The organism is Bradyrhizobium sp. 21 (genome assembly GCF_023073335.1).
Classification (GTDB): domain Bacteria; phylum Pseudomonadota; class Alphaproteobacteria; order Rhizobiales; family Xanthobacteraceae; genus Bradyrhizobium.
In genome coordinates, this window is sequence record NZ_JADPJG010000032.1 from 115,344 (window position 1) to 173,014 (window position 57,671).

General features: G+C 61.1%; 49 protein-coding genes, 1 tRNA gene and 2 pseudogenes (1 of these 52 only partly in view). 17 read left to right on the plus strand and 35 right to left on the minus strand.

Features of this window, described 5'->3' with window-relative positions; genetic code table 11:
• The first annotated feature begins 226 nt into the window (after positions 1-226).
• From IVB31_RS25825 to IVB31_RS25845, 5 genes are all read left to right on the plus strand, one after another.
• Positions 227-634, plus strand: coding sequence for a hypothetical protein (locus IVB31_RS25825; protein WP_247329457.1), 408 nt, complete (start codon positions 227-229; stop codon positions 632-634).
• A gap of 398 nt (positions 635-1,032) precedes the next feature.
• Positions 1,033-1,932, plus strand: a complete 900-nt coding sequence (locus IVB31_RS25830; protein ID WP_247329459.1) for an ROK family protein — start codon at positions 1,033-1,035, stop codon at positions 1,930-1,932.
• Positions 1,933-2,079: 147 nt separating this feature from the next.
• Entirely contained in the window at positions 2,080-2,496 is a 417-nt protein-coding gene (locus IVB31_RS25835; RefSeq protein WP_247329461.1) for a hypothetical protein, read from the plus strand.
• A gap of 78 nt (positions 2,497-2,574) precedes the next feature.
• The gene (locus IVB31_RS25840) at positions 2,575-3,921 is read left to right on the plus strand and encodes a hypothetical protein (protein ID WP_247329463.1); all 1,347 of its coding nucleotides are present in this window, start codon (positions 2,575-2,577) and stop codon (positions 3,919-3,921) included.
• Between the two features lie 20 nt (positions 3,922-3,941).
• A complete protein-coding gene (locus tag IVB31_RS25845; RefSeq protein WP_247330558.1) occupies positions 3,942-4,481 on the plus strand; it encodes a histidine phosphatase family protein in 540 nt (179 codons plus the stop codon).
• A gap of 582 nt (positions 4,482-5,063) precedes the next feature.
• Here the strand turns inward: IVB31_RS25845 and IVB31_RS25850 are convergent.
• The 7 genes from IVB31_RS25850 to IVB31_RS25880 all read right to left on the minus strand — a co-directional run bounded on the left by IVB31_RS25850 (position 5,064) and on the right by IVB31_RS25880 (position 11,005).
• Positions 5,064-5,459 carry a helix-turn-helix transcriptional regulator gene (locus IVB31_RS25850; RefSeq protein ID WP_247329465.1) on the minus strand — a complete coding sequence of 132 codons (396 nt, stop codon included), beginning with the start codon at positions 5,457-5,459 and terminating at the stop codon, positions 5,064-5,066.
• Positions 5,460-5,609: 150 nt separating this feature from the next.
• The gene (locus IVB31_RS25855) at positions 5,610-6,356 is read right to left on the minus strand and encodes an SDR family oxidoreductase (RefSeq protein ID WP_247329467.1); all 747 of its coding nucleotides are present in this window, start codon (positions 6,354-6,356) and stop codon (positions 5,610-5,612) included.
• Complete coding sequence (locus tag IVB31_RS25860; RefSeq protein WP_247329469.1) at positions 6,357-7,670, minus strand: class I adenylate-forming enzyme family protein; 1,314 nt, start codon at positions 7,668-7,670, stop codon at positions 6,357-6,359.
• Positions 7,657-7,905 carry an acyl carrier protein gene (locus IVB31_RS25865; protein ID WP_247329473.1) on the minus strand — a complete coding sequence of 83 codons (249 nt, stop codon included), beginning with the start codon at positions 7,903-7,905 and terminating at the stop codon, positions 7,657-7,659. The genes IVB31_RS25860 and IVB31_RS25865 overlap by 14 nt, the downstream gene beginning before the upstream one ends.
• Entirely contained in the window at positions 7,902-8,843 is a 942-nt protein-coding gene (locus tag IVB31_RS25870) for an alpha/beta hydrolase (RefSeq protein WP_247329476.1), read from the minus strand. The genes IVB31_RS25865 and IVB31_RS25870 overlap by 4 nt, the downstream gene beginning before the upstream one ends.
• An 18-nt stretch (positions 8,844-8,861) precedes the next feature.
• The gene (locus IVB31_RS25875) at positions 8,862-9,785 is read right to left on the minus strand and encodes a 3-oxoacyl-[acyl-carrier-protein] synthase III C-terminal domain-containing protein (RefSeq protein ID WP_247329480.1); all 924 of its coding nucleotides are present in this window, start codon (positions 9,783-9,785) and stop codon (positions 8,862-8,864) included.
• Positions 9,782-11,005 carry an acyl-CoA dehydrogenase family protein gene (locus IVB31_RS25880; protein WP_247329483.1) on the minus strand — a complete coding sequence of 408 codons (1,224 nt, stop codon included), beginning with the start codon at positions 11,003-11,005 and terminating at the stop codon, positions 9,782-9,784. The genes IVB31_RS25875 and IVB31_RS25880 overlap by 4 nt, the downstream gene beginning before the upstream one ends.
• Positions 11,006-11,094: 89 nt before the next feature.
• Here IVB31_RS25880 and IVB31_RS25885 point away from each other — a divergent pair, with 89 nt between their 5' ends.
• A complete protein-coding gene (locus tag IVB31_RS25885; protein ID WP_247329485.1) occupies positions 11,095-11,364 on the plus strand; it encodes a phosphopantetheine-binding protein in 270 nt (89 codons plus the stop codon).
• Between the two features lie 23 nt (positions 11,365-11,387).
• Here the strand turns inward: IVB31_RS25885 and glmS are convergent, their stop codons facing one another.
• The 10 genes from glmS to IVB31_RS25935 all read right to left on the minus strand — a co-directional run bounded on the left by glmS (position 11,388) and on the right by IVB31_RS25935 (position 27,567).
• Positions 11,388-13,211, minus strand: a complete 1,824-nt coding sequence (glmS, locus tag IVB31_RS25890; protein ID WP_247329487.1) for a glutamine--fructose-6-phosphate transaminase (isomerizing) — start codon at positions 13,209-13,211, stop codon at positions 11,388-11,390.
• A 274-nt stretch (positions 13,212-13,485) separates the two neighbouring features.
• Complete coding sequence (locus tag IVB31_RS25895) at positions 13,486-15,558, minus strand: amino acid adenylation domain-containing protein (protein ID WP_247329489.1); 2,073 nt, start codon at positions 15,556-15,558, stop codon at positions 13,486-13,488.
• Between the two features lie 10 nt (positions 15,559-15,568).
• Positions 15,569-15,787 carry an MbtH family NRPS accessory protein gene (locus IVB31_RS25900; RefSeq protein WP_247329491.1) on the minus strand — a complete coding sequence of 73 codons (219 nt, stop codon included), beginning with the start codon at positions 15,785-15,787 and terminating at the stop codon, positions 15,569-15,571.
• A gap of 28 nt (positions 15,788-15,815) precedes the next feature.
• Entirely contained in the window at positions 15,816-17,036 is a 1,221-nt protein-coding gene (locus IVB31_RS25905) for an MFS transporter (RefSeq protein WP_247329493.1), read from the minus strand.
• A 15-nt stretch (positions 17,037-17,051) separates the two neighbouring features.
• Positions 17,052-18,155 (minus strand): zinc-binding dehydrogenase, encoded by a 1,104-nt coding sequence (locus tag IVB31_RS25910; protein WP_247329495.1) that lies wholly within the window; start codon positions 18,153-18,155, stop codon positions 17,052-17,054.
• Entirely contained in the window at positions 18,152-19,987 is a 1,836-nt protein-coding gene (locus IVB31_RS25915; protein WP_247329497.1) for a non-ribosomal peptide synthetase, read from the minus strand. Before IVB31_RS25915 ends, IVB31_RS25910 begins: the two co-directional genes overlap by 4 nt.
• Entirely contained in the window at positions 19,984-21,066 is a 1,083-nt protein-coding gene (locus IVB31_RS25920; protein ID WP_247329499.1) for an acyl-CoA dehydrogenase family protein, read from the minus strand. Before IVB31_RS25920 ends, IVB31_RS25915 begins: the two co-directional genes overlap by 4 nt.
• Positions 21,063-22,190 (minus strand): acyl-CoA dehydrogenase family protein, encoded by a 1,128-nt coding sequence (locus tag IVB31_RS25925; protein WP_247329502.1) that lies wholly within the window; start codon positions 22,188-22,190, stop codon positions 21,063-21,065. The genes IVB31_RS25920 and IVB31_RS25925 overlap by 4 nt, the downstream gene beginning before the upstream one ends.
• 9 nt (positions 22,191-22,199) lie before the next feature.
• The gene (locus IVB31_RS25930) at positions 22,200-26,741 is read right to left on the minus strand and encodes a non-ribosomal peptide synthetase (RefSeq protein ID WP_247329505.1); all 4,542 of its coding nucleotides are present in this window, start codon (positions 26,739-26,741) and stop codon (positions 22,200-22,202) included.
• Between the two features lie 25 nt (positions 26,742-26,766).
• Entirely contained in the window at positions 26,767-27,567 is an 801-nt protein-coding gene (locus IVB31_RS25935; protein WP_247329508.1) for a hypothetical protein, read from the minus strand.
• A 128-nt stretch (positions 27,568-27,695) separates the two neighbouring features.
• On the opposite strand from IVB31_RS25935, the gene IVB31_RS25940 reads away from it, so the two are divergent.
• Entirely contained in the window at positions 27,696-28,715 is a 1,020-nt protein-coding gene (locus IVB31_RS25940; protein WP_247329510.1) for a hypothetical protein, read from the plus strand.
• Between the two features lie 211 nt (positions 28,716-28,926).
• The gene (locus tag IVB31_RS25945) at positions 28,927-29,382 is read left to right on the plus strand and encodes an IS5 family transposase (protein WP_346730898.1); all 456 of its coding nucleotides are present in this window, start codon (positions 28,927-28,929) and stop codon (positions 29,380-29,382) included.
• Between the two features lie 88 nt (positions 29,383-29,470).
• On the opposite strand, the gene IVB31_RS25950 is transcribed toward IVB31_RS25945, so the two are convergent.
• The 5 genes from IVB31_RS25950 to IVB31_RS25970 all read right to left on the minus strand — a co-directional run bounded on the left by IVB31_RS25950 (position 29,471) and on the right by IVB31_RS25970 (position 32,713).
• A complete protein-coding gene (locus tag IVB31_RS25950) occupies positions 29,471-30,628 on the minus strand; it encodes an LPD7 domain-containing protein (protein ID WP_247329512.1) in 1,158 nt (385 codons plus the stop codon).
• Complete coding sequence (locus IVB31_RS25955; protein WP_247329515.1) at positions 30,625-31,476, minus strand: type IV secretory system conjugative DNA transfer family protein; 852 nt, start codon at positions 31,474-31,476, stop codon at positions 30,625-30,627. Before IVB31_RS25955 ends, IVB31_RS25950 begins: the two co-directional genes overlap by 4 nt.
• Positions 31,461-31,976, minus strand: coding sequence for a type IV secretory system conjugative DNA transfer family protein (locus tag IVB31_RS33685; protein WP_346730899.1), 516 nt, complete (start codon positions 31,974-31,976; stop codon positions 31,461-31,463). Before IVB31_RS33685 ends, IVB31_RS25955 begins: the two co-directional genes overlap by 16 nt.
• Positions 31,913-32,317 (minus strand): type IV secretory system conjugative DNA transfer family protein, encoded by a 405-nt coding sequence (locus IVB31_RS33690; protein ID WP_346730900.1) that lies wholly within the window; start codon positions 32,315-32,317, stop codon positions 31,913-31,915. Before IVB31_RS33690 ends, IVB31_RS33685 begins: the two co-directional genes overlap by 64 nt.
• 216 nt (positions 32,318-32,533) lie before the next feature.
• A complete protein-coding gene (locus IVB31_RS25970) occupies positions 32,534-32,713 on the minus strand; it encodes a helix-turn-helix transcriptional regulator (RefSeq protein ID WP_247329517.1) in 180 nt (59 codons plus the stop codon).
• A gap of 318 nt (positions 32,714-33,031) precedes the next feature.
• On the opposite strand from IVB31_RS25970, the pseudogene istA reads away from it, so the two are divergent.
• From istA to IVB31_RS25985, 3 genes and pseudogenes are all read left to right on the plus strand, one after another.
• Positions 33,032-34,521 (plus strand): annotated as a pseudogene (gene istA, locus IVB31_RS25975) (IS21 family transposase); the annotation flags it as partial.
• Between the two features lie 8 nt (positions 34,522-34,529).
• A pseudogene (istB, locus tag IVB31_RS25980) lies at positions 34,530-35,251 on the plus strand (IS21-like element helper ATPase IstB); the annotation flags it as partial.
• 450 nt (positions 35,252-35,701) lie between these two features.
• Positions 35,702-36,634, plus strand: coding sequence for a hypothetical protein (locus tag IVB31_RS25985; RefSeq protein WP_247329519.1), 933 nt, complete (start codon positions 35,702-35,704; stop codon positions 36,632-36,634).
• 57 nt (positions 36,635-36,691) lie between these two features.
• On the opposite strand, the gene IVB31_RS25990 is transcribed toward IVB31_RS25985, so the two are convergent.
• The 4 genes from IVB31_RS25990 to IVB31_RS26005 all read right to left on the minus strand — a co-directional run bounded on the left by IVB31_RS25990 (position 36,692) and on the right by IVB31_RS26005 (position 40,616).
• Positions 36,692-36,767, minus strand: a tRNA-Lys gene (locus IVB31_RS25990).
• 190 nt (positions 36,768-36,957) lie between these two features.
• Complete coding sequence (locus IVB31_RS25995; protein ID WP_247329521.1) at positions 36,958-37,566, minus strand: Spy/CpxP family protein refolding chaperone; 609 nt, start codon at positions 37,564-37,566, stop codon at positions 36,958-36,960.
• Between the two features lie 199 nt (positions 37,567-37,765).
• The gene (locus tag IVB31_RS26000) at positions 37,766-38,770 is read right to left on the minus strand and encodes a TRAP transporter substrate-binding protein (RefSeq protein ID WP_247329523.1); all 1,005 of its coding nucleotides are present in this window, start codon (positions 38,768-38,770) and stop codon (positions 37,766-37,768) included.
• Positions 38,771-39,053: 283 nt separating this feature from the next.
• Positions 39,054-40,616 carry a 2-isopropylmalate synthase gene (locus IVB31_RS26005; RefSeq protein ID WP_247329525.1) on the minus strand — a complete coding sequence of 521 codons (1,563 nt, stop codon included), beginning with the start codon at positions 40,614-40,616 and terminating at the stop codon, positions 39,054-39,056.
• A 491-nt stretch (positions 40,617-41,107) separates the two neighbouring features.
• Here IVB31_RS26005 and IVB31_RS26010 point away from each other — a divergent pair, with 491 nt between their 5' ends.
• Both IVB31_RS26010 and IVB31_RS26015 read left to right on the plus strand, forming a co-directional pair.
• On the plus strand, positions 41,108-41,488 hold the full coding sequence (locus tag IVB31_RS26010) for a hypothetical protein (protein ID WP_247329527.1): 381 nt from the start codon (positions 41,108-41,110) through the stop codon (positions 41,486-41,488).
• A gap of 858 nt (positions 41,489-42,346) precedes the next feature.
• Complete coding sequence (locus IVB31_RS26015; protein ID WP_247329529.1) at positions 42,347-42,973, plus strand: hypothetical protein; 627 nt, start codon at positions 42,347-42,349, stop codon at positions 42,971-42,973.
• A gap of 192 nt (positions 42,974-43,165) precedes the next feature.
• On the opposite strand, the gene IVB31_RS26020 is transcribed toward IVB31_RS26015, so the two are convergent.
• Positions 43,166-43,456 (minus strand): hypothetical protein, encoded by a 291-nt coding sequence (locus IVB31_RS26020; RefSeq protein WP_247330564.1) that lies wholly within the window; start codon positions 43,454-43,456, stop codon positions 43,166-43,168.
• Between the two features lie 238 nt (positions 43,457-43,694).
• Between IVB31_RS26020 and IVB31_RS26025 the strand changes: the two genes are divergently transcribed.
• The gene (locus IVB31_RS26025) at positions 43,695-44,933 is read left to right on the plus strand and encodes an SMP-30/gluconolactonase/LRE family protein (RefSeq protein ID WP_247329532.1); all 1,239 of its coding nucleotides are present in this window, start codon (positions 43,695-43,697) and stop codon (positions 44,931-44,933) included.
• Positions 44,934-45,038: 105 nt separating this feature from the next.
• Here the strand turns inward: IVB31_RS26025 and IVB31_RS26030 are convergent, their stop codons facing one another.
• Positions 45,039-46,109 carry a hypothetical protein gene (locus IVB31_RS26030; RefSeq protein WP_247330566.1) on the minus strand — a complete coding sequence of 357 codons (1,071 nt, stop codon included), beginning with the start codon at positions 46,107-46,109 and terminating at the stop codon, positions 45,039-45,041.
• Positions 46,110-46,854: 745 nt separating this feature from the next.
• Here IVB31_RS26030 and uvrA point away from each other — a divergent pair.
• From uvrA to IVB31_RS26045, 3 genes are all read left to right on the plus strand, one after another.
• Positions 46,855-49,362: an excinuclease ABC subunit UvrA gene (gene uvrA / locus IVB31_RS26035; RefSeq protein ID WP_247329535.1), complete on the plus strand. Its 2,508-nt coding sequence runs from the start codon at positions 46,855-46,857 to the stop codon at positions 49,360-49,362.
• Between the two features lie 154 nt (positions 49,363-49,516).
• The gene (locus IVB31_RS26040; protein ID WP_247329538.1) at positions 49,517-50,827 is read left to right on the plus strand and encodes an ABC transporter substrate-binding protein; all 1,311 of its coding nucleotides are present in this window, start codon (positions 49,517-49,519) and stop codon (positions 50,825-50,827) included.
• 278 nt (positions 50,828-51,105) lie between these two features.
• Positions 51,106-51,285, plus strand: coding sequence for a hypothetical protein (locus IVB31_RS26045; RefSeq protein WP_247329540.1), 180 nt, complete (start codon positions 51,106-51,108; stop codon positions 51,283-51,285).
• A 26-nt stretch (positions 51,286-51,311) separates the two neighbouring features.
• On the opposite strand, the gene IVB31_RS26050 is transcribed toward IVB31_RS26045, so the two are convergent.
• From IVB31_RS26050 to IVB31_RS26080, 7 genes are all read right to left on the minus strand, one after another.
• Positions 51,312-52,481 carry a Gfo/Idh/MocA family oxidoreductase gene (locus IVB31_RS26050; protein WP_247329543.1) on the minus strand — a complete coding sequence of 390 codons (1,170 nt, stop codon included), beginning with the start codon at positions 52,479-52,481 and terminating at the stop codon, positions 51,312-51,314.
• Between the two features lie 43 nt (positions 52,482-52,524).
• Positions 52,525-52,836: a septal ring lytic transglycosylase RlpA family protein gene (locus IVB31_RS26055; RefSeq protein WP_247329546.1), complete on the minus strand. Its 312-nt coding sequence runs from the start codon at positions 52,834-52,836 to the stop codon at positions 52,525-52,527.
• Positions 52,837-52,939: 103 nt separating this feature from the next.
• Positions 52,940-53,785, minus strand: coding sequence for a CmcJ/NvfI family oxidoreductase (locus IVB31_RS26060; RefSeq protein ID WP_247329549.1), 846 nt, complete (start codon positions 53,783-53,785; stop codon positions 52,940-52,942).
• Between the two features lie 331 nt (positions 53,786-54,116).
• Positions 54,117-55,055: an ABC transporter substrate-binding protein gene (locus IVB31_RS26065; protein WP_247329552.1), complete on the minus strand. Its 939-nt coding sequence runs from the start codon at positions 55,053-55,055 to the stop codon at positions 54,117-54,119.
• Positions 55,052-56,146 carry an LLM class flavin-dependent oxidoreductase gene (locus tag IVB31_RS26070; RefSeq protein WP_247329555.1) on the minus strand — a complete coding sequence of 365 codons (1,095 nt, stop codon included), beginning with the start codon at positions 56,144-56,146 and terminating at the stop codon, positions 55,052-55,054. Before IVB31_RS26070 ends, IVB31_RS26065 begins: the two co-directional genes overlap by 4 nt.
• 29 nt (positions 56,147-56,175) lie before the next feature.
• Entirely contained in the window at positions 56,176-57,348 is a 1,173-nt protein-coding gene (locus IVB31_RS26075; protein WP_247329558.1) for an acyl-CoA dehydrogenase family protein, read from the minus strand.
• Positions 57,342-57,671 carry the final stretch of an ABC transporter ATP-binding protein gene (locus IVB31_RS26080; RefSeq protein WP_247329560.1) on the minus strand. The gene runs 471 nt beyond the window's last position, so the window shows 330 of its 801 coding nt (coding positions 472-801); its start codon lies off the right edge, out of view — the gene reads right to left on this strand; the stop codon is at positions 57,342-57,344. Before IVB31_RS26080 ends, IVB31_RS26075 begins: the two co-directional genes overlap by 7 nt.

Sequence of the window (57,671 nt, forward strand, 5' to 3'; positions counted from 1 at the left end):
TGATTTCTCTGTAAGATCAATGGCCATTCCGACAAACGCCTCGTTGAACGTGCATTGAACCCACAATTGGATTTCCATTTGTCGGAACGGCCCGGCAGCAAATGCGCGCACCTCGCGAGAGCCTAAAAGATGAGGCGTCGGGGGTTCGAGTCAGGAGACCGCTACGGCCTTAACCCCAGACAACATATCCCAGCATTTCCAATACGCTGTTAAGAAGGAGGCCATCTTGAGCGGCAAAGAGATCAATCGACATTTCATCCAGGGTCTGAGTTTCCATATCCCTCAGGGAGATCCGGGTTTCCCAGAGGAACCCTGCGTAGTGATTGCAGGTGTGACCGAGCATGTTTTCGTACCGGCCAGCCGGCTGCTGTGGTTCGACTGGGAAATTGTGCTTCTGCTGGATGCAGCTGTTCAGCAAGCTGGCATCAAGCTGGAACGCGCCAAACGGCTAGATGCGATAAGGCCACAAATCTTGACGGTGACTCGAACCAGCGACGGCAAGGTGGCTGTCTTGGCCGATCATGGCCTGCCATCTCAGGAAGCGATTGAGCTCGAACCCGATGCCGCGGCCCAACTGGGTTCCCGCCTGATAGCCGTAGCGACTGAGTCGGAAGCTTCTTCGGTCAAGCACTAAGGGACGCGGAGCCCGGCTAGTTCCGCCAGATGGCGGATTAAGCGGCTATGGCCGGCGTCTGGTGGCTTCTACGGACCGCCCGCACTGGCCTACCCACGGCGGCCGAGAGGCGTTCGAAAAGCAGGGTGCATATCGCCGCCCGGGGCGATCATTCTGTCGCATATCTATCTGGCGGAGGACCTGCTGCTCCTCGCGCTGAATGACGATCTTGACGATACGTCCAAAGAGATCCTGTTCGGGCGGGATACGCTTGCGCGCCTGTATCCGAAAAAATCCCCTGGGAACGACCTGCAAACCTAGTTCGGCCGGCCCGAGTGCGCGGCTTGAATTTATTGACTGACACAACTGTTGCCGCAATAGTTACCAACAGTTTCCGTGTGCAGAGCAGGGCTGGGCCAATGAGCGGACCGGTGATCGGCATCGACCTCGGCGGCAGCAAGCTACGAATATGCACCGTATCGCCGTCCGGCGACTTCTGCGTCAAGTTCAGCGGAGCAACCAATCTGGAAACGTCGGGCGAGGACCTCGCCCGAGTGATCAACGACGTCGTTGGTCAGCTGTCGCATCGGCCGGCTGCGATTGGCATCGCCGTGCCGGAACTTGTCGAAAACGGCAGGATCGTCGCCTCCGACGTCTTGCCAAAACTATCCGGATGGAGTCCCGCCGCATCGGTTGCCTCGAAATGCCCGATAGCCGTGCTGAACGACGCCGAAGCGGCACTAGTAGAAGTCGCGACCACTCTCCCACAAGGATCTACCGCGGCGATGGTGATGGTTGGCACCGGAATCGGCGTCGCTCTCCAGATCGAGGGACGTATTTATCGTGGAGCGCGAGGCTGGGCCGGCGAGCTCGGCAGCGTTCCGACGTCGCCAGAGGGACCGCTTGTCACGCTCGACAGCATCGCGGCCGGAGGGCCACTGCTTCGGGCACTCGGAATTGAAACCGTCAGCACTCCGTTCGGGCCCGATGTTGTTACCCAGTCCGACCGGATCAAGATCGAGCTCGCCGGTGGAGCACTCGGCTTCGGTCTGGCTGTGCTGATCAACGTGCTTAACCCGGACCGGATCATCCTGGGCGGGGGCACATTCCGCTTTCCAGGATACCTCGACGGCGCGCTCAAAGCCACGAAGAGTCGTACGCTCCCTCCGCTGTGGGACGCATGCGTTATTGAAATGGCGAACGAAAGTGAAGCACTCGTTGCGCGAGGGGCGGCCAGACAGGCATACAGCCTTCTTCGACGCGGCTGCCTGCGACCTACAGCGACGCCACGTTTCACAAAATCGCGTACGGCACGATGACCGCCGGGGACCTTTCGTCGAAACAGGCTGGGCCAGCTCGCACGCAACTTGACGCGGCCACCTGCCGGCAGTTTACAACCGGTCGCATATCTATTATACTACAACCTGTCGTTTCATCAAATCATTCGCTCTCAATGGAGGCGTTCGATGGCGAATAAGATCGGAATGAACGATTTGGCCGAACTCTACGCCAAGGCGGCCAAAGAGAGACACGAAAATCTCCAGATGCTCGTTATCGAATCCGCGCAGCAGCTTAGCGCCGCCGAAGGCGCGGAAGCTTTCGTAGCCGAGGCAAAAACTTTCATCGACGGCGAGGTTGCCGTCGGAGAGGCTGCTGCGGTCGAGGCCGGCGAAGCTGCCGCCGCCGAAGCGTTGGCCATCGAGGCCGGCGACTTGAAGGCCGCCGAAACAGCGGGCGCTGAGGCGAGTGAATTTTCGTTTGCCGAGTCGGTCGCCATTGAGGCCGCAGAAGCCGTTGGAGCCGAAGCTGCCATCGCGGAAGCGACTTTTGCGGAGGCTTCGGAAGCGACTGAAGCGATCAGCTCTTTCCTCAAGAAAATCTAGACTGCGCTGCATGATGGGTGGCCTCTCCCAGCCGAATTGCCGGAGCTGTGCCCGCCGGACTACTCTCACGGTGCTTGAGTGAGCGACGGTCAATGCTCTTCTATTTCGAACTTTCGTGACGCGCTTTTGCGCGACACGTTTCGATGGTGTGTTGAGCACTCCGCATTCTACCGCAGGAGATTCTCAGCCATTTCCCAATTCGGCGGCCTCTGCGATCTGCAGCGGCTGCCGATCTTGCGTCGGGACGAGATTGTCGCCGAGCACTCCGACTTCCTTTGCGATGCCGGCCCACCTGCCTATGTGCAGTATACGACAGGCACAACCGGTACGTTCCTTCCACTCTTTCGCAGCTACGCGGAAGCAGCATTTATCAGTGAGTTCTACAATGCGCGTGCCATGGAGAATCCGGCGCTTACGCGCTCCAAGCGCCCGCTTCACTTGACGTTGACCAGCGCCTATCATGGCGCAGGAACTCCGATTCCGGGCGTTGCGTATGTTCTTAGCGCAGGGGTGTATGATCGCACCCAGGCGGTTCAGGCAAGGAACCTGCTCGAGAGCACGTATCGGTTTCCTGGGGTTGAGGAACGTGTCTCCGCCATCGTCGGCGGCGATATTCTGATCCGCGCACTGACGGCCTTCCTGATGGACGAAGGCATCGATCCCTCGTGTTTCTCGGTCAAGACGCTGATATTGACGGGCGGATATACTTCGGCCCGCACTAAGTTGTTGCTCGGCGGCCTGTGGAACGCGACGGTGATTGATCGCTACAGCTTGCCGGAGATATTCGGAGGCGCAGTCCAGGCCTATCCCGGCGGTCCCTGGGTCTTCGACGTGGAGACCATACCGGAATTGATAAATCCGGAGACGCTCGAGCCGGTCGCTGCGGGAATTGGTGTACTGGTGCTCACGAGCCTGTTCCCGTTTTCACAGATGATGCCGATGGTCCGATACTACACGGGCGATCTCGCCGAGATCGTCGCGGGAACGAGCGCCAGCGACGATTTTGCGATGCGCCTGCTCGGCCGGGAGAGGCGGTCAGCAATCGAGACCAGGTGCGGCACCGTGAGTCCGCTGGTGCTCTCCGCAGATCTGCACGATGTCCTTGAATCCCTTCCCGACGTCGCTGCGACGCCACGCTTCGCAGGCCTTGCATCGGACGCGGCGATGGAGTTTGCAGGCAAGCTCCATTATAGTTTGGATGTTCATAAGGATGGCCACGGCCTCATCGACAAGATCCGCATCGATGTCGGCCTGCGATATGCGCCCTGGCTCCACAAGGAACGCGCGGATCTCATTGCGACCCAGATCAGGGATACGCTTTACGGCAAATCGCCCCGGTTGCGCGCGAGAGTCCTGACCGACGAGCTCGAATTCACCGTCAATCTCCTGCATGGCGATAGAGTCGCTCCTTTCTCAATGAAATAGGTCCACCCCTCATGCCGCGGATGCATCTCATTCGACACGCCGGGTATGAGGGCTATTGCCCAAATCCGGCCCGCTACATCGGACGAACGGACCCCCCGCTATCTGCAGAAGGCCGCATGCAAGCTGTGCAACTCGGACAATCCGTGCCTGAACTCCAGGACGTGCAGGTCTTCGCGAGTGCGGCACGGCGGGCCAGTGAGACCGCCGCGCTGGCGTTTCCCCGGGCCAACATCCGGATGACCAGCAATGCAATGGAAATCGACTACGGAAGGATCGAAGGCCTTAGCGTGCTAGAAGCCGCGCGTCTCTATCCGGAATTGTGCTCGCCCGCTCCGGGGCGCAACAGCGTGCTGGATTTCAGATCCGTCGGCGGCGAAGCGATCAGCGATCTGTTCGTCCGCGTCAGGCAAGTGGCCGCCGACGCGGAGCTATTCGACGAGGTGGTCCTTGTCAGCCACGCCATCTTTCTTTCAGCGATGCGCCACCATCTGCTCGGTGGCATGGCCACAGACATCGCGTTCGGCTTCTGCGCCCTGGTAACACTCGAACAGGGGGTGTGAATGACCTAGCGTACGCCAGCTGCGTCCATAATCGCCATAAAGTCGCTGTAGCCCAGGCTCATCCGGCGCAGTCTGCCAATTGCGATTACGCCCATCCCCATGCTGCCCGACCAATCCTCATGCCACCACGCTTCACGACAGAGGAGAGAGCGTGTGGTCCATTCCAGCCACGTTTCGTCGCAGGTTCCAGCCCCATTGAAGCAGCACATATGGTCCTGCGACATAATTTCGTCAGAGATTTGGACGACGATTTTAAGTAGTATAAGTATGACAGGTGTAGTTTAGATCGAAAAGAGGCGGTGCCGATGAGTAACCCTGACGCCGACGATGTGCAGCGAGTGGTTCAGGAACTTGACAGTCGCATCGACTGGGCACGAGGCCGATCCCTGGAGTTTGTCGCCGATCTTCTTGACATGGCGCGCTTGGAGCTCCTGTCCCACCAATACAGGATCGACGAGGACGAGCTTAGCAGCCTCTCATTCCTAATTGAGAGCCAGCAGATACAGCTAAACACCGAAATGAAAGGGAGACGGCGGAACGCAAGGGCTTCCATGAGGCGGCGAAGCAAGGCATCGCAGCCTTCTATCTATTCGCAAGCCGCTCGCAAAGATCGACAATGAGATTCTGATCCGACGCGTTCAACTTCGAGAACTGTTTGAGCAGTTTAATAGCCCGTGAACTCGTGATGAATTGCTGAACTCCCTGCGCATCGCCCGCGCGGCCGATTACAAAACTGTCAGGGCCATAGAGGCTCACCATGGGAATCCGAAGGGCCCCCGCAATATCCCGAAGCCTTCCGGCGCTCAGCCGGTTAGCGCCTTTCTCGTACTTCTGCAATTGTTGAAAGGTTATACCCAGCCGTCCCGCGAGTTCTTCCTGCGACAGTCCGCGAGAGAGCCGTTGCGCGCGAATCCGCTCCCCGATCTCGGCGTCGAACGGGGTACTCCGGCTTTTGGTAGGGCGAATAGCTGTCCGCATTGGCGCAATGACCCTGCCGGGCCTCTGAACGAATCATTTTGAGCAATAAACAATAATCATATTGTGGCTTTTGGCCAAAGCACTTGCACGTGTGTGCCGTACTCTGTTCACAAGGCGGGTCGCCTCAACCCCTGAATTCGGGCCAGCCGTTCAGCTGGTAATTCCGCCGTCGACGACAATCGTCTGTCCGGTAATGAATTGCGCGTTGTCGGACAATAAAAATCTCACGACCGGGGTGACGTCCTCGACCTTGCCAAGCCTTCCGAGAGGCGTGCGGCGTTCGATCTGAGTTCGCTGCGTAGGCGACAATGGCCGGGACATCTCGGTCGTAAGGTAGCCCGGAGCAATCGAATTGACGGTGATCAGTCTCCTTCCGACTTCGCGCGCCAGAGATCTGGTAGCGCCGTCCAGCCCAGCCTTCGTCGCAGAGTACGCGGCCAGTCCTGAATAGCCGCGAGAGCCAATGATGGAAGATATATTGATCAGCCTGCCTCCCGACCGCTCGCGCAGTAGCGTGCGTAGCATGAGCCGCGCGAGGCGCAGTGCACCAACCAGGTTGACGCCGACAACCCTCTCGATCTCGATTGCTGGAAACGTCGCGAGCACACCTTCAACGGCTATGCCGGCGTTATTGATCAACGCGTAAGGCCGCGCGTCGGTTGTCCAATTGGTGAACTGCGCCACGGTGGAGGCTTCGGACTCGGCGTCACCGATCTCGCATGCGAACCAGGCAAAACGTGCGGGAGTGAATCGCCGCTCCAGATCCTCCAACTCGCGCGAGCGTCGCCTGCTGCAAGTGCCAACGACATATCCGCACTCCAGTAGGTCCCGCACGATGCCTAATCCGAGACCGCGGCTCCCGCCGGTCACAAGGACCATCTTTCCGGATGTTTGCATTCAACGCCTCTCCAGCTTCCCCGCCTCGGTCCTGTGCAGCGACTCCACTATCCGAAAGCGCCTCGGAATCTTGTACCGGTCGAATCGCGCGCCAAGAGCCGAAAGCGCGTTAGTTTTAAACGAGGTGGGATCGGTGTTCCCGTCCAGAACGACATCGGCGGCCACCACGAAGCCAGTCACCGGATTTGGCAATCCGTAGACGATGACATCGACCACCCCGGGCATCGCCACTAAGCTGTGCTCAAGTTCTTCCGGACTGACCTTGGCTCCTCCCACGTTGATGATCGCGTCGGCGCGGCCCTCGAAGACGATCCTGTCGCCGTTCACCTTGACCTTGTCGCCGGTGGAGAAATATCCGTCTTGGTCGAACCGATCGCGATCGCCTCTTCCGTTGGCGTATCCTGTCATAAGGTGCTTGCTTCTGACACAGAGACACCCTTGTCGTATCGCAAGCTGGAATCCGAGGTCATCCCTGTGCAGCCACTCCGCCGGCAATCCGGCCAGGCCGTCCTCGACGTGAGCCAGCGGCCCAGTCTCGGTGCTCGCATACACGTGCTTCATCTTCGCGTGGGGAAACTTCTTCCTGAGCAGATCAAGTATGGCCTGATCAACGATCTCTCCTCCCAACGTGATATAGCGAATAGGCAAGGACGACGCTCTGTTGCCCATGGTCAGGAGAAAGTTCCGCCAAAAGCTCGGTGTTCCGCTGACCACGGTGGGCGGATATTCGAGAGCTAGCTTCGCCAGCCTCTCCATACCAGGAGACGCTAGGCCGCAAATCTCACCTCCGGCGGATGCAGCCGACAGCAAAACCTGAAGCCCGGCAAAGGACGCGCCATGAAAAGTCAGCAGAAACCGTTGTCCGACCAGCGAGGCCGTTCGTACCGCGGTCGATTCAATCATTGAGCTCAGTGCATGGCGCGCCCATTTCGGAGGCCCTGTGGTACCAGAGGTCGGGATCAGCATCGATGGTTCCCGCGAGCCCGTCGCCCGGTCAGTCTGCATAATCGATCCGTCGGGCGCTACGAAAGCCTCCACGGCGAGCTCGCGGAGAGTCAGGTCGGAGGCTCGCTCGTTTCGCAGCAGCACGACCTCGCATCCCGCTGACAAGGCCGCGCCCAGGGACGTGGTTACCGCGCTCAAGTTTCTTCCATCGAGTGCAATCCGCCCAATTCCAGCCTCGATCAGCCGAGCAGCCAGTACGTCGCTCCTCTCGATCAGCTCGAGCCTAGAATGCAGCGAACCGTCGACGTTCACCGCGAAGCCGCGCTGAAATAGCGCATGGCCTGTGTTCTGCTGATTAGGCTTCGACATAAAAGCCCGCCAGTTCGCCCAGGCTGCTGAACTCCCGGAAGCCGCTCTTGAAAGGATCGATGCCTGTTTCGGCTTCAATCGCGATAATGACAGTCGCAAGGTCGAGAGAATCCAGACCGAAATCACCAGCCATTAGATCCGTCGAGGCATCCAGTTCCGGCGGCCGAAGGCCCTTGGCGTGGACCACATCGATCACCGAGCGCTTGATGATGGTAACGACCGCATCAAACGTCATGCCATTCCTCCGACACCAAGTTGATCCTCTTCCCGAAGTTCTGCCCGCCCCCGCAGCCACGCGAGAATCGGAACGACATGCTCTTCGGATCTTAGATGCGGGAAGTGACCACAATCGGCCAAGGTGATGCTTGCGCACAGTGGATTCATGGCTCTCATCTCCGTGATAGTCTCCGCCCTCACGAACCGCGATCGCTCTCCCCGCACTATCAATGCAGGACATTGCACGCGCGCCCATACTGCCCAGAGCTCAAGGTCGCACACCTCTCGCCCAATATATTGTTGCGCAATCCCGGCATCGAACGCCAGCCGGTACCCCCCATCGGACCAGCCATCGAGACTGTCCAAGGTGAATTGCCGCCATTGTTCCGGCGAGAGGCGCCCGACCTCCCGAAAAGCGATCTTGAAGTAGGTCTCGGCGCGGCCGAGGTCGGTGAACTTGATCTCTGTGGCAAGCCTCTCGTTGAAGCCTACAAAGTTCTCTTTAGGAACGAACGCCCCAATATCGTTGAGAACGAGAGCCGCGATAGGGGATGGACTCTGTGCCGCTAGCGTCATGCCGACGATCCCTCCCAGCGAGGTGCCAAGAAAGGCGACTTTTTCGAGCCCAAGACGTGAAAGAAGGTTCACGATGCAGTTGATATGAAGGTCCAGACCGCCGGCCTGATACTGTGTCTTTGACGACAAACGATCGCTGGCCCCGACGCCGAGCAGGCTCACGCTCACTACTCGAAAGCTGTCCCTGGCCTTGAGAGCAAGATACCGGAAGTCACGATGATTTCGCGCCACGCCCGGGACGCAGATCAGAGTCGGCTTCCCGGCTGCCGGCTGCGGATCGGTATCCGTGTAGATGATCGTCCGCAGGCCGTCGGGCGTCCAGCAGCGCAGGGAATACTCTGTATCCGGTTCGACAGCGCTATTCGCGCCCTTCTTCAACACGTTCGGCCTCGTCACGCCTCACCTATCTGAAGTTCCTGCCGCGACCCAGCGAAGGACCGTTGCGCCGACGACATGCGACGACCATCCCACAAGGAGAAAACAATCACCTTCCTCCGCTTCGTTTGCGTCAACATAATCATGTAGCCCAATCAAACCGTCGCATGCGAACACATGGCCGAACCGCGGGAGCCCATCCCGATACACGACCGGCAAGGTCACTCCTGCAGCCTCGGCGATCAGTTGGAGTGAACCTTGGTTGGTATTACCTGCGAATACCTCGCGGATCTCTCCAGCCGAGACACCGCTGCGCTCAAGCACCGACTTGAGCGTACTGCAGACATTCCTGTAGCTCCGAGCGACTGAATTCGGATTGGCCGCCGATGCAGCCGCTAGCGCCACGTCGGTCGTCGTAGCGTTGACGACCACTTCGAAGGGGCCCCTATCTGAGGATACGACGCAAGCGACGGCTCCATCGCTGAACAGCGTCGCCTGGCCAAACCGTTCTCTGACGTCGTTCGCCTGGCCGAAGACAATCACCAGGACGTTCTTGATAGTCTCATCGGCCAGAAGGCACGACGCCAGCTGCAAGGCGCCGCTGGCCACGCTACAAGCCTGCATTCCAAGCCCAAATATCCTCGCGGGCCCAAATCCCAAGGAGGAGAGCCCAGCCACCAGATCGGTATCCTGGGCGAGCGTAGATGAGGCGCTCGAATTCGCCATGACGATTGCCCCGACTTGTGATGGCCGGATTGCACAACGCCGCAACGTCCCCTCTGCTGCACTCACGCAGATCTCGCGGAGCGACCGCGTATTGATGCAGATGGAACGGAAACCGCGCGCCTTCCAGGCAGACCTTTCCTGATCGGCCAAGTCGGGCAATTCGTCGAGCGACCTGATTTCGCCGACTTTGTAGGCGAGGCCGGTCAGGTAACTTGGGCTCATGTCGCTCCTGACTCGGACCAACTGGCCCACTCTCCGAAAAGATCGTCACCGATCGGGTGCATCAACAGCGCGCTCGCCGTGCTCAACAGAATCCGATCGTTATGGATCATCAGAGGAGCCGACAGAATATCGCGTAGGTGCCGGTTGATACTATAGACGCTGTCGTTCCGGTATCCTGCCAGCCCGCAGATCTCGAGCGCAGCACCGACGACCGAAGTCGCCGTTTGCGAAATGTTGACCTTCAAGCCATTCATGAGAATCGCGAAGCCACCTGAGGCGTGAGAGCCCCGCTCGCTCGCAAGTGCGTAGCGCTTAAGCGCCGTTTCGAGCTCAGAATTAATGAGCCCCAGGTCACCGATGGCTCTGGCCAGCAGCACTGCCCCTGGCGAGGTCTCGTTCGGCTTCTTCTTCGCCTCCGACTTCACAAATGATCTGGCTCGCTCTAGCGCGTCCGTTGCGATTCCGAACCAGACACTTCCCCACAATACGTGTGCCAGAGGCATCCCCGATTTCGCGAGCAACTCACCATAACGACCGGGAAGTATTTGTTCTTCCGCACCCGACGCGTGCAGTTGAAATCCGCGGCTACAGGTGCCTCTCATTCCCAGCGTGTCCCAATTGGACAGCGGCTCCAGCGAATAGCTATCTCGGGTCACAACGACGGCGACTTGGTCAGACGGCGCCGATGTCGAGGTGCGTCGAGCAGTAACCAGTATAGCGTCGGCGTATTCGCCGTATGATATGACCGGCGCATTCTTGGCCAAGATGAACCGGCCGTCCTGGTACTCAAGGCCGCAAATGCTTCTTCGAATATCACCCCCCACGCCGCCCTCCGTGGTCGCCGAAGCGAACAGCAACTGCTCTTCGGCCACGCGGCGCAGCAATGCCAGATGCCATTTCGATTGCGAGGCATGAGCCACGAGTGATGCCACCACGAGTTGATGCATCGCATACACCATGGCGGTTGATGCGCAGGTCCGCCCCAATATCCGACAAACTGTCGCGACCTCGGATATCGAAGCCTCGTAACCATCCAAACTCGCTGGAACAAGTACGCTGAGGAGGCGCTGCTGTTTCAGCACCTCCATGGCCTCAGAGGGGAAGCGTGCGTTTCGATCGACATCATCCGCGAACCTTGCAGCGACCTCCGCTGCGGCGAGCGCGCGCCGCCTGATTGCGTCGAGCCGAGGAGTGTCGGTCGCTGCATCAGCATCCATCATCGAAATCTCCGTTTGGTGATTGCACTCTAGGCGAATAGTTGATAAATTACAACCATAAAGTGGAGTCGGCAAAATACGGAATACCGCTCATGGACAAGCATCAGGTGTCGGCGATCGTCTGGTCGGAGATCAAGCGATGCGCGAACCCCGAACTCGCGCGGTCAGTGGTCGAAGCCGATGCGCAAATGCCGTTGGACCTGCTTGGCATCGACTCGACAGCTCTCATCCATCTCTTCCTCGCGTTGGAAGAGAAGCTGCATATCAACCTTGAGGATTTGGCGATAGGCCGGCCAGCAACGATCGGCGACGTCATCGAGATCGGCGAAGCAGCCGTTAGAAAGGCGTCTGGCCTGCGATAGAGTCCGGGAAGACTGCGAGATCGCTATTCTACAGTCAGGGACTTCGCCAAGTTTCTGGGCTTGTCGACATCTGTCTGACGCAAACAGGCGATGTGATACGCTAGCAGTTGGAGTGGGATCGTATGCAGGATCGCCGCCAGCGGACCGCGCTGGAGAGGAACCGGCAGGATGCGCAGGTCATCATCCGACTCCAGACTAAGATCGCTATCAACCAACAGATAGACGAAACCGCGCCGTGCCCGAACCTCCTGCAGATTTGAGTACAACTTCTCGAAAAGTTCATCATTCGGCGCCGTCGCTACGATCGGAACCTCTGGCGTCACGAGAGCGAGCGGTCCGTGCTTTAGCTCACCGGCCGGATATGCATCGGCGTGAATGTAGGAGACTTCCTTCATCTTGAGTGCTCCCTCCATCGCCACGGCATAGTGAATGCCGCGGCCCAGAAAGAGAACGTGCTCGCGACGCTGGAGAGCCTGTGCCCACGATATGATTGTCGGCTCCAAAGCCAATGCGGCGGATACCTTGTCGGGCAGCCCTTGCAACTGGGTGAGATGGTCTCGTTCCATCTCCTCGGAAAGTCTGCCTTGCGCACGGCCAATCGCCAGAGTCAACGCGAATAGAGCCGCAAGTTGGCAGGTGAAGGCCTTGGTCGAGGCAACACCGACTTCTAGGCCTGCCCGGGTTAACAGGTGTCGATCTGATTCCCTGACGAGGGCGCTCGTACCTACGTTGCAGATCGCGATTGACCGCGTCATTCCTAGTCGCTTGGCGTGCCGAAGAGCCGTGAGAGTGTCTATTGTTTCACCAGACTGCGAGACAGTTACGACGAGGCGGTTAGGGCCGGGTACGCTCACACGGTACTTGTACTCGCTTGCGATCTCGGCGTTCGCAACGATCCCGCAGTGTGTCTCGATCCACTGGGCAGCTATTTTTGCAGCATGGAAACTCGTCCCGCAGGCCAATAACAGGACGCTGTCGACGTCCCCAAAATCCCACTCGCCGCGTTGCGCGGTGACAAGATCGGCCTGTACTCCGTCGATCGTGTCAGCCAACGCGTTCGGTTGCTCAAATATCTCCTTCTGCATGAAGTGCTGGAACGGCCCGAGTTCCGGCGTCGACACGCTTGACGAAACTGCAAACCAGTGGCGCTCGACCGCTTTGCCTTCGGCGGAGAGGATAAAGACATCGTCACGCGAGAACGCAAATACATCTCCTTCCTCCAGATAAGCCGCCTCGCCCGCCACGCCTGCGAGCGCCAAGACGTCGGAGGCCACCAGATAACCGCTCTTACCTGCCGCGCGTCCAACCAGCAGGGGCGAGCCGGCACGCGCGCCTACGACCCGATCAGGATCACGCGAGGACATCACCGCGATCGCAAATGAGCCTCGCATCGAGGCGATCGCTTCGCGCACCGCACTCAGCAGATCGCCCCGGTAAAGATCGGCGACCAGATGAGCAATCACTTCGGTGTCCGTTTCCGAAGCAAATGAAACGCCCGACGCGATCAGGCGCGCACGCAACTCGATGTAGTTCTCGATGATTCCGTTGTGCACTACCGAGATAAGCGGTTCACCAGCGGTAGGCGAGAAATGCGGGTGCGCGTTCGCGATAGTCGGACGACCATGCGATGCCCACCGGACATGAGCAAGCCCGGATCGGCTCTTCAGATCGCGGGCATTCTCGGCGAGATCCTTAACGCGCGAGATACTTCGCAGGCGCCGCAGTCCGGATTCGCCGCTTATCGACAGACCGCAAGAGTCGTAGCCGCGATATTCAAGCCGGAGCAATCCCTGCAGCAGGGTCGGTACGATGTTGGAGTCAACTATGCCACCTACAATGCCACACATCTCAAGGCTCACTGGGCGGAGATTTGAAGGAGATGCTCCGCCATTAGTCGGGGAGTGCCATTTTCGTAGACTGCCATTGGAGAAATGCGATACCCAAAGTCTCCCTTGAGCCGCGCCACGACGCGCATAGCCCCGATCGATGTTCCGCCAAGTTCGAAGAAGTTGTGATCCAAGTGTACGGACCTAATCGGGAGTTCTTCCTCCCACAAGCGCACGAGCAGAGTTTGCAGGTCCAGGAGCGAATGTTGCATTCACAGGACTCTCGAAAGCGAGATCAATCAACGTACTCTAGCATCTTTAGAGCGTTTCGATCAAGCTTGCCACTGGCAGTTGTTGGAAGGCAGTTGACGGCGACGAAGCGGGACGGGATCATGTAGGGCGGCAGAAACTCGCGTGAAGCCTTTCGCAGGTCGTCGCTGGTGCGAGATCGTTCCCCCTCGATAACGGCATAGGCAATTAACCATTGCGCGCCTGCGGCGTCGCTCACCGCGACTACGGCGACCTGTCGAATCGTCTCCAGCCGCGCGAGGGCAGCCTCGACTTCAGCGATCTCGACACGATAGCCGCCAATCTTGACCTGCTGATCGGCACGGCCCGCAAAAGCCAGCGCGCCATCCGGCAACCAACGTCCCATGTCTCCGCTTCTGTAGAGCCGGTCGCCCTTCCCGAATGGATTGGGAACAAAGCGTGCGGCGGTCAGATCCCCCCGCCCAAGATAGCCTCGCGCGAGCCCGACTCCACCGATATAGATCTCGCCGATGACCCCAACTGGTACGGGCTCCATGTTCTCGTCGAGCACATACACCTGTAAATTCTGCATCGGCCTGCCGATTGTCACAGCGCCCGCCTGATATCGGTGATAGGCACACCCGGTGGTGACCTCGGTCGGACCATAGCCGTGATAGAACTCGCAGCGAGCCGCCCAGTACGAGGCCAAATCCTCGGCGCATGCTTCTGCACCGGTGGTCAGGATCCGCAGATCCGGCAGATCCACGCCATCAAGAAACTGCAGCGCCGAGGATGTCAGCGATGCCACGTTGATTCTCGAACGCGACATGAAAGCGGCAAGCTCGAACGCAGAGAAGTTGTCTTTCGTGACGTGGAGCGACGCCCCGAACGGAAGAGCCATGGCGATTTCCCAGACGGAAAAATCGAAACTCATGCTGTGATAGAGTAGGGCACGATCGCCTGCCCTGACATCGAAGCCCTTTTGGACAACCCCCACAAGGTTACTGAGCCCCCGGTGGCAGATCAAAACGCCCTTCGGCTTCCCTGTCGATCCGGACGTGTAGATGACATAGGCAAGATTATCAGAATCTAGCTCAACGTGCGGTGCGTCATTGGGCCTGCGCGAAAGCTGCTCCTGCTCCTCATCCAGGACAAGAAGAGGAACCGAGGCGTTCCGAAACAACGAAGCGTGCTCCACTTTCGTGACCACGATTTGGGGACGGGCGTCGCGAACGATGAAGCCGAGCCGGTCGCGCGGATAAGCCGGATCCAACGGCAAATAAGCACCACCTGCTTTCATGATGGCGAGCAGGACCACGAGAAGATCGACAGAGCGTTTCAAGCACATTCCCACGACGGCTTCGGGCCCGACGCCCAGCTCGATCAGTCGGTGAGACAATTGATTGCTGCGCGTTTCCAGCTCACTGTAGCTCAGCACCACGTGCTCGCAGACGACCGCCGGAAGATCAGGTGTGCGCCGAGCTTGTGCGGAGACGAGTCGATGAAACGGCTCTTTCGGGTACGGACACGCGGTATTGTTCCAGTCCGAGATCGCGCGCCGCCGCTCGGCCGCGTCGAGTAGCGGCAACGAACTTACGACTTGAGAAGGGTTTCGGGACCACGCGGAGGCAAGCGTTTCCAGATGATGCATCCAGCGTCCGACCGTTGCCATCGACAGCATATCCGGCCGAAACGCAAACTGGAGCATGATACGTTCTTCGACACACTCCATCCGCACGCCCAACGCAAAGTTGGCCTGGGTCATTCGAACGTCTAGACAGGTGTCGGCCGCAGAGCAGTAAAGGATGTCATTGTCGCTCGCTGGGCAAGGTGCCAGGTCCCCAGCCTCGATCTTCCGGGCCAAAGTCTGAACCGTGTCGCTTGCACCGATCCTGACCGCGCCAACCCGTCCATGTCCGAGTGCAATCGAGACGAACCTCTCACCGCTCAATCGGAACGCCAACACGACGAGCAATGCCGCAAACAGGGGCGCGAGATTCAAATCCAGCTCCGCCGCGCAGCTACGGATCTCTCGCCCCGCAGTTGCACCGAAAACCGCTTCCATCGTGTCAATCTGCGTGCTTCCGGTCATAGTCCGATCGAAGGGAAGAGCCACCATTGACGACCTCCTAGAACAAAACGTTCGAAGAACCGCAATCCATCTTCTTGGAAAGACACGCCGGCTTGAGATCGGTCCACCTCAAACGAACCTGCGCCAGGCACTCGTCCAGCGACGCGGCCTTGCTCGTCGGCTGCCATCCGTTTGGCAGCGCAAGCTCCTCCGGCCAGACTGAGTATTGTTCGGCCGAATTGCGAACGATCAGATAACCTCTTGGGATGTCTGGCATGATCCTGGACCTCGCGTGGCTTGTGGACTCAGTCGCCCGTGCCGCCGTCGTGCGACCGTTCCAATTTCGAAATTGGCGGTACCACTCCCATCATGATGCCGGCCACGAGCAGTCCTGGAATCGAGCAGAGAGCCCAGAGATAATTTGGACCGAGCGCGGAATAGATCGTGGTGCCGGCGGCGGGACCTACCGACCAAGCCAGCGCAGCCGAAGAATAGTAAGTCGTGAGATAAGTCCCTCGCCTCGCTTGGGGCGACGCCGCGACGGCAAGGGTCAGGGCAGCCGGGTGCACGACCATCTGGCCGGCTGACGAGACGATAACGACGACTGCTGACCAGACGACTCCGGAACCGAACATACTCAACGAGTAGGCCGAGCACATGAGGACGGCACCGAGTGCAACCAGAATGCGCTTGTCGAACCCCATCAATGACGTGGTCACCGGTAAAATGAAAATCGCGAGCGTAAGACAGCCAAGAGCGAGCACGAGGCCAAACTGCGCGGGAGAGATGCCGTAGATAGAAGTCGTGAAAAGGGGAAAGGTGGAGATCGACTGCGAGCGAACGATTTCTACGAGAAACAGCGCAAGACAGATCGCCAAGAATATTGGATTCCCCAACGGCGAGCTGCCGTGTGCCGACTTGGGGCCAGCTGGAGCGCCGTCCTTCAATCCCACCCGCGTTGCAAGCCCCGCGAAAATGCATAGTGCTGCAACATTCAGAATCGCGTCTGCCAGAAAAATATACTTGGACGCATTCGCGTAAACGACACCGCCAGCAAGCAAAGCCATTCCCGAGCTCAAATTCCACACCAAATTCCCTAGTGCATACGCCCTGGGGCGATCAGCAGGCTCGGTTGCCGAGGTAAGGCAGCCCTGAAAGGCGGGCCTGAAAACGGCTGTGAGCGCTCCGCACACGAAGAACACAAGGCCGAACTGCGCGATGGTGGATGTCTGCCCCAACAGAACAAAGCAGATCGCCTCCAACCCGCATGCGACCACGATGACGGCCAAGTTTCCAAACCGATCAATCGCGTATCCGGCGGCGGGAAACGAGATCAGCGTGCCCGCAGCATTCGCAGCGACAATCCAGCCGATCTCCCCGATCGACGCGCCCAACTCATCCCTAAGGTAGAGTCCCGCGAACGGCACTACGAACATCGCCAAGTATTTCAGGAGAGCCGCAAATGCGAGGATCCAGATCCTTGCGGGCAAATCCGCTCCGACGAATCGAGCAACCGTCAGTTTCATTGTCTGTCCGTTCCTCTAGTGGCGGATCACGCAACGAAGACATTCGCCACGTCTCATCAGTTCGAAACCGCGTCCTATGTCATCAATGGGAAGCTCGTGCGTTATCAGCGGATCGATCTGCAGCCGTCCGTCGGCGTACCAATCGACGATTGTGGGTATGTCCTTGCGGCCATGCATCTCGCCGAACGTCGTTCCCCGCAGACAACGGCCGTCGAGCATATCGGGCGGAAAGGAAAGCTCCTGTCCCTTCCGAGCAAGTCCGACAATCGTGCAGCGGCCCCAGGCAAAATGGCAGCTCTCAAGTGCAAGTCGCATCACACTCGTGCACCCGATGCATTCGAAACTATGATCGACCCCGTCCTTTGCAATCCTGTAGACAGACTCCAGCACATCCCGGCCGTCGCCGCTGACCGCAATGAAGTCCGTGACACCGAGACGCCTCGCCATCGCCTGGCGATCCCGATTGGTATCCAGCCCGATGATCGTCCCCGCCCCTGCCAGCCGCGCGCCCTGCACGACATTGAGGCCAACGCCCCCAAGCCCGAAAACGGCAACGCTCGCGCCGGACTTGACATTCGCGGCCCGGAGAACCGCGCCCAATCCCGTGGCGACCGCGCAGCCAATGCAGCACACGCGATGAAGCGGGACGTCCTTTCTAATCCTGGCCACAGCCGCTTCGGCGACGACGGTGTGGCTCGAGAACGTGGAAATTCCCATGTAATGATACACCGGCTTACCCGCTATCGAGAATCGTGTGGTGCCGTCAGGCATCAGCCCACGTTTCTTCTGCTCACGGCCAAAAAGGCAAAGGTTCGTCCGTCCGTCGAGGCAGAACGCGCAGCCGCCGCAGGCATGCTTGTGAAGCAATATGACGTGGTCGCCGGGCTCGACGGCCGTCACGCCCGCACCAACCTTTCGCACGACCCCGGCTCCCTCGTGTCCGAGGATGACTGGAAAAGTCACCTCGGCAAGATCACCGGACAAGGCAAGATCGTCCGTATGACAGATGCCGCTGGCGCAAACTTCTATAAGGCACTCTCCGGCTCGGGGTTCATCCAGGTCGACCGCCAGGACTTCAATCTTGTTGGGGGCAACCGCCACCGCCGCCTTTACCTTCATCTCGGCCCCCGTGACCAATCGCTTAGCGAAGCAGGCGCAGACGTATCCATCGCCCCGGCTTCCCGCTCGATCAACAGCCGGATCTGCATTGCGAAATCCGGAAGGTATGAATTTTCGTAAAGCAGAGAGATCGGAACGGAGATGCCGAACCGCTTGGATATCCGGGTGCTCAAATGGGCGGCCGTCAAGGAGTGTCCACCGAGATCGAAGAAATCGGCCTTCGCGCCGACCGCTCTGCCGAAACGTTCTGACCAGATCTTCGCCAATTCGCTCTCAAGGGGGTCGGCCGTTGCATCCGCGTTTTCCCCAAGCGCAATCGCACACAGGGCGGATTGATCGATCTTTCCGTTCGCGTTCAACGGCAGGCGCTCGACCTCGAATATCCGTTCCGGTCTCATGTGCTGAGGGACGACTTCGCGCAGATGCGCGACGACCTGCTGTGCCGAGCACAGTGCATCGAGCACCAAGGCGCAGGCCAATTGCACATCGTCGCCTGCATCCTGGACGGGAAAGACGAATGCATTGCGTACGCCCGCGCAACAGAGGATCGCCGCACGCACCTCCTCCGGTTCGACGCGATGCCCCCTGATCTTGACCTGGTCGTCGGCTCGTCCCACTAGCTGAACGTCGCCTCCGGGTAGGTATTTGCCGAGATCACCGGTTCGATACATCAGATCGAGAGGATCCCGGGTAAACGGGTTCCGCTGGAATCTCCTCGAGGTCTCGTCTGGCTCATTCAGATAGCCAAACGAGAGATAGGGGGTTCTCACGCACACCTCGCCGACCTCGTCCTCTGGCAGCAACTCCCCATCACTGCCCAAGATCAGGAGCTGGACATCGCGAATTCCGCATCCTACAGGAACATGGCCCGTCACCGGCAGCGCTTCCCCGACCTCGTCCACGTCGAACCAAGCAACCGCTTGCGGGGTCTCGGTGGCACCGAAGAAGTTCACGATCTGCGTGTTCGGCGCCAGTCGCTTGAGGCTTCCTATGGTCTGCCAACGGCACTTGTCCCCGCCGAGGAAGATGCGCCGCAACTGCACCAGGGATGCCTCCTGGCCTGCCTCCGCGACAAGATCCGCAAGGTGGGGTGTGGTGTGCCATACCGTAATTGCTTGTTCGGCTATCCACCTGTGCAGTGCTATCGGCGAACTCTTACAGTCCTGCTCCGGAATCCAGATGCTCGCTCCGGCTCGAAGCGCCGGAAAAATGTCTCGCAGCAACGGATCGTAGCCGATGCCGGACAGAAGCGGAAAGCGGTCGTCCGGCGTTACGGGAAATTGCTCAAGATACCAGGAAAAGAAGTGCGAGAGTGCGGCACCGCCTCCGAGCACGGCTTTCGGCTTGCCGGTCGAACCCGACGTGAACGCAACATAGCTTGCGGCGTCCGAGGCCGCGTGTGGCAACGGCGGAGGCGCCGTTCCATCCTCGTAGCTCTCCTCGCAACGCCTCATCCGTACCTGATCGTTCACGGCTTCGATGATGAGAACGGACCGCGCCGTTCGACACATCTCTCGCTGCCGTTGTTCCGGCAATGCAGGATCGATCAGCACAAACACGGCCCGCGTCCTGAGCACCGCCAATAGTGCCGCGACGAGTGCCGCGGAATGGCCGCAGCATATCGCGACGACCGAGCCCGGCGTCAGCTTGAATCCGGCGAGCAACTCGCTGGAAATTGCGTCTATCCAGTCGTTGAGCTCGTCGTACGTCAAGCGGCGCGTGCCGGCCACAATCGCACAACGCGATTTGTGGTGACGCATCGCCGCTTCGGCGAATTCGTAGGGCGCGGGCAGAACCAGTCGTTCCAGTGCAGCCGCCGGATCGGGCCTCATTGGACAGCTCCCAACAACTCGCAGTCTGGCTCTGGCCGACTGTCCCTCGGGGTCTGCACTTGCCCGAGATAGAGCTTCCCGACGCGGTGGCTGAGTTCGAGTGCCGACTCCATGCGATTGCGCTCGATCGAGATCATCATGTAGAAGCGACTAGCCTGGGATGTGCTCAGCAATCCGCCGCTGCCGTGCAATTGCATCGTGACCTGACCGGTATCCCGCGCAACGACGCTGGCGAGCAGCAGGGACTGCAACGCCAGACGCTCAAGCTCTTCTCCGGGCGGCTCGCTCGCGGCGCGATGAACTAGAAGGCGCGCTGCGCTTATGCGCGCAGCCAACGATGCGAGACGGAACGCAACCGATTGCTGGTCGACCAACGGGCGTCCGAACAGGTGACGTGCATTGGCGTGTGCTGCGGCGTGCTCGAGCGCACCGGCACTCAAACCTACCAGATATCCAGCTTGCCGGATTTGCACACGAGCGGACCTTTCGGCCGAATTGCGGAACACGCCGATCCGAGCGAGCTCGGCATTCTCGAGGGTGACGTGCCCGTAGCCGCTCCCCCACGCGTCGTGCACGGCGGCAACCTCGAACCCCGTCATTCCGCTGCTGGCGATATGGAGCGAAGTACCCTGCTTGGTGTGGTGCCGCACCAGCACCCGAGCAGCCACTGGACAACGCTGATGCATCGCAAAACCGTTCAGGCGGCACACGGGATGGCGGTCCCCATTCGTCGGACAGGAGGAAGCTGCCTCCAGGTCAACGACGCCAACAGGCTCGTCGTGCTGCAAGAGCAAGGCAAGCTCGCGCCGGGTCCCCTGGTCCGCCGCGCACATGAGAGAGTCGACGAACTCCATAAAGGGCGTCGAACAGGCCAGCCGGCCGAGCTCTTCAACGACGTGGATGATCGCCGGCTCGCCCAGGTCCAAGCCGCCAGAGTCCAATGGCAGCGCAAAGGAGAAAGCATCGATCGAGTTCAGCACGCGCCAGACCTCGGCGACGCCACCCTTGGTCGCGGCGACGAGCGATCTTCGAATTGCCGCCCGGAACGATAGATCGGACTTGTCAAATCCCGGCTTCATGTCGATGCGCCCCCCTCGGGTCTCACCAGATGACTGCGAGCAATCGTCTCCAACATGGCCTCCGACACGCCGGCCGAGATCGTGAGCCCCGGCGCCTCTCGATGGGCCGCGTCCAACATCCTGTGGCTGCCCAAACGGCCTGGCGGACAAAGCTCACTACCAAGCCAACCGATTCTCTGAGCAAGCTCGCTGTTGTAGAGCTTCGCCATGGCGTTCATTGTCTCGTCGCAATCGCCGTCGTCCATCCGACTGAGAATGTCCCAACACATCAGTTGCGCAGCTTCCAGTTCCGCGCTGGCCAGTCCTATCTCCGCTGCTCCCAGATGCGCCGCCGCACCCGCGCATGTCGCGATCTCCTTCAGCCAGCGCCGGGCGCGCACCATGTAATCGGTACCGGTTCGCTCGAATGCGAGCGCCGCCAGCATCGTGCCCCAGGCAGTTCCCTCGTCGCCGATGACACACTCTCCTGTTGCACGAGCGTCGTCGAGAACGACATCGTGAAACGGCTCATCGGCCAGCGAAGGGAGGCGGTGGACGGCAATGCCGGGCTCGGCGAGCGACAGGAGAAACAGTGTGAGGCCCTGGTGGCCCGTCGCACTATCCTGGGTGCGTGCGAGGCAGAGCCCATAGTCGGCGAACCCCGCTCTGAGACTGTAGCGTTTCCTGCCCGAGATTCGGAAGCTTCCGTCCTCCATGCGCTTGGCTGTGGTCCTGATGGCCGCAAGATCGGTTCCCGTTTCGGGCTCGGTAAAGAGAACGCAGGCAAACATCTGGCCGCTGGCGATCCGCCGGGCCAGCGATTTCTTTTGCCTCGCAGTGCCCGATGCGAGAAGGATGGAGCCAACCACCTGGACCGACAGCAGGTGCAACGTGTCGGGCACGTTCGCCAAGCCCATCTCCTCGATCACGATGCCGGCATATATCTGTCCAAGTCCCAGTCCGCCGAATTCGATCGGCCAGTTCACTGCAAGCAGTCCGGCCTCCCCCAAGGCGCGATACAACGGACGTGGATCGGCTTGGTGTCCATTTGCGACGTCGATCAACTCTGCAATGTCCGGGCGCAACAGCGTAGACCTGACATGCTGTCGAAAGGAGTCCTCTTGAGCGCTGAAGGAAAATTGCATCGCGTTCGCTCACACCGGGTGAGAGCCAAGGCTGTCGATCCGCGCCGCAGGGTTCTCGATCGTACCTCTTGTGATCGCTTCGAATGTCCGCAACAGGTCCAGCGCCACAGCCCGATCGAGGAGGCCCAGCTCATACTCCAATAGGCCGACGAAACTCCCGTCGCGAAGCTCGCCAACCAAGGATATGTCGAGCATCTCCGGGAGTGGGCTATAGAATGCGCGAATCGGCAGCATCGGCCATTTCAGATGATCACGGTAGCGCGTCACGGACAGGCTTTGGCCGGTTGCCCGCATCTCCGGCGTATTCTGGACCGCGAACATAGCCTGAAAGACCGGCGCTCGTCCCGGAGGCGTCACCTCCCGGTGGTCGTCGATCAGGCGATCGATGGGACCGGTCGAATGAGCCAGGCTCTCGCCGACCTCCCGGCGGACAATCTCCAGCCAGCGGCCGAAAGACGAGTCGCGTTCCGGCTCGAGCAAAATGGGTACAGCGTTTGCAAAGCAGCCGATGGCGTCCTCGAGGTTCTCATCAACTCGATTGGCGATCGGCACTCCGACAACGAACGCCTCATTGCGGACGAAGCGCTTCATCGCACAGGCAAAGCACGTGAGTAGCCACATGTAGGGCGTGACACCCCTCGCCGCGCAGACCTGGCGAAGCTCCTCGACAACTGGTAGATCAAGGGTAATAGCTGCTGTACCTTCGCCCGATCCGTTCTTCCTGTCCGCCGCTGCCTTCCAGATCAATGGCGGCGGTCCGCCCTTCAGGCGATCTCGCCAGAATGATAGGTCCGCAGCGCTCTGAAGCTCACTGCGCCAGCGCTCGGACGTCTTGAGCGGCCGTGGGGAGCTGTCATAGAGATCGAGCAGGTCGCGAACAAACACACCAACGGACCAGCCGTCGAAGATCAAGTGATGTAGCGCGATCACGAGCAGGTGCTCCTCCGAAGCGACACGGACGAGACTCGCGCGCCATGGCGGTTCGGGAAGTGACAGATTGAATGGACCGCTCGCCCTCGCCGCCACGAACTTCGACAACTCGGCTGCGGAGTGGCCTTCGTCCTGCCAATCCACAACCTGCAGCTCCGGCGCCCAATCATTCAGCACCACCCGTTTGGGATCGTCAGACTGTACGAAATAGGATCTAAGGGCATCGTGCCTTTGCGCCAGCGCCGTCATCGTCGACTGCAACCGTTCGGCGTCCAATTGTCCTCTGATCCGCAAAGCAATCGGAATGTTGTAAATCTCACCATCCGGATAGATCAGTGCGTGTCGCCAGACCCGCAACTCCGAGCCGATCGGTCCGGCGCCGTCCCCCGATGAATCGAGCCCCGCGAGTAGGGATTCCTGGTCCGCCCCGGATGCAGTTCGTTGTTGCCGGGCGACGAATTCGGCGATGCCGGCAATCGTCGGCGCTTTGAAAAACTCCGCAATTGACATCCGGCACTCGAATCGAGTGCGTATCCGAGCGACTAATTGCGCCGCCTGCAGCGAGCCCCCCCCTGCCTCGAAGAAATTATCGTTCAGACCGATTTGCCTGCCCGCGAAGACAGGAGCGAAAATCTTTGCAGCGATCTCCTTTTCGAGCGGAGTCTCCGGTTCGACGATATGATCCGAACCGAGCCGAACGGATTCCATATCCAGAAGCACATTTCGGTCGACCTTCCCCGAGTGGTTCAAGGGCATTTTCTCGATTTGAAAGATCTCTCGAGGAATCATGTAGCCGGGAAGAAGCTGAGTAAGGTGCGTTCGCAGACCCGGCACCGATGCCAGTCGCTCGCCGGCGGGCGCGACATAGGCACGAAGCCATTTTCCGGTCTCGTCCTCAAGGAGAAACACCGCGCATTGCAGGATGCCTTCGAAAGACGTAAACGCGCGCTCGACCTCGCTGATTTCAATTCGAAATCCATTGAGCTTCACCTGAGCGTCGCGGCGCCCCAAAAACTCAAGTTGCCCGTCAAAGCGCCAGCGGACGGTATCCCCTGTGCGATAGGCTGTCGTGGTGCCTCCCGCGCCGTCATTGCGACTGACAAACTTTTCCCTCGTCAGCTCCTCATCGTTGATATAGCCGCGGGCGAGCCCCACCCCTTCCACATAGAGTTCCCCGGCGACCCCTACAGGAACCAGGTTTCCGCGGCCGTCGCGGACATGGACTGTATGGTTCTGGATGGGCCTTCCAATCGCCGGAAGTCGCACATCGCCCGCGGTACATTCGGATAAGATCATGGCAATGGTGCACTCGGTCGGTCCGTATCCGTTGAAGAACCTGCGCCCGTTAGACTGCCAAGAGTCCACCAACTCACGCCCGAACTTCTCGCCGCCGGTCGATACCACCCTGAGGTTGGGCAGCCGGTTCGGACGCATCAGCGGCATCAGCGCAGCTGGCAACTCCGCGAATGTAATCTCATGCCGAGCGATGACTCCCTCGAGGGCCTCGGGATCCAGCCGATCCTCATCGCTCGCAATGAACAAGGTGCAACCGGCAAGAAGGGCGACGAACATGTCGAAGACTCCGACATCGAAGCTCAAGGACGCGAAATGCATCACTCTTTCGTCGGAGGTGAGCTCGTAGGCGCTCCTGATGCCGTCTATGCAATTGATGACCGAACGGTGTTCGATCATCACCCCCTTCGGCTCGCCCGTACTACCCGAAGTGTAGATCACGTACGCCAGGCTGTCCGGCGCCGGCTGCGCGGACTGGAGCCTTTCCCCGGATATCGGCGCTTGCAACGCGTCTTCGATGCTGATCATCTGCCGATCCAGCCCAAGCGGCAACCGGCTGCGCAATGCGTCGCTGACCAGAAGAGCTTTGGCCGAACAGCTCTCGACGATGGAACGGATCCTGCGTTCGGGCGCGCCCGGATCGATCGGAACGAAAGCAGCTCCAGCTTTGAGCACGCCGAGCACCGCAGCCACCATTTCGACGGAGCGCCGTACGGCAAGAGCGACACAATCATTCCCACGGACATCCCTTGCCCTTAATGCGCACGCAATTCGATCCGAAAGCTCATCCAGCTCGCGAAAAGTGACGCTGGAGGACGCGTCCACCACCGCCGTCTTTTCCGGAAGATCGTGTGCACGGTCGTTGAAGCGATCGATCAGCGATTCTTCGGTCGACGGGATCGCAGGTCCTCTTCCCCAGGCGGCCAAGATCGCTTGTTCTCCCGGGCTGATCAGGGGTATCTCGTCGATAATGCATTCCGGCTGTTCCGCGACATTGCGAAGCAACGTCTCGTAGTTGGCCAACATCCGATCAACGGTCGATCGGTCGAACAGCGCACATGCATACTCCGCGTTGACGGCAAGCTGCTCCGGAGAATCCTCGATTACGAAGGCAAGGTCGAATCGCGCGCCTGCATCGTGCAGCACCTCAGGCTCGAGCCGCAAGCCATCGCATTCGATCGCCTCGAACTCACGAGCTTCATAGGTGCATTCGACCTGAAAGATTGGCGCGCGCCCGGATACCCTCGGCGGATTGATTGCGGTGACGAGCTCGGCGAAGGGCAGATCCTTGTGCGCCAAGTCGCTTGCCAACGAAGCGCGGACCTGATCGACCAGCACCGAGAATGTCGCATCGTCTGGCAGCATCTGCCGGAGCGGGAGCATGTTGACGAAGAGACCAAGGCTGTTCTGGAACTCGGGCGACCGACAGTCTACCGACCCTCCTACGATAAGGTCCCTCTGCCCAGTATAACGAAGCAGCAGGACGTAGATCGCCGAAAGATAGATGGCGTAAGGCGAGCACTTGAACTGTCTGCAGAGATCTCTGATCCGGCTCCTCAGGCTCTGCGGCAGAAGACGCCGCCGCCGGGCGCCGTCGAATTCGGGGACCATCGGCCGAGGATAGTCGAGCGGCAGGTCGAGCTCCGCGTGTCCATGCAACCTGGCACGCCAATACGCTACATGTCTCTCTCGCTCCTCGCGAACGAGCTGCCTTTGGCGCAACGCAAAATCCGTATAACCAGGCATTGCTGGCGAAGCTGCGAACCTTCCCTCCAAAGCGTCAACCAGATGCCGCAGAAAGAGGCTGTGCGAGATGCCATCCCAAACGGAATGATGAGCCACCCACAGCAGGGAACGAGCACCGCCGGGCAGATGCAGCAGCCTCACGCGGAACAGGGGACCGTTGTTCAGATCAAAGCTCGTCTCGACGAGCGCCTTCACCGTCGGATCGTTCGTGATTAGCGCCGCCTCCGCGTCCAAACGATGATCCGGGATTGTGAATGCTTCCAGGTCCAGCGCCGATTCGAGCACGAGACGTTCATCGAGCGGACGAAAACGGCTCGTCAGCACGGGAAATGCTCTTAAGACACTGCGCAAGGCAGCGACTAGCCTTCCCGCCTCCACTGGTCCGCAAAGGCGGATCTGCATCGCGAGATTGTTACGCGCCCGGCCGGCCGACGCCTCGTCCACAAACCAGAGCTGCTCCTGAAGAATACTGGCTCTCGGCAGCGCGTCGTCGGGGCTAGCCGGTTGGCCTAGCAAGCTGCTCAGAAACCTCGTTCGACGCTCTGGCGACAGCTTGCCGAGCCTCTCTTGCAAGTCGCTCATCGCGCCCTCCCGTTCACGTGATCAATTATTCGGCACCGCGAGCTTGCTCATCGGTCGCGCTCCACAGCGCGTCCACCGTCTCGTGCGAGATCGTCTGCGCTAGGTTGCGCGTCGACGCCCAGGCCATATTCGCGATGATCCGGACGGTCGGTTGCAGCAGCGGATAGACACGATGCAGCGTGATATCCGTCCTCATCAAATAGACCTGACCCGAGCCGACCGGATAGGAGCGCGTGACTCCGCCGGCGAGAGCTGCAGCGACCCGGGGATTGCTCTTGTTCCAGACGGTATTGCCCACACATTGGACGAAGCCGCCGAGCTCGACGGGGGGCGCCTGTATGACCCACACCAGCGCGAAGCTGTAGTCGTCCCAATGCCAGCCGTGCGTGTCGCCGGGCTGCTCGAGACAGGTGATGACGTATTGTTCGTCATCAAAGGGACACGTAAAAAGCGGCTCGCCTGCTATCTCGCCCAGCATCGCCCGCAATGCAGCGCATTCGTACAGCGCGGGGACCACCTTCCCTCGGCGTTTAATTTCCGCCTGCCGCACGTTCCGCATGCGTCGAGGCGTATCGTCAGTTGCTTTCATTCGGAAGTCACGTCGTATCGCTCCGGCATCGAGCAGTACTCTCGCCTCCCGCTCGACTGCTCCGACAAAGGCGGGCGGGATGAAGCTTGTAACAACGGCGAATCCTTCCCGCTGGAATTGATTTCGGGCCGAGATGTAGTTCGCTGCGGATGGACCCTGCGTTTCAAGATACCGAGTTGTAACCGTATCGAGATCAACCAACTCAAGGGGCCGATCATCGCCCACAATTTGCACCATTGTCTCCTCCAAGAATCTTGATCGTGCCATTCGGCATCCCGCCCAAAGAATAGCATTGGTTGTTATCTTGTCAATATACCTCATTATGATTGAATTACAGAAACGGGAATCTGACGACAGGGACAGTGATGGAACAGATTTATCTCTCATGTTGCGAGTACGAACTCGGAGAGAGCCGCCCTCTCATCGAGTTGAGTGGCCATATCGAGAGCGGCGTGATCGACACGCTGATGCAGCTGGGGCTTAGATGTTATCTCCGCACCGAAACGTCAGCTCCCGCGATGGCTCTTGCCTCGTTGGCGCGAACATTGAAGTGCATGCGGGGAATTGTCCCTGACCTTGTACTGTACTGTTCGACCAGAATGCTTGACCATTCCAGAGACATGATGGACTTCAAAAAGGGTAGCTCCCAGCTTGGTCTGCCGCTAACACCATTGATTGGAATGAGCACGAATGGCTGCGCGAACTTCGGCATCGCCGTGGTCCATGCGTGCGACCTCATTCGCGCCCGCTCCGCCAGATGTGTAGCGGTAGTCACCGCGGATACCTGCGCGCGACCCGCCGACAGATTGACCGCCAACAATTCGGCGATATTGAGCGACGGCGCAGCAAGTTGCCTGATCTCGATTAATCCGGAGCTAGGTGGCTTCTTGGTCCGCGGAACGTCAATCGGGACCGATCTTAGGCTGCATGATGAAGTCGATTTCCTCAAGGTCTATCGATATGCATCAAGCGGGGTACGGTCGGTCACCAAACGCGCGCTAGCAAATGCCAGCATCAGAGGCTCCGATATCGATCGTCTTGTGACGATGAACGTGCAGCCCAATACTCTTCGCTTTTATTCGAAAGAAGCCGGTTTCGGTGCAGACTCCGTGTACAACTATGAGGAACGGCTCGCCAGGAATTCACACGTTTTCGGAGCCGACATCATCATTAATTTAGTCGAGAGCACCACCGAGCTCATGCATACCTGTCCGGAGCGCGCTTGCAAACCGCTCCTGGCACTTTCCGTGAGTCCAGCGGCCTGGAGTGGGATGGTTCTCCAACCCGCAAGTGCTTTGCTCTCCGAACTCGTCATAAAGACGACTCTCAAGAAAACGGACCTCGAAGGACCAACACTCGTCGATGCGCCAAGCAAGTCGTCGTAGCCTTCGTACCAAGAACTCCATCCTACACGGAGGCGTCAGTGCGGCGCACGCGGGCGCGATTGTCCGCCCGACTGTAGTCCTTACATGACAATCTACAATCGCTTTAATCGCTGGGCCAAGCGCGGACATTGGCAGGCGATCTTTGAAGCGCTCACCCGCGGCGGGAACGACTGCGTGACTTTGTCGATCGACTCCACTTCAATCAAGGCGCATCGCTCGGCAAGCGGCAGAAAGGGGGGAGCATGAACAGGCGATCGGCCACTCGCGCGGTGGGCGGACCACGAAAATCCACGCACTGAGTGATCCTGATTGCAGACCTTGCGCATTTCATCTCACTCTAGGCCAGGACGCAGATATTGCCGCGGCACCGGCCCTCTTGGAACTCGCGCCACCCATGTCTGCCCTCATTGGGGACAAAGGATGCGACGGCGACGGCTTTCGCGCCGAAATCATCGATCGTGGGGCCAAGCCCGTCATTCCAAACAAATCCAACAGGATCACCTTCCACAGCTTCAGCAAACGCGCCTATAAGGGGCGCAACGTCATCGAGCGCTGTTTCTGCCGCCTCAAGGATTTCAGGCGTGTCGCAACTCGCTACGACAAACTTGCTAGAAGCTTCCTGGCTGCCATCCACCTCGCCGCCATCGTTGTCTATTGGATCAATTGAGTCTGAACCCTAGCTGACGTTTGCGGCTAGATAAATCGCTCCTACACACGGAGGGCTTGAAAGGTACTGCTGTCGTTAGCAGGGGATTTCAGCGCTCCTGCTCGTTAACTCTCGCCTGCTCTCCCTGACGGGACCCATTCTTGTCGGGTCCTAGTCGATAGCGATCCTGTACAGGTTCTAGAACCGTCGCGCGCTCAAAGGAATTGCCGTTGTTGAGATGCCGCGCGATGCGCTCCTTGGCGAAGGCCATAATGCTCCGACGAACATTCTCGTCGTTCGGCAGAGCGCGCTCGACGAGCTTCTTGATGAAGACAAGCTGGGATTTGGCAGCGAGTAGGTCGGAATCGCGCTCGTCCGCCGGTCGGTCTGCACGGCGTTCCACCACCGTCACACTCCAAATGTTCCGCCACATCTGGCGCCGTTCAATGGCAGCCACTCCTGTGGTGGCGTCTATGGACTTGATCGCCCAGGTGACGGGGACGACGCCATTCCTGCGCATAGAGATGCGGTCGCCAGGCCCGGCGCCACTATCTGCGACATCCGGTACAACGCCGACGCCCCACACCTGATGTCGCCGGCCATCGTCAAGTTCGATGGCCACATAGGTTGATGGCTCCGCGTCGACGCGGTTGCGGTAAGGGCCATAACCGACCTCCATCAGACGTCCGGAAGGGCCCTTGTCGTAATCGAACCTCTCCGCCTGCAGTGGCCTGTCGGAGGCCGAGCGAGCCTCTGCATCGTCGGTCCGGGCCTGGGCTCCATCCCATGCGGCTCGTCGGTCAGCGAGCGCCTGGCGATAAAGCTCGCTTGGCTGGTAGCCTTTCACATCCATCCCGCGCGCGCTAGATTTTAGCCAAGCGCCGCCTCGGAGCTCGACAGAACCACGGACGTGAAGTGCCTCCCACTGGCGATGTTGTGCCACGCTGACCATGTCCCGGATCACTTCTGCGGCAGCTATGCGGGTGACGAGGCGATCGTCAGTGGCCTTGAACGTGAGGTACTCTTTCCGCTCATCGGCATAGAGCCGCGCTTCCCGGTCGGACCCATCCTTTTGAGATTCACTGGCCCCCACGTAATATTTCCGACGGATACGGTCCGGAAACGCACTATCGATGATCTCCGGGGATGAAAGCTTGTTGGCGGCTGGTGCTATCGACTCTTCCCCCTTATCTCGGGCGGAAGCGCGGCCCGGGCGACGCTGCCACACCAGGCTGAATTCCTCGCTCTCGTCATGCCTGTCGTTCATGCTGTCGTCCGTTCTGCTCGCGGCCGGTCCGCCGAGTCGGCGGAATGACCTGAGCGTCGATGTAGTTCAGCGTCCACGCTTTCAGCGTCGTCCTCAGAGAGTCCTTCGAGGTCCACGTCTACATCCCCAAAATCGAAAGACGCGTTGGCTGGAATTGTGGAGGGATCGGCTACCTCCTCATCGGTCATCGGGCGGGATCGAAACACCGCGCGTAGCTCAGCCATCTCGGAGCGAAGCTCCTTGATCTCGGCGTCAAGCAGAGCGGTCGAGTGGCCTCTGGGCATCTCCCGGACGGGAGCTGGCAGCAGCCGTCTCAGGAACGTCTCATCTTCGTGATAGACGATCTTGTCCGCAATGACGGGTGGAATGCCGGTGCCCAGGATAAATGCCTTCGACTTTGGAAGAAGCTTCAGCTCTTGCGGCAGCATCAGGGCGCGCCGATGTTCGGAGATCGTCTCGCTGGTCGAGCGCATCGCCAGCCCTTTCGGTCCGCTCCGGCTGTGCGCCTTCACCGTATCATAGCCGATACGCTCCGAGAGCTCGTTTGCGACATCCTGTTCTTTCGGCGCGAAGACCACCTCGACAGCATGGTTAGTCATGAAGTTGCGGGCTGCGTCGATCCCGTAGATTGCGCGCAGCTGCGCCGGGCTCTGGACCACCGTGAGGAGGCGGATGCCGTAACCGGCGATGAAGGCCACCGATTTCGCCAGCACATTGACATTGCCCAGCGCCGGAAACTCATCGAGCAACAGCAGCACCTTGCGATTGAGTTCGGGATTTTGTTCCGGCAGCGCGCGGGTATTGAGATCGACCACCTGCTGAAAGAACAAGTTCAGAAGCGGCGACATGCGGTCGAGATATCAGGGGTCACGCCGAGATAGATCGACCTCGGCCGTTGCCGGAGCTGCCGCAGATCGAAATCGTTGGTTGCGGTCGCCGCGTCGATCCGGGGATTGAGCCAGAGACCGAGCCTCGCCGTGACGGTCTTGCGCACCGAGTTCATGGTGTTTTCCGAAGCCGCGAGGAAGCCGTTCAATGCTGTAATGCAGTGCCGCGACAGCGGCGAAGGGCCGGACTTGCGAGCGACGATGATCTTATCAAAATGGGCCTTGAGGTCGGGGGCCGCGGACAGCTGGTGCAGGATCTCACCGATCGTCAATGGAAAGCCAGGCGTTTCCGCGACATAGCCGCCGATCGCGAAAGGCCGAACGTGCGGCCTCGAACCAAAAGGGATCGCCGCGACTTTCGGCGGGAAACAGCATGACCGCGATGCGCTGCAAATCGTCATAAAGGTCGGCGGGATCGCTGCGCACATAGCCCAGGGGATTGTAGCGCGCGGTTCGACCATTCTCGTCGGAGCGGGTCGAACAGATAGATCTCCTGTCCGTGGGTCGCCCGAAATCCCGCGGAACGATCCCAGTTTTCCTTCTTCACGTCCAGAACGACGACTGAGCCCGACCAGTTGAGCAGGTTTGGAATGACGTAGCCAACGCCCTTCGCGGCCCTGGTTGGAGCGTAGACAGCATGTGTTCCGATCCGCCGAAGCAGAGCAGGGCGCCGTCCTTTCGGCCGAGCAGCACGCCCTCCTTGGATCGCAGGCCAGCGGCCTTGATCTCGCGCTCGGACGCGAAACGCGCGCTGCCGTGAAGCGGGGGAGGACGGTGCCGAAAGATTGCACCGATGACATATTCGAAATGCCTTGAGCCACGATCGCCGTTTTGAAACTGTGCTCGCGGCCGGTCATGTCGTCGGTCACCTTCAGCGGCGGCTGACTTCCGACAACGCCTAGCGAGGTGGACGATGTCGCCGCAGGCAGCGCACTGATCAAGGCCTCTGTTACGAATGGCGCAGGCGAGGCAGCGGCAGGCTGCGCGGAATTCCGCCGAAGTGGCTGCCGATGGTGGCTCAGTCGTCCTTCAGTAACTTCCAAGGCTCAATACCGAGGCCCTTAGCAATCCGTGCCAAATTGTCGATCGATACATTCCGTTCGGAACGTTCGACCCCACTGAGATAGGTCCTGTTCAGTCCACTCTCGTGCGCAAGCGCCTCTTGGCTCAGACCACGCGCGGCCCGTAGGCGGCGCATGTTCTTCGCCAGGATGTCTCGCAGGGGCCCTTTGTGTGTCCGTTTCACAGAAACACATCGGCCAAATCGACGCCTTTAAGGCGACCGCTTTTAAGCTACATTCGACGTTGGAAATTGCTATGATCGCAAAAGGCGAATGGGGCTCAACGGGCGGATGACGTGAACCTTTCGACAGGATCAGTAGAGGCGTTCTTGGATTTGGATGTCATTCGGCCTGCAATATTGACCCCCTAAGCCGGGGGATCGGCGTCCAAAATTGACCCCCTACAGGTTGGTCTGTTGCGCTGCCTGCTTCGTCATGAAGCAGGTGGTCGGGGGATGCTGATCGTGGAGACAATCGCCCGGATACGGCGCGAGCACTTCATCAAGGGCAAGACGATCAAGGAGATCGCCCGTGACCTGAAGGTGTCGCGGAACACAGTCCGGAAGGTGCTGAGATCGGGAGAGACCTCATTCGAGTACGAGCGTGTTGTCCAGCCGCGGCCGAAGCTGGGACGATGGGCAGCAGAACTCGACGGGTTGTTGTCAGGGAACGCGGGCAAGTCCGCTCGCGAGCAACTGACATTGATCCGGATCTTCGAGGAGCTGCGTGAGGCGGCTATGACGGCGGTTACGACGCCGTGCGGCGCTACGCCAGGCGATGGAGCAAGGAGCGCGGACAATCCACGGCCGCTGCCTACGTCCCGCTTAGCTTTGCGCCCGGAGAAACTTACCAGTTTGACTGGAGCCACGAGGTCGTCCTGCTCAATGGCGTGACGGTGATGGTGAAGGCCGCCCATGTCCGGCTCTGCCACAGCCGGATGCTGTTCGTGCGTTGCTATCCGCGCGAGACACAGGAGATGGTGTTCGACGCCCACGACCGGGCGTTCGCCCTGTTCAAGGGCACTTGCGTGCGCGGCATCTACGACAACATGAAGACGGCGGTGGAGACGATCTTCGTCGGCAAAGGGCGTCTCTACAATCGCCGCTTCATGCAGATGTGCAGCCACTACCTGGTCGATCCGGTTGCCTGCACGCCAGCGTCGGGCTGGGAGAAGGGCCAGGTCGAGAACCAGGTTGGGCTTGTCCGGGAGCGCTTCTTCACGCCGCGGCTGCGGTTCAAAACCCTCGACGAGTTGAACGCGTGGCTGCTGGACAAGTGCATCGCCTACGCCAAGGCGCACCGGCATCCAGAACTGGCCGAACAGACGGTCTGGGAGGTGTTCGAAGCCGAGCGACCGAAGCTCGTTCCCTATGCCGGCCGGTTCGACGGATTCCACGCGGTGCCGGCATCGGTCTCGACGACCTGTCTGGTGCGGTTCGACAACAATAAATACTCGGTCACGGCCAGCGCTGTCGGGCGGCCTGTCGAGGTTCACGCCTACGCCGACCGCATTGTGATCCGTCAGGACGGACGCATCGTTGCCGAGCATGCTCGCTCGTTCGGCCGCGGCGAGACGACCTATGATCCCTGGCATTACGTGCCGGTACTGGCTCGCAAACCCGGTGCCTTGCGCAACGGCGCTCCCTTCGAGGACTGGGTGCTTCCGGCTGCGATCGAACGTGTGCGGCGTAAGCTTACCAGTGCCGACGATGGCAACCGGCAGATGGTCGATATCCTCAACGCGGTTCTGACCGACGGCTTGCCGGCCGTTGAAGCAGCCTGCGCCGAGGCGATCGCTCACGGCGTTCATTCCGCCGATGTCGTGCTCAACATCCTGGCCCGCCAGCGTGATCCTGCGCCGCCAGCCAACATTCTCACCCCGGCCGCACTGACATTGCGCCACGCCCCGATCGCCGACTGTGCCCGTTACGACAACCTCAGGAGAACCATCTGATGGAACGTACTCAACTCTTCGACCTCATGGGCGAGCTCAAACTCTACGGCATGAAGGCTGCCTTCGACGAGATCATGGCGACCGCTGTCAAACGCCAGCACGAACCCCAGCGCATTGTCGGCGACCTGCTCAATGCCGAGATCAACGAGAAGCAGGCCCGCTCGATTAAGTACCAGCTCACCATCGCCAAGCTGCCGCTGGCCAAGGATCTCGAGGACTTCCAGTTCGAAGGCACACCCATCAACCAGACGCTGGTCAATGATCTCGCCGGCGGCGGCTTCATCGCCCAGCAACGTAACGCCGTGCTGATCGGCGGTACCGGCACCGGCAAAACACATATGGCCATCGCAATCGCCAGAAGCTGCATCCGATCCGGTGCCCGCGGCCGCTTCTACAACGTGGTCGACCTCGTCAACCGTCTGAGATCGAGACCCGCAATGGACGGCAAGGTCGGATCGCCGAGCATTTGACCCGGATGGACTTCATCGTCCTCGACGAACTCGGTTATCTACCGTTCGCCCAATCCGGCGGCCAGCTCCTGTTCCACCTCGTCAGCCGGCTCTACGAGCGCACGTCCATCGTCGTCACCACCAATCTCGCGTTCGGTGAATGGCCCAGCGTGTTCGGCGACGCCAAAATGACCACCGCGCTTCTCGATCGCCTGACCCACCATTGCGACATCGTCGAGACCGGCAACGACAGCTGGCGCTTCAAAAGCCGCGACGACGATCACGCAACCCGCGCTCGCACCGTCTCCGCAACCCCGACCAGCTCCGACGGTGCGAGCGCTATCGCCAAAGCCCGCCGCTCGAAGGGGTCAAAATTGGACGCCGATACGGGGTCAAATTTGAACGCCGATTGACACTGAAATTGCCTCGGTATTGCAGACGGAAGCCATTGAAGAGCGGCCGATGGGCCTACTTTTTTGAGCCTCCGACCTGGGCACACGAACAGGGATGCCATGTGAAGGCGGAGCCCCTGGGCGAAGATTACGCCTCGGCCGTCGAGCGCGCCGAGTACGTTCTATTGCCAGCTTTCGACAGCTGGCGGTCTCGCGGCCTCACGGACTTGGGCCCCGTCGGCATCACGCCAGGGTCATTTGACTGGCTCGCCGGCGTATTCAAGGGGCACCAGAAGTGGAAGGAAATCGACCACAAGACATGAGCAGGGTTTGGCCCTGTTCGCTGATCACCTATTGAAAGACGGCACGCGCGCTGGGTCGAAGCAGATCGCCGATTTTACAAAGGGCTTCGTCGACGCCATTTATGCAAAGCTGCTCATTGTTGAAGACAGGGACGCCGATGGAAACATCGTCCAGCGGGAACGTCGACACTTTGCGAATGCGGCGATGACCGCGTGCCGGCGTGCCTGGTTCGTCGGGCAGCGTGCAGAAGAAAAGAGAGTGCCAACCGTCAACCCGTTCTCAAAAATGGGACTGAAGGCGCGCGCGCCGGGTCAGCCGGTACGAGAGACACCAACCGCAACCTGGGACGAACTCGTGGCCTTTCGCGTCAAGGCAAACGAACTTGGCTATCTATCCATCGCGACAGCAGCATTTGTTGCGTGGGAATGGCTCCAGCGAGAAGAACACGTGTTCGGTGCTTTCGAGATCGGCCACTATCGACCGAAAGAGCGCCCTAACAGTGTGCGCATCGTGCACCCAAAGAATGGCGAGGAAGCCTGGTGGCCACTGTTCGATGAGACTGGCGAGACCTTATTCCCGGAGCTGATGGCTGAGCTCGACGAGATCAAGCAGACGACCGTCTCGGGCCTGGTCTTTCGACGCGACCATACCCACCGGAGATCAGCTACCCCGCTGCCCTGGATCACGGCCAAGCAGGATCTTCGCTATCTACGCGGGGTCGTGAAGAAGATCGTCCGTGCAGCCAATCTTCGTGAAGAGCTGTCCTTTACGTCATTCCGCCACGGCGGCTTTACCGAGGGAGCCGACAGCGATCTGACGGACGCTGAGCTCAGAGCCGCTGGCCGCCCACCGCTCATCGCGGCAGTTGCCGACCTATGCAAAGCGCACACGGAAAAAGCTGATTTCCGGGACCAAGAAACGACGAGAGGAAAGAACAAAAGCAGCCGTTTGTCGGAATAGCCGCGACCCTTCTGTCGGAAGGACGACCGCGAGAAACCCCTAAGCTATTGAAAAGCTTGGTGGGCGCACCAGGGCTCGAACCTGGGACCCGCTGATTAAGAGTCAGCTGCTCTACCAACTGAGCTATGCGCCCGAAAGGCGGTTAAAGCCTCGCGAGGCCGGTCGTTTAGCAAAGCGATCCGGGTATGGCAAGCGATGTGAGGCAGGTTTTCCAAGGGTTTGCCAAGGGTTTTCCAAGGGTTCGCCCACAGGTCAGAAAATGCGAAAAGCCGCTGGATTCCAGCGGCTTCGCCAAGGTTGATCTCCGGAAGATCCCTGATCGCTCAGAGCCGGCCTTCGCGGTCGCGGTCCGGGCCGCCGTCGCGGTCGAAACGCTCACGGTGGAAGTGGTCCATGCCGCGCTCCATCATGCGGTCCATGCCCCGTTCCATGAAGTGGCGGGGCGGGCCGTCCTCGCCGCCTCCGAACGGGCCGCGGTGGCGGGTCAATACGGCGAGGCGCCGCTTCTGGCCCTCGTCGAGCGTCTTGTAGAGCGGATCGGCGGCGTCGGCGATCTTCTTCAGGGCGGTGGAGGTCGCACCCATGTCCTCGGCGCGCTGGCGCAGGCGGGCGACCGGATCCTCCGGCTTGTCGGCATCCTTGGCAGCGTCGCCGGGGCCGGCATTCATCCGCGCATTGGCGCGGTCGATGCGCAGCTTGGCGAAGTCGCGCACGGCGGCTTCGACCGGCGGCCACAGCTTCTCCTGATCCGCGCTCAGCTTCATTCCGGCATGGACGGCGGCGATCCGCGCGTCGACGAAGGCGGCGCGGTCTTCCGGGTTCATGCGGATGTGGCGGAAGTGCTCCATCCACGGGCGATGATATTGGGCATAGACCGCGCCCGAGCCGGCGATGCTGAGCACGGCAATGGCGGCGATGGTGAACTTCCTCATACGAACCTCCTCTGCAAGGACGCCCGTGAAGATGAGCGCCGGACGGCTGACGCGCAACTTACAACTTGGACAGGGAGGGCGTTCTTACGAAGATGTAACTGCCCTGAATGCCCGTTCAGATGCAGATTGAAATCATTTGCAACAAAAAGGGCCTCCGTGCTTCCTGCACGGAAGCCCCTTCCTTGATGGTCGATCCGGATCAGTTCGTCGTGCTCTTGGCTTCCTTCTGGAACTCGTCGATCAACGGTTGGCCGATGCGGCTGGCAGCGTCCTTGTAGACCGGCTCCATCGCCTTGCGCATGGCCCCGTCCTGCTCCGGCGTCAGCTTGATGATCTCGCTCTTGCCGCTCTTTCTGATCTCGGCGAGCGCGTCGTCATTCTCCTTCTGAGACTGCGCATTGTTGAAGTCGGTGGCTTCCTTCATCGCCTTCGCAAGCTGCTCGCGGATGTCGGCCGGCAGATCGTCCCAGAACTTCTTGTTCACGATCACGACGTAGCCGATGTAGCCGTGGTTGGTCTCGGTGATGTACTTCTGCACCTCGTGCATCTTCTGGGTATAGATGTTCGACCAGGTGTTCTCCTGTCCGTCGACGACGCCGGTCTGGAGCGCCTGGTAGACTTCCGAGAACGCCATCACCTGCGGCAGCGAGCCGAGCGACTTGAATTGCGCCTGGAGCACGCGCGAGGACTGGATGCGGAACTTGACGCCCTGATAGTCGCCCGGCGCGACCAGCTTCTTGTTGGCGCTCATCTGCTTGAAGCCGTTGTCCCAATAAGCAAGGCCGGTGATGCCCTTGGAGTCCAGCAGCTTGAGCAGCCGAAGGCCGAGCGGGCCTTCCGTCACCTTCCGCAGCGTCTTCAGGTCGGGAAGGATGTAGGGCAGATCGAACACCTCGAACTCACGGATGCCGAGCGGGCCGAACTTGGAGTTGGACGGTGCCAGCATCTGCACGCTGCCGAGCTGCAGCGCCTCGAGCTCTTCCTTGTCCTTGTAGAGCGACGAGTTCGGGTAGACCTCGATCTTGACCTTGCCGCCGGTGTACTTCTCGGCCAGCTCCTTGAATTTCTCCGACGCCTTGCCCTTCGGAGTGTCGGCGGCGACCACGTGGCTGAACTTGATGATAACAGGCGATTGCGCCGATGCCGGCCCGGTCAAGCCAAGTGCCAGGGCCGCGATGGACGCGGCGATCGCGAAGGTGCGCATGGTGTCTCCCTTGTATGCTCTTGTTGTGCTTTTGGGCTGCCCAATGCGGGCGCCTATCCTCTAGCCGGGAGCATCAATAGCGGCTCGCGCATCGAGCCGCTATTGGCAGTTAGCAGGGCAGCTATTCGTGACGAACGCCGGCGCCACTGCGCCCCCGCTCCCGCTTGCGGGAGAAGGTGTCTCCGCAACGAGACAATCCCCGGGTGAACCCTCACCCGGCGCTACGCGCCGACCTCTCCCGCAAGCGGGAGAGGTGAAACAACTCGCAGCGGCGCCTGCTTCGTCAGCTTGCCGCTGCCGTCGTCACCGTGTCTCGCTGGCGCTTCATGACGATCTTGTTCAGCGCGCCGAGATAGGCCTTTGCCGAGGCCACCAGCGTATCCGGATCCGCTGCGCGCGCGGTCATCGCACGTCCCTCATGCGACAGCCGCACCGAGACTTCCGCCTGCGCGTCGGTGCCTTCGGTCACGGCGTGGACCTGGTACAGCTCGAGCTTGGCCTCGTGCGGCACCAGCGCCTTGATGCAGTTGAACACCGCATCGACCGGACCGTTGCCCTCGGCCTCCTCGATCTTGATCAGGCCGTCGACGTCGAGCTTCATGGTCGCGCGCTGCGGGCCATGCGTGCCGGCGATCACGGTCAGCGAGGTCAGCTTGATGCGATCGTGCGAAGCGGCCATCTCCTCGTCGACCAGCGCCTCGATGTCCTCGTCGTAGATGTCCTTCTTGCGATCGGCCAGCGCCTTCATCCGCGTGAACGCATCTTCCAGCTGGTTCGGACCGAGCTTGTAGCCCATCTCTTCCAACTTGTGCACGAAGGCATGGCGGCCGGAATGCTTGCCCAGCACCAGAGAGGACTGCTTCAGGCCGACCATCTCGGGCCGCATGATCTCGTAGGTCGAGGCGTCCTTCAGCACGCCGTCCTGGTGGATGCCGCTCTCATGTGCGAACGCGTTGCGGCCGACGATGGCCTTGTTGTACTGCACCGGGAACGAGGTCGCCGCCGACACCACCTTCGAGGCGCGGGTGAGCTGCGTGGTGTCGACCTTGTTCCACCACGGAAACACGTCGTTGCGGACGTTGATGGCCATCACCACTTCCTCGAGCGAAGCGTTGCCGGCCCGCTCGCCGATGCCGTTGACGGTGCATTCGATCTGGCGCGCACCGCCGGCGATGCCGGCCAGCGAGTTCGCCACCGCCATGCCGAGGTCGTTGTGGCAGTGAACCGAAAACACCGCCTTGTCCGAATTCGGCACCCGCTCGATCAGCGTCTTCATAAAGCGGGTGTATTCCTCGGGCGTGGTGTAGCCGACGGTGTCCGGGATGTTCACCGTGGTGGCACCAGCCTTGATCACGGCCTCGACGATGCGGCAGAGGTAGTCCATCTCGCTGCGGGTGGCATCTTCGGCCGACCATTCGACGTCGTCGATCTGGTTGCGCGCGCGGGTGACATTGGCAATCGAGAGCTCCATCACCTGCTCGGGCGTCATGTTCAGCTTGACGCGCATGTGCAGCGGCGAAGTCGCGATCACGGTGTGGACCCGGCCGCGCCTGGCGAATTTCACCGCTTCGGCGCAGCGGTCGATGTCCTTTGGATTGGCACGCGACAGGCCGGCGATCACGGAGTTCTTGGAGCGGCGGGCGATCTCGCTGACGGCCTGGAAGTCGCCCTCGGACGTGATCGGGAAGCCGGCTTCGATGACGTCGACGCCCATGTCGTCGAGCATCTCGGCGATCTCGATCTTTTCCTCGAACGTCATGGTGGCGCCGGGGCACTGCTCGCCGTCGCGCAGCGTGGTGTCGAAAATGATGACGCGGTCCTTCTCGGACTTGTTCACGGGAGCCATTTCAAAAATTCCTTTGAGCTTTCGCGCCGGTCGTTGCTTGGGCGCTTTCGGGGTCCGCTGATCTCGTACATCCCCTGAGCGCCCAGGCGCATGGCGCCCAGCCGGCCCTCAGGGGCAAGTAAGAAGAAGCCCGCCAATAAGGAGGGTGGGCAGCAGCGCGGCCGGAATCGTCGAGGCGCCGGCGGCCAGAGCCACCTCCCCCGAAATCCCATTGTTTTGGCCGCGAATCAGCATTGCCAGACCCTGTTGAGCCATTAATCCTCGGCCAAAACCGTTGACGGTTCGTTGCCGGGTGGCTCGTACGCCGTTTCTAGACGAGAAATGGCAGCAACCGCAACGCCAAAAGATGGTCAATGGGATTGACCCAATTCGCATAAGGATTTGCGGTCTTCGAGCGGTGCGACTGGCCCTTATTGATGGATTCGCCCCCTGAAGCCGACCACCTCCACCTTGCGACATCCCCACACCTTGGAATAGCATTCCATGATATCTTGCAATCTTTCGTAGTTTATTTTCAGCAGGTCCCTGCGGCGGAAGCAGCACCGGATATTGGGATTGCTCATATGAAAACACAGTCCGAGAGCAAGGCCTCAAACGATTCGACCGAACCCTCGAAAATACTCGAAGCACTCGCATTTCTCATCGTCATCTGTGCGGGCGTCGCATTGCTTGCGATATTCGACATCAGGATCGGCGACGTTAGCGTGGTGGCTTCCAAGTTGGCCCTGGTGCTCGCTTTTGCAATTGCATGGATTGCAAAGGCGGTGCGCATTGCCGTAACGCGCGTCCTGTTGCCCTTCGTCCTGCTATTCGTCGTCGTCGTGACGACAAGATTGTCGGTGTGCAGTTCTGGGCTGTCGGCGCGCTCATAGTTGGGTTCGCCACCCTATTGATTGTTGCCTAACGCAGAATTTGAACATCGCTTCTTCCTCTAGGAAGTCGACACGAGTCGGCATCCTCGCGGCGCATTTGGCCCGAGCTATGCTCTCTCCTTCACGCCCTCTCCGAAGAAAGGGCGCAGGGAAGGCCGGGCGCCGGCTGGCACCCGCGGTCCGTTGCGCGATGAGATGCACACGCAAATGCACAACGGAAAGACAGGTGAAGCCGAGAACGTCCAGCCTTCCCTGCGCAGTGGTTTGACGGCTTATGCCGTGCTCTCCCCGGAGACGAATTCCTTCTTGCCTCCGTCACCTCGCGAATTGACGATGCCCCGAGGCCCGGTTGAGCCTCAGCATCTCCGCAAGGCTTGGCCGTAGCAACGACAGCCAGGACCCACGGTTTGGCCATACGCATCGCGCGTCGCCCGTCGGCACGCCGCCGGAACCTCACGGGGTTCATCCCGCCCTGCTCCCGCGTTTCGTGCCCGACACGTCCCGCGTCCACCGCAGCCCGATCCGCGGCTCGTGACGACGGACGACCGCCCCTTGTCCCGGATCAGGATGGGGCAATCCATACGACGAATCCGAATTTCGGTAAAGTGGAATATTTCCCCGGCGAGGACTCGACAGGGTTTTGCTGTTTTGCCCGTCGGGCGGCGTCAATCATCGATCCGGCGGCGACCTTGGGCCTGCGGAAGCCGGCAAATGACCGGGCCGATTGCTGTGTGAGAGACATCACGGAAGAGGGCATCGAATCCGCCTATCCCTGTGCCCAAGAGAACACGCTCTTTCGCCGAAGAAAACACTCCTCGCGCCAAACAGAACAGGTGGACCATGACGACGACAGGAACCATGACGAAGATTGCGACCGCGATTGCACTGGCTTCCTTGGCTGCGACTTTTGCAGGCAGCACCGCGCAGGCCGGCTGGGGCCCGAACGGCATGTACGGCAACGCGCCGCAGGGTAACGTGCCGCAGAGCAACGCACCGCAGCCCAGGCCCGGCTTTGGTGGCTACGGCGGCAATGGCTCGACCAGCGTCGTGCGCCCGAACGTCGTCAATCCGGCTCAGCGGCCGGCCTGGATCCCGCCCACGCAGCAGCCGAGCCAGGCGCAACAGGTCTATCCGCGGCCGGCGCCGCCCCCGGTCTACATCCCGACGGCGCAGCAGGTCTATCCGCGCCCCGCTCCGCCCCCGGTCTACATCCCGACGCCGGTGGTCGTGCGGCAGCCGGTCTATGTGCCGACGCCGCCGGTCGTGAAGGAAACCGTCTATGTTCAACGTCCGGCAACGACGACCGTCGTTGCGGCCGCCCCGGCGCAGGTCGTGACGCCCGCTCCGGTTGTCAGCAACACATGCAACTGCCTGGTGAAGGAATATCCGCAGGCCGGCGTCGTGGTGTTCAGGGACGTCTGCACCAAGGAGTCCGCGACCTACAGCAATTTGCCGCAACAGACGGCCGTGCTGCCGCCTCAGTAATCCTGCTCCCAACGCGCATATGACCGACACAAGGGCGAACGCGGCGGCAACCCCGCCGCGTTCGTCTTCTGCTTTCTGAAAAGCCCCTCCCATCCGGGCGATGAGCAACGCGGGCCAAGAGCGGGTCATGAGCTCGGGTCAGGAGCTCGGGCATAGGCTACAGACTGATCCGCCCGCCACGCGATCGGGCCGCTAGCCGGCGCGGCGGGCGCGGGCCCTGCTTTCCCAGCGGTCCAGCATCTGCCCGAGCTCGCCGGTGGCAGGTGGCACGATCTCGTTGGTATTGGCGGGCGGGTTGGCATTGAGCCAGCCCGGCTCGGTATATCCGCGCCAGCGGCGCGCCTCGACCCGCCTTTTGCGCGAGACGTAGTCGCGGGTGAAATAGCCGCCCGCAAATGCGATCCCGAGCAGCAAAACCAGTACGACGACAGCGGCTGCCACAGTGAACTCCGACTTACACCCCGCGTGACGTTCTGCCAGCATCGCGCGGGAGGTCAAGCCTTGACATGCTCCACCGCTTGGCATTGCTCGAAGCCGATTCCGGTAAACCCGCCGCGCGAAGACGAATTTGTCGTTTCCATGTTCGATGTTCCATCGCTTTGGCAGCCCGGCATCACGCGGAAGATGCGCACCTGCCCCTCGCAACCGTCATCGGACCGGATTAACCTTCCCCTGCTCGGCCGGATCAACCGGCTAGCCGAACATGAACCGGGAGGACGCGATGACACGCCAAAAAGCTCGTGACCACGAGCAGCGTGACCAGGATGCTGTGCTTTCACGACGAACACTCGTTCGGGGGCTTGCGCTCGGCGCCGCCGCCACGATGGCCGGGACCGGCTCCGCGCTGGCCCAGACCGGACCTGCCGCGCCGCCGACGACGATCACCACCCCGCCACGCGATTTTGGCCCGGGCGGCGCGCCGACCACCTATTTCTGGGACCCCGACATCATCGCGGTCGATCCGTCGTTCAACGATCTCGCGCAGCCCAACACGGCGATCAAACGGCTCTACACCGGCCTGTTGTGGGCCGAAGGTCCGGCTTGGAGCGCGCAAGGCCGGTATCTGTTGTGGAGCGACATTCCCAACAACCGGCAAATGCGCTGGAGCGAGGACGACGCTCGCGTCAGCGTGTTTCGCTCGCCCTCCAACAATTCCAACGGCAATTCGTTCGACTTCCAAGGCCGCCAGCTCTCCTGCGAGCATTTGACCCGGCGGGTGACGCGCTACGAGCATGACGGCACCGCCACCGTGCTCGCGGACTCCTATCAGGGCAAGCGGCTGAACTCGCCGAACGACGTCGCCGCGCATCCCGATGGCAGCTATTGGTTCACCGACCCGCCCTATGGCGGCCAGCTCTACGAAGGCGAACCCGACGGCGCGGGCGGCCCGAGCAATGCGAGCGGCAAGCTCAATCCGCGGATCGGACAGCCGGCCGGCTTCGCGCCGGGCAAGCGCGAGCTGCCGACCAATTGCTATCGCATCGATCCCTCGGGCCGCATCGATCTCGTCGTCACCGAGGAGCAGGTGCCGGATCCGAATGGCCTGTGCTTCTCACCCGACTACAAGAAGCTCTACGTCGCCTCGACCGGCAAGGGACCGGGAGATAGCGGGCCCGGCGGCAATGGCGAGATCTTCGTGTTCGACGTCGGCGGCGACAACAAGCTCTCCAACCTCAAGAAGTTCAGCGATTGCGTGATCGACGGCGTCAAGTGCGGGCCCGACGGCCTGCGTTGCGATGTCAACGGCAACGTCTGGGCCTCCAGCAATGCCGGCCGCGCCGTCGGCTATAACGGCGTGACGGTGTGGTCGCCCGAGGGCAAGCTCATCGGCCGCATCCGCCTTCCGGAAGTCTGCGGCAACATCTGCTTCGGCGGCCCCAAGCGCAACCGCCTGTTCATGGCCGCGAGTCAGTCGCTCTACGCGGTGTATACGGCCACGCAAGGCGCAGGGCCCGGCTGAGGCGACGCTGGTCACAAAAGCAGGGCGCCGGCGGGAACCGCCGGCGCCGGATTTTTCAGCCGACCCAAGCCTACCTCGGCGAGGCCAAGGGAGCCGCGTCGCTTGCTAATTGTCGCCACGCTTCGGCGGCGCCGGCACAGCGGTCCGATTGGCAGGCACGATCTGCGGCTGGAACGCGAACACCTCGCGGGTGCGCTCGTCCACGAACACCTTCAGCCAATGCACGTCATTGTTGCCGTTCGCCTGATTGTCGCCGAAGGTCTCAATACGGACGAAGTTTTCGAGCCGCCGGCCTTTGGCGTCGAGAAATGGCCGGTCGATACGGAAATAATGGGAGTCGCCATGAACGTAGGCGACGGGCTTGCCGAAGGCGACCACTTCATCGCGCAGCGCAACCAGGAAGGCCTGGAAGCCATCCGGATTGGTATCGGTTTCCGCAAGCGTCTTCGGGTCGCGCAACGGGGCGCGGGTTCCGTCCGATTGGTCCCAACCCGGGTCTGCCTGCGAGATGAACATGACAGCCGAGGCCCGATATGTTCTCGCCACATCGAAGGTCTGCTGCATCCAGAGGATGTTGGCGTTGTTGCGCGCGGCCCATTCGGCGTCGTCGGGAAGCGTATCGCAACGATTGTTGCACGATCCCTGAATGTTGAGCGTGGCGTAGACGACGCCCTTCATGATCCAGCGGCGATTCTCGACGCAGCCGGTCAACTGATTGTTGTGATCAAGACACAGCTTGTCATGCTGAACCTGCTGCTTGATCGGCCGCTGGCCGAGCGAATAGTCGGTGCTGAAGAAGACCTTCCGCTCTTGATCGAGCCTTTCGCGCGAGTTGAACGAGCCGTTCGCCGGCCGATCGCAATCGGTCCAGTCATTGTCGCCGGGGGTGACCATCGCAGCCGATTTCAGCGCGTTGAAATATCCGAGTCCCTGCTGATAGAGAGCGTCACTGCACGTTGTGGGGGTCACGGAGCCCGGCGTGCCGCTGCCGGCTTTCAGGTCGCCATCGTGAACCGTGAACGCAAGCCTCTGGTCGTTCATGTCGGCGATCAGGTTCGGTACGCCGACCTGTGCCTGAAGGTCGGAATAGGGCAAATCGCCCCACAGCCCGATGGCATAGGCCCGGCTCTCGCCTCCCCTCTCCCGATCCTCATCGTCGGCGTGCGCGCCGACCATCGGACAAATCGCAATGCAGGCTGCAAGCACGAGAAGGCTCGTCCTGCGCAGCTTGCCGCAGGCATCTTCCAACAACGTCCCTTTAGCGAGTCTCGTCATGGTCGCTCCCCAGACAGCTTTGGACAAAAGACTGCTCACCACAGGCACCGACGTGGAGTTGGCCTGCGCCAAGCCCGGCTATGAAAATGAGAGGAAGTCCGCAGCTTCAAACTGCCGCAGTAAACGTATCCGCGGGTTGTGACGCCCGCGTGAAACATTTTGAAACACGGCGCGTATGCTGCTGTGCTGCAAGCCGTCGGACCAACAAGAGAGAGCAAGAAAGAGAGAGCAAGAAAGAGGGAGCAAGAAAGAGGGAGCAAGAAAGAGGGAGAGAGAGAGAAAGAGAGAGGAGAGAGAAAAAAACCAGCAGCGTGATCTGTGGCGGTGACGTGATCGGGACTCGTGCAGCGCATTTCCTCTATCGCCGCGTCATCGACGTCATCATCGCGGAGCCTGGCTCAAGGCAGGCCGTGGTCTGGCCTGAGAAGATTGCCGAAGGCTAGCCGAAGTTTTCGAGCTTCGTGAAGCTGTCGCAGTAATGCCTGGCGCCGGGCGGCCGGCTTGGTCCTAAACGCCCCATCCCTGTTGAAGGCCAGTCGTCTACCGCGATGGACCTTCGCTTTGTGCAGAACGGAACTGGCGCATTGGCAAAGAAGGACCCATCCTGCGATCTTGCGGTTAGTCCCGAGGGGGCCGGAGGAGCCAGATGGACGACCGATCAAGACAACCCGATGGCCTGATGCAGGATGACGGCTTCGTCCGGGTGCGAGGCGCGCGGGAGCACAACCTCAGGAACGTCGATGTTCGCATTCCCCGCAACGCCCTCGTCGTGTTCACGGGCGTGTCGGGATCGGGGAAATCCTCGCTCGCCTTTGGAACGATCTACGCCGAGGCGCAACGTCGATATCTGGAATCGGTGTCACCTTACGCGCGGCGGCTGTTCCACCAGATGCAGATCCCTGAAGTCGACGACATCGAGGGCCTGCCGCCCGCCGTGGCGCTCCAGCAACAGCGCGGCGCGCCGACGACGAGGTCGTCCGTCGGCAGCGTGACGACCATCTCGAACCTGCTCAGGATGCTCTATTCGCGGGCCGGCGATTATCCGCGCGGACAACCGATGCTCTATGCGGAATCGTTCTCCCCGAATACGCCGGAAGGCGCCTGCCCGACCTGTCACGGCATCGGCAGGATGCTCGACGTCACCGAGAAGTCGATGGTGCCCGACGACAGCAAAACCATCCGCGAGCGCGCCGTCGCGGCCTGGCCGACTGCCTGGCAGGGGCAGAACTTAAGGGACATCCTGACGACGCTCGGTTACGACGTCGACAAACCCTGGCGCGAACTGCCCAGGAAGGATCGCGACTGGATCCTGTTCACCGAGGAGCAGCCGACCGTTCCGGTCTATGCCGGTTACGACGGCGCCGAGGTCAAACGGGCGCTGCGCCGCAAGGAGGAAGCGAGCTACCAGGGCACGTTCACCGGCGCAAAGCGCTACGTGATGCAGACCTACGCCAAGTCCGAGAGTGCGATGATGAAGCGCCGCGTCGCGCAGTACATGATCACCCAGGACTGCCCAACCTGCCATGGCACGCGGCTGAAGCCCGAGGCGCTGAAGGTCAAGTTCGCCGGTCTCAATATCGCGGAGATGTCGCATTTGCCGCTCAAGCAGTTGCAGGAGTTGATGCAGCCGTTCGCGACGACAAATGGTGCATCGGAGAAGGTCGTCGTCGCCAGGCGCATCTGCGAGGATCTTTCGGCGCGACTGGCCGTCCTGCTCGACCTCGGCCTCGGCTATCTTGCCTGCGAACGCAGCACGCCCACGCTGTCGCCGGGCGAGTTGCAGCGGCTGCGACTTGCGACACAGGTCCGCTCGAACTTGTTCGGCGTCGTCTACGTGCTCGACGAGCCATCCGCGGGTTTGCATCCCGCCGACACCGAGGCCTTGCTGCGGGCGCTGGACCGGCTGAAGCACGCGGGCAACTCGATCTTCGTGGTCGAGCACGAGATCGAGGTGATCAGGCATGCCGACTGGCTGGTGGATGTCGGGCCCGACGCCGGCGAAGGCGGCGGACTGATCCTCTATAGTGGGCCGCCCGCAGGGCTCGGCAAGGTTGAGCAATCGCGCACCGCCCATTATCTCGCGCATCCACGAAAGCCGCTGCCGACGGTCCGACGCGAGCCGAAGGGACATCTGAAAGTTAAAGGCGTGGCCCGCAACAATCTTCGCGGCCTCGACGTCGATATCCCGCTGGGCGTCCTCGCCAGCGTCACCGGCGTCTCGGGGTCCGGCAAATCGAGCCTGATCAGCCAATTCCTCGTCGATGCCGTGGCCGGGCATCTCGGCCATACACTGGCTGCCGATACCGAGGACGATAGCCTGGCTCCCGCGGTCGAGACATTGGGCGGCAAGATCGTTGCGGGCCTGGACCAGATCAATCGCCTCGTCGTGGTCGATCAGAAGCCGATCGGCCGCACGCCGCGATCCAACCTAGCGACCTATACCGGCCTGTTCGACCATGTCCGAAAACTGTTCGCGGCAACGCCGCAGGCAAAGTCCCGCCGCTACGATGCCGGGCGCTTCTCCTTCAATGTCGCGAAAGGCCGATGCAGCACCTGCGCGGGCGAGGGTTTTGTCTGCGTCGAGCTTCTGTTCCTGCCGAGCGTTTATGCGCCTTGCCCGACCTGCAAGGGGGCGCGTTATAACGACAAGACGCTCGAGGTGAAGATCCGCGGAAACTCCATCGCGGACGTGCTGGCGATGCGCGTCGACGAGGCCTTCGAATTCTTCCGCGAAGATCCGACACTGAACAGGTCGCTTTCGGTCGTCCGCGAGGTCGGCCTCGGCTATATTCGCCTCGGCCAGTCCGCAACCGAATTGTCCGGTGGCGAAGCCCAGCGGATCAAGCTCGCGACCGAGCTCATGCGGCCACAACGTGGTCACACGCTCTATGTCCTGGACGAGCCGACCACCGGGCTGCATCCACGGGATGTCGAGCGGTTGATCGCCCAGCTCGAGCGGATCGTGGATGCCGGCAACAGCGTGGTTGTGGTCGAGCATGACATGGACGTCGTCTCTCACAGCGACTGGATCATCGACCTCGGCCCCGGCGCCGGCGACGAGGGCGGCAATATCGTCGCGTCGGGGACACCGCGAGAGGTCGCAAAGGCCGGCGGGAAGACTGCGGGCTATCTTGCACGGCGCTTGAAGCAGTAACGCGCAGCCACGTCCCCACTCATCTCGCAATTGCGTTCTTCGCCGTGGGGGACAGACTCAGACTTTCGCCATGTTGACTTTCCGTCGTCCCGTTCCCCATACTTCGCAGAAGAATAACAAGACAAAACAACAGACGGTTTTGAGGGAGGATAGGATGCCCACTTCACGCAGGCAGCTGCTGAAGACCTCGGCGGCTGCCGCCGCCGCACTCAGCCTCGATTGGACACGGGCCCAAGCGCAAGCCGAGAATTTGCGCATCGGCCTGATCTACGACCTCACCGGCCCGTTCGCCGCCGGTGGCTCTGTCGCCTCCTCGGTCGGCGCGCAGATCGCCATCGACCTCGTCAACGAAAAGGGCGGCATCGGCGGCAAGACCAAAATCGTGCCTGTGGCCGCCGACTCCCAGAGCAAGGCCGACGTCGCGATCAACGAGGCCGAGCGGCTGATCAGCCAGGAAAAGATCGACATCATCAACGGCGTCTATTCCAGCGCGCATGCGGTGCCGATGGCGGCGAAGGTCGAGCAGCAGAAGAAGATCCTCTGGATCACGACCGCGGTCTCGACCGCCGTGTTCAAGGACAAGAACCTGCAATACGTGTTTCGCGCGCAGATCCATTCCGATCAATATGGCCAGGCGTTTGCGGGCTTCCTCGCCGAGCACGCCAAGGCCAAGCTCGGCATGGAGCCGGGTGACGTGAAGGTCGCATTGATCCACGAGGACGGCCCTTACGGTGTCGGCGTCGCTGCAGCCGACGAGGCCTATGCCAAGCAGGCCGGCATCCAGGTCGCGATGCGCGAGGGCTACTCGGCGTCCGCGCCCGACCTCTCGGTGCTCGTGACCAAGCTCAAGCGCGCCAAGGTCGACGTGATCTCGCATGCCGGCTACAACCCCGATATCACGCTGTTCCTGCGCCAGGCCCGCGAGAGCGGCCTGCGCTTCAAGATGCTGTTCGGCGCCGGTGCCGGCTACAGCCAGCTCGACAAGCTGCGCGCGACCTTCGGTCCCGACATCGATAATTTCTGCAACATCGATCCGGTGCCCGCGCAGCTGCTCGATCCCGCCAAGCTGGCGCCAGGCATCGGCGATCTCACCAAGACCATGGTCACGCGCTACCAGGCCAAGACCGGCGCCACCGACGTGCCGCCGCACTGCTCGATGGGCTTCAACCAGACCTGGGTGCTGCTCAACAACGTGCTGCCGGTCGCCAAGGAGAAGTACGGCAGCTTCGAGCCGGAGGCGATTCGCAAAGCCGCGCTCGACGTCGACATTCCCGCCGGCGGCACTATTCAGGGTTATGGCGTAAAGTTCTTCCCGCCGGGCACGCCGATGTCGGGCCAGAACGAGCGTTCGACCCCGGTGGTGATGCAGAATGCAGGCGAGCACATCTCGGTGGTCTGGCCGACGAACATCAGGACGCAAGACCCGGTGTTCCCGCTGCCCAAGGGTTCGACTTACGGGGTGTAGGCGATGACGGCGCGCGCTTGCCCCTCATGGTGAGCGCTCGCCAAACCGGCGAAGCAGGTGAACGGTTCTCGTGACGCGAGCACCTCTCACCCCTTATTTCGCGGAGACATTCCGTCATCCGGTGCTGTTTTCCCCAACGTCATTTCGTTTCACGCTGTTTTCACGCCTTAATTCGGTTCTTCACCGACTATCATCGTGAAGGACCGGCTTGCATTGCGGAGCCGTCCAGCAGAGATCAAAAATTTCAGGATCGTGAATTCCAACGATTGGGGGTGCCAATGCCCGCCATACTCGAATTGCTCTACAAGGAATTTTGTCGCGCTCGGCTTGCTGAAATGCGCAAGCAACTTCTGCTCACGGGCAAGCATCCCGAACTCCTGCAGGCCGGTGACGATCCAGAAGACGTAAGCGGGATGGACCCGCAGCACGAAGCAGAAATGAAACGCGCCAGGAGATAACTCGGCGATGAGCGCGCGGGCGTCCCCTACAACACCACCCTCCGTCCCTCCTCCGCCGCCCAATAGCCGGCGTAGTTCACCTTGATCGTCTCATAGGCCAGCGCGAGGTCCGACAGCGGCTGCCGCCCGGTCGCCGCGCATTCCATGAAGTCCTGGATCTCCTGCAGATAGCCGCGCGTCCATTCCTCCTCGAGGCAGACATATTGCCAGCCGGTTTTACGGTCGACCTTTTCGGTGATGTAGACGCTGGCGAGCTTTTCCTCGGAGGTCTGGTAGCTCATCAGATGATTGTTCGGCGTGATGTTGGCGAACAGCGAGCCGCCACTGGTGTAGGTCTCGATCAGATTGCGCACGCCGCCCATGATCATATCGCCGGAGAACACAGTCGCCTTGGTGCCGTCGGAGAAGGTGGCGGTGAGCGTGCCCCAGTCCTCGACATCGACCGGATTGGCCTTGATGTAGGTGCGCTCCTCCGGCTTGAGAACTGCTGTGACATTGCCGACGTCACCCGTGACGCTGGCGACGCGGATGGTCTCGCCGCGCGCCTTGGCCTCGACCTGCTTCAGATAAAGCACCGCCGAGAGCGGATGGCAGCCCATGCGGATCAGCGAGCCGCCGCCGGTCATCGCCCATTGCGCGGCATGCGCCGCATGCGAGCCGGAATGGCTCTCCTCGCCCTTCATGAACAGGATTTTGTCTTTCGTCGCCTTAATGATCTCCGCGGTCTTGGTCACCGCCGGCGCGTAGATCCAGTCCTCGGCATACATGAAGAGTTTTCCGGTGCGCTCGATCGCGGCCCGTGTTGCGTCCATCTCTTCCAGCACGCGCTGATACATCAGCGCCTTTGGCACGTGCTGGCCGATCGGCTGTTTGTCACCCTCACGGCCGAAATAGCCGGCAAACGGCTTTTCGCAGATCACGTGCTTGCCGGCCTGCATGCTGGCGACGATCATTTCGGCATGGAGGTTGGGCGGCGTGCAGATGTCGATGACATCGAGCTCGCGGTCTGCGATCAGCTCAGTGAGGCTGCGATAGACCCGCGGAATCCCGTGGCAGGCGGCAAATTCGACGACGTGGTCGCCGCGCGCGGCGACCGCCGCGACCTCGACGTCCACGCCATAGACGCGCCGAAACGCATACATGTGCAGCTCCGACACGAAGCCGCAGCCGATGAGCCCCACCCTGATTTTGGCCATAGTGCCCCCTTGCCTTGGGCGGCACTATAGCGTGCTGGCAGGCCTATTCCACCGAGACCCGCACCACGCCGGCGCTCATCATGCCGAGCGCGCGTGCGGCGGGAACGGAGAGGTCAACGATACGGCCGCGGATGAAGGGGCCGCGATCGTTGACGCGGCATTGGATCGTGCGCCCGCTATAGGACACTTTGAGCACACTGCCGAACGCGCGCGTCCGGTGGGCGCAGGTCAATTCCCCTTTGCCGGCCTTTCCATAGCCGTAATACGAGGCAAGCCCGTTTTCGGCATGTGCAGTAGAAAGAGTAGGAATCAGGAAAGCCGTTAGACAAAAGAATAGTATCGGCTGCGCTTGCACCGCACCGCTCCCGGTTGGCCCTGCCCGGCGCTGCAAACGCCAGCTTGTTCCCTTAAGTTCCTGGAACTGGCCACGCGGATCCCAGCGGGGCCATCACACATTGTTACTGTTTGTGAAAGACCAGTGTCCGGACCTCGATGCTTTCGCGCGGAGCCGCATCCGCTGGCGTGGTCGGATCGACGAAGGCGGTGTGCGGCCCGAAGCGGGTGCGGCCGTCGGTTGCGGAATCATAGCACTTGAGCAGCAGCGCCTCGTCCGGCGTCATCTCCGGGAAATAGAACCAGCGATGGTTCGGATTGTATTTCACTGAATAGGTCTCGCCGCGGCGGTTGGGATAAATCAAATCGGAGGCGATGAGATCGTCCGGCGAGACCGTAGTGCCGTCGGCCATCGCCAGCGGTGAATCGCGCAAGGGACCGCGGATCGGCCGCCAGAGGTTGATGACCTGCACGCGGCCTTTCAGAAGCTCCTCGGCCTCGTCAGGCAGGTGCTCGCGCACACGGTTGGCGCCGGAGATTGCGGTCTGGTCGACATGGACGCGCGTTGCCGGCTGACGCGGACCGCCGTCGCGAATGTCGGCCGCACCCTCGACGCGCCGGCGCACGGTATGGTCGAAGATGACAACGCGGTCGGCCTTCAGCGTCGCGCGCAGGAACGCTTCGACGGCGGGGTAGTAAACCGCCTTGATTTCTTCGTCGTTGTAGAAGTCCTTTACCTGGTTTGGATGGCGCACCAGCGCAAAGCCCTCGCGATCGAGCGAGATATTGTTCGCGATCAGGCGCGCATCGAAGATCGGCACCTGATGCGGCTCCGGCAGCGATGTGCTCTTGGGCTCGCCCGGCGGCGGGTCGAAGGCGTAGGTGCGCGGCTTGCCGGAAACCGGCGCGAGATAGTTGAGTTCGGCAGTGACGAAGGGAAGCGACTCGATTTTTGTTTCTTGCAGGCCCATGGCAGGTCTCCCGATGTGATCGTCCGAATGATTTTTGACGGGGTGGAACGCGCTGCAAGGGGCGGATGGAAATAGCAATGGGGGTGTTGTCGTTGATCGGAAGCGAAGAAGGAAACTGTCGAAACAGGCGATCGTTCTGGAAATGCTCTCCTCGCCTCACGTGCACTTGAGCGATCCGTGAGATTTCGTGCCCCGGACGCAGCGCAGCGCTTCTTCAGCGGTGCGCTGCAGAGCCGGGGCCCATCTCACCGAGAGAAACCTGTGCGACATGGGTCCCGGCTCTGCGGCGCAGCGTTGCACGCTGCGCCGCGTCCGGGACACGAGAGGTGCGCTACAATCCCGCCTTTGCAATCGCGTCCGAGAACGAGCGATCGACGATCTCGGCGGCATCGAGCTTCTGCTTGATCAGGCCCCAGCGGAAATAGAGCTCGACCGTGCTCTGCTCGTCCGCGACCACACCGTCGTCGATCGGCGCGATGCGGATTTTTGCCCGCGACAGCCAGTTTTGCGGTACGGCGGTCGGGATGTTCATCAGCTTGCCCCAGGTCGCGGCGTAGCTGTCGATGTTGTTCAGGGACCATGCCCGCGCCGCGGTGAGGCGCCGGATGAAGTCGGTCAGCTCCGCGCGCTTGTCGCGGATGGCGTCGGGCCGCGCCACCTGAAAGCTCAGACCCGGCGTCAGGCCTTCCGAGGTGATGACGCGTCGCGATTTGAACAGCACCTCCTCCTGGCTGACATAGGGCTCCCAGGTCGACCAGGCATCGACAGAGCCTTGTGTGTAGGCGATCTTGCCATCCGAGGGCGCGAGAAACGCGATCTGCACGTCGCTGGCGCTCCAGCCGTTCTTCTCGAGCGCGGCGAGGATCAATTGATGGCCGATAGAGCCGCGGCCGGTCGCGATCTTCTTGCCGCGCAGATCGGCGAACTTCTTGATCGGCGAGTTTTCGGGCACGAGGATCGCGAGCCCCTCGCGCGTCTGCCGGATCGCGGCGATCGCCTTCACCGGCGCCCCTGAGGCGGCAGCGAAGGTAAAGGGAGCATCGCCAACGAGGCCGGTCTCAATGGCACCGGCGCTCAGCGCTTCCAGCAGCGGTGCAGCCGCCGGGAACTCCTTCCACTCGATCTTGTACGGAATGTCCTTGAGGACGCCGGCGGCTTCCATCACCGCCTGCGAATTGCCCTTCTGGTCGCCGACGCGCAAGGTGGTTTGCGCCGCTGCCAGCTCGAACGAACCGAACAGCAGCGCGCCAGCCAGCAAGAGGCGGATCATTCCGCTGCCTCGCCGCGAACGGCCTGACGCTTGGCAACCAGCTCGCGCGTCAGCGGGATCAGCTCGCGGCCGTATTCGATGGCATCCGGGAGCGGATCGAAGCCGCGGATCAGGAAGTGGCTGACGCCGAGTTCGTAATAATCGGCAAACACCTCGGCGACCTGCTCGGGCGTACCGACCAGAGCGGTGGTGTTGCTGTTGGCGCCGGTGAGTTTGGCGATCTCGGTCCACAGTCGCTTGTCGATGCGCGCGCCCTGGTCGGCCGCCGCCAGCAGTCTCTTGGCGCCCTCGGTCGCGTGATTGGGCCGGCGATAGCCGGTCTGGTCCTGAAGCGCAGTGGCGCGTTCGAGGATCCCTTCGGCCTTCTTCCAGGCCTTCTCCTCGGTGTCGGCGAGGATCGGCCGCACGGAGAGGCTGAAGCGCGGGCTCGGACGCCCGTGCTTCGCGGCCGCCGCACGAACGCGCGCGGTGACATCGCGCACCTGCGCGTAGGATTCGCCCCACAGCGCAAAGGTGTCGGCATGCTTGCCCGAGACCTCGATCGCGGCATCGGAGCCGCCGCCGACGAAGGTGTAGATGCCGCCCTTCTGCAGCGGCTTCACCTGCGAGAAGCCGTTCTCGACATTGTAGTACTTGCCGCTGTAGTTGAACGGCTTCTCGCTCGTCCATTCCAGCCGCACGATGTCAAGAAACTCGCTGGTGCGGGCGTAGCGCTCGTCCTTGTCGTCGAGCGTGTTGCCGTCCTGCCTGAGCTCGATGGCGTTGCCGCCGGTGATGACGTGCAGCGAGACGCGGCCCTCATAAAGCTGGTCGAGCGTGGCGAGCTGGCGGGCGAGCAGGGTCGGCGCCGTAAAGCCCGGACGCTGCGCAATCATCACCTTGAGCTTCCTGGTGATGGTCAGCACGTGCTGGGCGATCTGGAGCGCGTCCGGCGTGGTCGAATGGAACGCCAGCAACGCGCGGTCAAAACCGGCGAGCTCGTGCGCCTTCGCCACCGTCTCGATATAGGTTGGGTCGAGCACCGGCCCCTGGCGCACGATGGTCTCGGAAGCATTGCTGTTCGCGATAAAGCCGATGAACTCGACCGACATGGTCTTCTCCCTGATGATTTGGCGGAAACCTAAAGTCCCAATGCGGCACGGCCGAGGCTGGTGCGCGTGGAATCGTCCTGCGGCGTGTGCACCCTGCCGCACAGGACATCGCGATAGTGCCGCTCCAGCGGATTGGTGCGGGAGAGGCCGTGATTGCCGGTGAGCGACAGCGCGTCCTCGACCACGGCAACGGCATTGTTGGTGACGGTCAGCTTGATGACGTTGGATTCCCCCGGGGACAGCTCGACGCCATCGTCGAAATCCCCGGCGAAGGAAGCAAGCAGCCGCGCATTGACTGCGAGACGGGCCTCGATGGCGCCGACGATCTCCTGCGCGCGCGGCAAAGTCGCCAGCGGCGCGCCGAGGCTGGCGGGCACGCGCTGCTTCAGGAACGCGACCAGCCAGTCGCGCGCAGCTCGCGCGACACCGTCGTAGATCGCGGCAACGAAGACGGTGTGAACGGTCGCCTGCGCAACGTCGGGCGCGCGCCACTCCGCAGGCTTGCGGACATCGACCTCGGAATCCAGCGGAATGACGACGTCGTCGAAGATGACGTCGTGGCTGCCGCTGGCACGCAAGCCGTGATGATCCCAGGTCTCGACGATGCGCGTGCCCGACAGGCCGGCCGGTACCAGGAACTGTCCGACCCGCGGCTCGGCTTCGTCCGTCCGCGCCCAGACCAGATACCATTTCAGGATCGGCGAACCCGTCGAATAGATCTTGTGGCCGGTCAGGCGCCAGCCGGTCTCGGTGCGCCGTGCGATCGTCGCCGGCAAGCCGCCACGCGCAGGCGAGCCGAGCTCCGGCTCGACACGCAGCGCATTGATCAGCGCAAGGCCCTCGACACTCTCGCGCGCGAGCTTGCGCGACAGCCGGGCCGGCCAGGTCGGGCTCCGCGCCATCACCAGATGGTTGATGTAGTGCATCGACAGCACCAGCGCGGTCGATGGATCGGCCTTGCCGATGACGCCGAGGACGCGCGCGGTGTACCGTGCGCCCGCACCCGCCCCACCATGAACCGCCGGCACCGCCAGCGACAGCAAGCCCGCCTCGGAGAGTTCGCGAAAATTCTCGAAGGGGAAGCTGCTGGTGCGGTCATGTTCCGCCGCACGCGCGGCAAAGCCTTCGGCCAATGCCTCGGCGCGTGCGATGTAGTCGGGTTCGCTATGGGCCGTCCGGCCCTGGGCTGCGGATATCACCATGTCGCGTCCAACCCCAACAAGCCAAGAATTTGGCGGCGCAGATCGGCCAGATAAGGATCGCCGCGGTGGCGCGGATAGGGCCGGTCGACGCGGATGTCGGCCTTGACCCGTGCCGGCCGGTCGCTGAACACGATGACGCGGTTGGCCAGCACCAGCGCTTCCTCGGCGTCGTGCGTCACCAGCAGCGTGGTAAAACCCTTGCGTTGCCAGAGCGAGACGAGCTCGGCCTGCATGCTGATGCGGGTCAGCGAGTCGAGCTTGCCGAGCGGCTCGTCGAGGATGAGGATCTTGGGATCGTTGACCAGCGCACGCGCCAACGCGAC

Coding starts and splice junctions, on each gene's coding strand:
- IVB31_RS25830 (WP_247329459.1), top strand. CDS start 1,033: ATGAGCGGACCGGTGATCGGCATCGACCTCGGCGGCAGCAAGCTACGA.
- IVB31_RS25835 (WP_247329461.1), top strand. CDS start 2,080: ATGGCGAATAAGATCGGAATGAACGATTTGGCCGAACTCTACGCCAAG.
- IVB31_RS25845 (WP_247330558.1), top strand. CDS start 3,942: ATGCATCTCATTCGACACGCCGGGTATGAGGGCTATTGCCCAAATCCG.
- IVB31_RS25850 (WP_247329465.1), bottom strand. CDS start 5,459: ATGCGGACAGCTATTCGCCCTACCAAAAGCCGGAGTACCCCGTTCGAC.
- IVB31_RS25855 (WP_247329467.1), bottom strand. CDS start 6,356: ATGCAAACATCCGGAAAGATGGTCCTTGTGACCGGCGGGAGCCGCGGT.
- IVB31_RS25860 (WP_247329469.1), bottom strand. CDS start 7,670: ATGTCGAAGCCTAATCAGCAGAACACAGGCCATGCGCTATTTCAGCGC.
- IVB31_RS25865 (WP_247329473.1), bottom strand. CDS start 7,905: ATGACGTTTGATGCGGTCGTTACCATCATCAAGCGCTCGGTGATCGAT.
- IVB31_RS25875 (WP_247329480.1), bottom strand. CDS start 9,785: ATGAGCCCAAGTTACCTGACCGGCCTCGCCTACAAAGTCGGCGAAATC.
- IVB31_RS25880 (WP_247329483.1), bottom strand. CDS start 11,005: ATGATGGATGCTGATGCAGCGACCGACACTCCTCGGCTCGACGCAATC.
- IVB31_RS25885 (WP_247329485.1), top strand. CDS start 11,095: ATGGACAAGCATCAGGTGTCGGCGATCGTCTGGTCGGAGATCAAGCGA.
- glmS (WP_247329487.1), bottom strand. CDS start 13,211: ATGTGTGGCATTGTAGGTGGCATAGTTGACTCCAACATCGTACCGACC.
- IVB31_RS25895 (WP_247329489.1), bottom strand. CDS start 15,558: ATGGTGGCTCTTCCCTTCGATCGGACTATGACCGGAAGCACGCAGATT.
- IVB31_RS25900 (WP_247329491.1), bottom strand. CDS start 15,787: ATGCCAGACATCCCAAGAGGTTATCTGATCGTTCGCAATTCGGCCGAA.
- IVB31_RS25905 (WP_247329493.1), bottom strand. CDS start 17,036: ATGAAACTGACGGTTGCTCGATTCGTCGGAGCGGATTTGCCCGCAAGG.
- IVB31_RS25910 (WP_247329495.1), bottom strand. CDS start 18,155: ATGAAGGTAAAGGCGGCGGTGGCGGTTGCCCCCAACAAGATTGAAGTC.
- IVB31_RS25915 (WP_247329497.1), bottom strand. CDS start 19,987: ATGAGGCCCGATCCGGCGGCTGCACTGGAACGACTGGTTCTGCCCGCG.
- IVB31_RS25920 (WP_247329499.1), bottom strand. CDS start 21,066: ATGAAGCCGGGATTTGACAAGTCCGATCTATCGTTCCGGGCGGCAATT.
- IVB31_RS25925 (WP_247329502.1), bottom strand. CDS start 22,190: ATGCAATTTTCCTTCAGCGCTCAAGAGGACTCCTTTCGACAGCATGTC.
- IVB31_RS25930 (WP_247329505.1), bottom strand. CDS start 26,741: ATGAGCGACTTGCAAGAGAGGCTCGGCAAGCTGTCGCCAGAGCGTCGA.
- IVB31_RS25935 (WP_247329508.1), bottom strand. CDS start 27,567: ATGGTGCAAATTGTGGGCGATGATCGGCCCCTTGAGTTGGTTGATCTC.
- IVB31_RS25940 (WP_247329510.1), top strand. CDS start 27,696: ATGGAACAGATTTATCTCTCATGTTGCGAGTACGAACTCGGAGAGAGC.
- IVB31_RS25950 (WP_247329512.1), bottom strand. CDS start 30,628: ATGAACGACAGGCATGACGAGAGCGAGGAATTCAGCCTGGTGTGGCAG.
- IVB31_RS25955 (WP_247329515.1), bottom strand. CDS start 31,476: ATGTCGCCGCTTCTGAACTTGTTCTTTCAGCAGGTGGTCGATCTCAAT.
- IVB31_RS33685 (WP_346730899.1), bottom strand. CDS start 31,976: ATGGTCGAACCGCGCGCTACAATCCCCTGGGCTATGTGCGCAGCGATC.
- IVB31_RS25970 (WP_247329517.1), bottom strand. CDS start 32,713: ATGCGCCGCCTACGGGCCGCGCGTGGTCTGAGCCAAGAGGCGCTTGCG.
- IVB31_RS25995 (WP_247329521.1), bottom strand. CDS start 37,566: ATGAGGAAGTTCACCATCGCCGCCATTGCCGTGCTCAGCATCGCCGGC.
- IVB31_RS26000 (WP_247329523.1), bottom strand. CDS start 38,770: ATGCGCACCTTCGCGATCGCCGCGTCCATCGCGGCCCTGGCACTTGGC.
- IVB31_RS26005 (WP_247329525.1), bottom strand. CDS start 40,616: ATGGCTCCCGTGAACAAGTCCGAGAAGGACCGCGTCATCATTTTCGAC.
- IVB31_RS26015 (WP_247329529.1), top strand. CDS start 42,347: ATGACGAAGATTGCGACCGCGATTGCACTGGCTTCCTTGGCTGCGACT.
- IVB31_RS26020 (WP_247330564.1), bottom strand. CDS start 43,456: ATGCTGGCAGAACGTCACGCGGGGTGTAAGTCGGAGTTCACTGTGGCA.
- IVB31_RS26025 (WP_247329532.1), top strand. CDS start 43,695: ATGACACGCCAAAAAGCTCGTGACCACGAGCAGCGTGACCAGGATGCT.
- IVB31_RS26030 (WP_247330566.1), bottom strand. CDS start 46,109: ATGGTCGGCGCGCACGCCGACGATGAGGATCGGGAGAGGGGAGGCGAG.
- uvrA (WP_247329535.1), top strand. CDS start 46,855: ATGGACGACCGATCAAGACAACCCGATGGCCTGATGCAGGATGACGGC.
- IVB31_RS26040 (WP_247329538.1), top strand. CDS start 49,517: ATGCCCACTTCACGCAGGCAGCTGCTGAAGACCTCGGCGGCTGCCGCC.
- IVB31_RS26045 (WP_247329540.1), top strand. CDS start 51,106: ATGCCCGCCATACTCGAATTGCTCTACAAGGAATTTTGTCGCGCTCGG.
- IVB31_RS26050 (WP_247329543.1), bottom strand. CDS start 52,481: ATGGCCAAAATCAGGGTGGGGCTCATCGGCTGCGGCTTCGTGTCGGAG.
- IVB31_RS26060 (WP_247329549.1), bottom strand. CDS start 53,785: ATGGGCCTGCAAGAAACAAAAATCGAGTCGCTTCCCTTCGTCACTGCC.
- IVB31_RS26065 (WP_247329552.1), bottom strand. CDS start 55,055: ATGATCCGCCTCTTGCTGGCTGGCGCGCTGCTGTTCGGTTCGTTCGAG.
- IVB31_RS26070 (WP_247329555.1), bottom strand. CDS start 56,146: ATGTCGGTCGAGTTCATCGGCTTTATCGCGAACAGCAATGCTTCCGAG.
- IVB31_RS26075 (WP_247329558.1), bottom strand. CDS start 57,348: ATGGTGATATCCGCAGCCCAGGGCCGGACGGCCCATAGCGAACCCGAC.